The organism is Capnocytophaga genosp. AHN8471, assembly GCF_016806945.1.
Lineage (GTDB): Bacteria > Bacteroidota > Bacteroidia > Flavobacteriales > Flavobacteriaceae > Capnocytophaga > Capnocytophaga periodontitidis.
This window is the reverse complement of record NZ_JAESPJ010000027.1, coordinates 1-53923: the sequence shown is the minus strand read 5'-3', so window position 1 is coordinate 53923 and position 53923 is coordinate 1. Positions and strand designations below refer to the sequence as shown.

The following is a 53923-nucleotide window of genomic DNA, read 5'->3' as shown; positions in this document are numbered from 1 at the left end:
TTAGGTATAATTTATATTATAGGAACTACTAATGGCAAACGAAATTGATATAAGTGAAAACGAACTCTTTAAACAATCTGAAGATGTTTTTACGCTTTTACTAAAAGATCACACTACCCAAAAGAATATCTTTTGGGCTACAGATAGTTATGCCGCTAAAGGAGAAGGGTACACCTATTTTGATACCATTACTACAGAACATATTACGGGTGAAAATGGCAATGTGATACGCCCCAGAGCTATCAAATCAAAAGAAGAACAAACTGAACGCACTAAAGGAATGGCAGAAGTATTTACCCCATCGTGGGTGTGCAACGCTCAAAATAATTTAGTAGATGAAGTGTGGTTTGGTCGTAAAGAGGTTTTTAATATTGAAAATACTGAAAAACACACTTGGAAAGCAGTAAAAGCTCCTATCACTTTCCCTGAAGGAAAAACGTGGAAGGATTATGTACGTGCTACCCGAATAGAGTTAAGTTGTGGAGAAGCCCCCTACTTGGTAAGCCGTTATGACACGACTACAGGTGTATATGTTCCTCTTGAACAACGTATAGGAATGCTCGATCGCAAACTCAGGATAATTTCAGAAAATACAACCTCTTCAGGCGAATGGCTTGAAATGGCACAAGAGGCTTATAAAAATATTTACGGATTTGAATGGCAAGGTGATAACTTACTATTAGCTCGGGAAGCATTATTAGTTTCATTCATAGAGTATTACGAAGCTAAGTTTGGTAAGCGCCCTTTAGAAAAATCTATTAAATACATTGCTTACATTATTTCTTGGAATTTATGGCAAATGGATGGACTTAAAGGAGTTATACCTTGTAGCTGTAAGCATAACATTACAGAAATAGGATTTGATATATATGGACAACAAGAAAAAAGAAGAATTACTTGTAATGGTTGTCAAAAAGAAATATTCAAAGAACACAATGGTATTTACTGCCTTATAAAAGATTGGGGTAGCAAAGACCCTGACACAGGTAAAAGCAACCGAAAAATAAGATTTATTGATTTGATTAAATAATATAAATTATCGGTGCAAAATTACACATAATTTGCTAATTTCCAAACTTCTCAATTTGCTAATTTCTCTATTTTCTCTCGTTCTTCGCTATAAGGAATTTCGCATTGTAGGGCTTTTTGAAAGAGTTGGTGAGCTGTGAAGGTGTCACCTTGAGCTTGGTAGACTTTTCCTAAGAGGTAATAGGCTTTCCAATAATGAGGATTAAGAGCAGTGATGTGTTTTACTTTGTCTATGACTATAGGGGTATGCTCGCGCAAATGGTTTTCTATTTGTTGTTCTAACCCTCGGTAGGCTTCGTAATCTTTGAAGGCTTGGCTATAGAGAAAGGGGTCGGCAGGAATGTTTAAAGAGGAGTTTTGAGGGTAGGGCGTGTGAGAGGAGTAGCTGCTACCAGAGAATATCTGTTTCAAATCGTAGGCTACAAAAGTACCTAACTGATAAGGGGCTGTCGATACCCATACCAAGCGCTCTTGTGGTTTGAAAATAACCGCGTGATGTGCTAAGAGTTGGTTGAGAGCTTTTTCATTGCCATAACCTATAGAATCGCCGTGTAGCCCTTCAGTACTACGCAAAAGAGCAGCCATTTTTGAAGGAGTTAGTTTAGGTTCTTGTGTTAGAAACTCCTGCATTTTGGCATAGCGATAGGCTGAGTGTGAGGTATTTATTTGTTTGAGATTCTTTTTGTCGGTTTTATAAGGTTCACTTTGGAAATGGTTGGCACAGACCACAGCATTAGGAGCTTCGTATACTCCAAACTTTTTGGGAGAGACTTCAATAATCACCGCTTTGCCATCGGCGGCACTACCTACCATTATAGCCTCGGACACAAAGACTTTGCGCTTTTTGGCAATAGCAATCGCCTCGTCTATATTTTTAGCATATTGCAAAATCTCACGACAGAGGAGTGAAATGGGGGTACGAGCTTTAAGAGGAATAGACGATTTCCCAGCATTGATAGTAACTGTAAGTCCTTTGAGATTCATACCCGAAAGCACGCCTATCATTCCGCCCCAAGCGTAACTCATAAAGGGAATACCTTCCTCAGGACGCACAAAGCGGACAATCTTTTCGGTAGCAAAATCATCGGAGAGGTAAAAATCGAAATTGCGACCAATGAGCAGCTGACCGTCTTCAGTTTTATCACCCCAAACTGCTAATGATGAACAACCTACAAGCATCAAATCTTGCAAAGCGTGCCCCAAATCGTGGGCTGAATGCAAGTAGAGCGTACGCTGATAAGCAGGGGCTAAGTAGTTGAAAATCGTATCGGAGTATTGGGCTTGCCCCCATAATTCCTGCTTAAAAGACGGAATTATACAATTATTGATATCACGGTTGAACCATTTGATGAACTTGCGCAAAAAACGCTGTTTGCGTTCAGAAGGTACAAAGTGGTTCAGCTTGGTGAAGAGCAAACTGTCTTGACGGTGGTACAGAGGTAGCGTAAGAGCCCCTGAATTGAGTCCTAATTGATAGGGATTTCCCGAAAGGTAGAGTTCCCACAAACCTTGTTGGTTTTTAGCAATATAGTTATCACCAAAATACCGCAGCGAGTCATTTATTGCGGTAATTTGAGGTTTCTGGTACGGATAGGCTACCTCAGGCGGTGTGATTTTCTTGTAGAAAATACCGCAGGAAGTAAGGGTAAAAAGTAAGAGGTAAGAGATAAGAGATAAGAGTTTGAGATGTTTCATTCTTTTATAAAAATAGCCAATGAGTCAATAATGGTATTGATTCATTGGCTAATTTATTGATAGTTATTAGGATACTATAACAATTTATTTTTAATCAAATATTCGGCGATTTGTATAGTATTTGTGGCAGCACCTTTGCGGAGGTTATCGGCAACGACCCAAAGATTGAGTGTATTAGGTTGTGACTCATCGCGACGGATACGCCCTACAAACACATCGTCTTTGCCGTGAGCGTACAAAGGCATAGGGTAAGTATTGGTTTCGGTATTATCTTGCACTTTGATACCTGCTGATTGCGCTAAGAGAGTGCGTACTTCATTTATATCAAAATCGGTTTTGAGTTCTACATTCACTGCTTCGCTGTGACCACCTACTACCGGTATACGTACGGCTGTGGCTGTAACGGCAATACTATCGTCGCGCAATATTTTTTTGGTTTCACGCACGAGTTTCATTTCTTCTTTAGTATAGCCATTCTCCTCAAACACATCGCAGTGCGGAATAGCATTGCGGTGAATTTGGTAGTGATAAGCCATTTCACCTTTTTCGCCTTTGTACTCGTTCTCTAACTGACGTACCGCTTTCACCCCTGTACCCGTAATCGACTGGTAAGTAGAGACTACCACGCGCTTGATGCCGTATTTGCGTTGCAAAGGAGCTAAAGCAACGAGCATTTGGATAGTAGAACAATTGGGGTTAGCGATAATTTTGTCGTCTTTGGTAAGGACATCGGCGTTGATTTCGGGGATTACCAATTTTTTGGTAGGATCCATACGCCAAGCCGAAGAGTTATCTACCACAGTAGTACCTACTTGAGCAAACTTAGGCGCCCATTCTTTAGAAACAGAAGCACCTGCTGAAAAGAGGGCTACATCGGGTTTGAGTGACACGGCTTGTTGCAAGCCAATCACAGTATATTCAGTGCCTTTAAAGACGATTTTTTTGCCTACTGATTTTTCTGAGGCTACAGGAATTAATTCGGTTACAGGAAAATTGTGTTCTGCAAGTACTTCTAACATTACATTACCTACCATTCCGGTAACGCCTACTACAGCTACTCTCATATATTTTAGTATTTAGTTTTTTTTAGTATTCTACGAATTTTGTGTTTTTCACAGAAAAGCAATGTATAAAGATTGCTTTGATAATCAAAGTAATTTCAATATTCTTTCTATCCAAAAGTTATCATTAGGAGAAATAATAATCACTTTAAAACCATATTGTTCTGCTTCACTTTGCACACCTTGAGCATCATCTATATGAAGGTCGAAACCAAAAGCTTTAGGATATTTGGAAGCGCTAATTTTCAAAGACTGTAAAGTGTGCTCATTTTCTTTTTGGGTGATTATTTTCCCTATTTTGATGCCATAATATCGAAACATTCGTCTTATATAGGATTTACTTCTCAGCGAAGTAGTGTAGATATGCACCTCATTACCTTGAGATTGCAGTGTTTTGATAAGAGTTTTCGTCCCTTTGCGGATAAGCTCTATTCCCAATAACTTCGCCCACCACGATCTTTTTTCAGTAGGAAATTCATTATTGTAAGGAATAAGTGTCCCGTCTAAATCAAAACTTATCTGCATTGCTATTGCCAATCCCTATTTCTCCAATGCTTGTTTGAAATCTTGAATCAAATCCTCGGCATCTTCAATCCCCACAGCTACGCGGATAAGGGTGCGCGTAACACCACGTGCCACTTTTTCTTCTTCTGGAAATTCAGTGTGAGTGAGGGTACTGGGGTGAGTTACTAAGGTTTCTACACCGCCTAAACTCACTGCAAAAAGAGCTACTTTCAAACTCTCGAAAAAAGCTTTGGCTTTAGCTTCACTCTTTACAGTGAACGAAAATACCGACCCACCTCCCGAAGCCTGACTTTCGTGCACAGCTTTGCCTTTGTTATGCGCCTCAGTAGGGTAATACACTTTCTCTACTTCGGGGTGAGAGCGCAAGAAATCAAGAAGTTTAAGGGTATTTGCTTGGGCTTTTTCAACTCTTAGTTTGAGGGTTTTCATACTGCGAAGTAGCAACCAACTATCGAAAGGTGAGAGAATTGCCCCTATAGCTACTTGGGCAAAACTTATTTTCTCGGCAAGATCATCGCGATTCACCACCACAGCCCCTGCGATAATATCGTTGTGCCCCCCGAGAAACTTGGTTGCACTGTGTAGAACGACATCTACCCCTAACTCTAAAGGGCGTTGTAATACGGGCGACATAAAAGTATTATCAACCATTGAAAGCAGGTTGTGGCGTTTAGCGATAGCTACCACGCCGCGTATATCGGTAACTTCTAAAAGGGGATTGGAAGGAGTTTCTATAAAAATAGCTTTGGTATTAGGACGCACAGCGGCTTCTATCTGTTGTAAATCGGTAGTATCTACAAAGGTTGCCTCGAAGCCAAACTTGCGAAATATATCGTTGATAATGCGGTAAGTACCTCCGTAAATATCTAAACTAAGCACAAAGTGATCACCTGCCTCAAACATTGTAAACACCGAAGAAGTCGCTGCCATCCCTGAAGAAAATCCAAATCCGTGTTTGCCATTTTCTAAAAGAGCAATCATCGTTTCGAAATCTTTGCGGGTGGGGTTAGACACGCGAGAGTACTCAAATTCTTGCCACTCGCTATAGGTTTTAATGGGAAAAGTAGTCGCCATATTTAGGGTACTTCCCCAGTTTTCAATGCCTTTTTCAGGGGTTCTCACTCCGTGAATCGCTTTAGTTTCAAACTTCATATTTTCTGTTATTTACAAAAACAGCGACAAAAGTAAGAATATTTTATCAATTACCAAATTTTTATCATTAGAGAGAAAGAAAAAAATATCAATCACTTATCGCTAAACATCAATTATTTTACTACCTTTGTGCCCTGATGAAAAAAATATTTCTATTTGCATTCGTTCTCTGCCTTATAGCTTGCAACAAAAAGCAAGCAATTCCTGAGGCTATGTACTTTTGGAAAACGAACCTTTCGTTTACCGAAAGCGATAAAGCGTTCTTAAAAGAACACGCTATAAAAAAAATCTATGTGCGCTATTGTGACGTAGGGCTTAGAGATGAACAAGCCGTGCCCATCGCCCCCATAGAAATCGATACCCTTAGCACGCGCGGATTGGCAATTGTACCTGTAATCTACATCAAAAATGAGGTGTTTGATGATATAGCAACAGCACAATATGCTCCGCAACGTTTTTGGGGAACAGAAACGCTCAGCGAAAATGTGACTAAGTATATTGAGCAAATCAACAACTATTATCATCTCACTGTAAATGAGGTGCAGTTTGATTGCGATTGGACGCTCAACACTAAGGAGTATTACTTCAACTTTCTCAAGCATTTCAAAGAAAAAAATCCTGATTTACAACTCTCAGCAACCATACGCTTGCATCAAGTAAAATACAAAGATGACACGGGCGTACCCCCCGTAGATTACGGGGTGCTGATGTACTACAATATGGATAAAATCACCGCCACGGGAGCTAACTCTATCTACAATCGCGCAACTGCCAAACGCTATATCGGTTCACTAAAAAGTTACCCTTTACAGCTGAATATCGCCCTACCAATGTTCTCTTGGGGGGTACATTCAGTACGCGGTGAGGTGGTGAATTTGGTTAGCGGACTTACTTCTGCTGAAATCAAAACTCTTAAAGACGTAGTCGCTACCGATATTCCTAACGTTTATGAAGTAAAAACACAAACCTACTACAAGGGACGCCTTTGGCAAGCTGGCGACCGCATCAAAATAGAGGAAGTAACCGATGCTGAGCGCCAAGAAATGCAGGACGATTTGCTAAAAAATATGAAAACAACACCCAAAGAACTGATTTGGTTTAGGTAAAAAACAACCTACAAAAATGACACAAAAACGAATTATCAAATTAGCTTTTTGCCTCCTTACTTCGATAGCAGGAATAGGAGTGTATTTGTACGCTTGCGGATGGTTTCCGCCTGATTGGTATGTCACTAACTCGGCATTCTCACCTGAGGTTACTGTACCTAAGGGAGTATACAACAGTCTGTTTTACAGCGTAGAACACAGTTTCAACGGCTATGTAGGATTTGATTCCGACCGTTATACTGAAGATGATTTAGCCGACTGGTGTGCTTATGTAGGCAAGGCGATGCCTCGTGAGCAAATTCGCCATTTGATGTATGACAAAGAAGTGATTGACGAAGTTTTACAACTAAAACATTCTAAAAAAATCACCGATAAACGGGTGCAGAACTTCCTTACTTTTTTAGAAATTACTCGTGGCAATGAGGTGATTACAGGCAGTAGCTATTACGACCCTTGGGATTACGAGAACAGAAACTACCAACGATTGCAAAATACTGAACCTCAGCGTGTAGAAGCACTCTACCGCAGCCTAACCTCTGATGCTTTTTTTGCTAATCGTATATGGTTTCAAGCCGTGCGTTTGAAATTCTATTCAGAAAACAGAAGTTCCGTAATTCCTTTCTTTGAAGAAACAGCAGCTTCCCAACCTAAAAACTCGCTCTACTACCGCGCTATGCACTATGTAGCAGGAGCTTATATAGCCGAAAAACACTACCCTCAGGCTAATGTACTCTTAGCCGAAATATTTGATACCACTCCCGAATTAAGAACGACAGTAGGGTATGATTATCGTCCGTTACCCGATAGAGAAATTGCACAAATCGCCCAAAAACTCTCTCCTGGTGTACAATGTGCCTTATGGGCAATGCAAGGTTTCTACACGAACAACGAGGCTAATTGTTTGCTAAAAATCCTCACTATCGACCGCCAATCACCTCACGTTGAGTTCTTGCTCACCCGCTTTATAAACAAAATGGAGTACAAACTCAATATATTCGACCGATATGGCGATGATTTAAAATCTATCAAAGCCTATCATCAGCACGCTCGCAAAGTGAGCACCCAAGTTTTCCCTACCGACTGGCTATTGCTCTTAGCCCGTGAAGGCGACCGACTTTCCAATCCCTTTTTATGGAAAGTAGCAGGGGGATATGTAGCAATGTTTAGAGGTGAATTTTCTTTGGCACGTCAGCTTTTGCAAGAAGCCGAAAAATACGTTGAGGGTAACGAGCAAAAAAGTCAGTTGTACCTCTTACAAGCGATGAACGAAGTATCGAGTTTGCAACACATTGATGCTGCTACCGAAAAACAGCTGACTCTACCTATGCAGCGCGTGTGGAACAACCTCTATTTCTACCGCGACGACGATTTTTGTTACGATGGTTCTTTAGTGTATGACAAGTACAAAGCCGAATACCTCAATTACCGCAAATTTACTAACGATTTGCGCTATGATTATGCCTTTACCTTTATGCGTAAATACCTCCGAGTGCTCTATCAGGCACAAGGCAATGCCCTAATGGCTGAACTCACTCACCCCAAACGCGGTTTTTTCATCAGTGAAGCTAACTATAAGGCTTTTGACGAGCTAACTCACGACCCTCACAAAACCGACTGGCAGGCACTTTGGCTCAACTATTACCCTTATACCAAAGGCGATATATACGAGTGTCGTGGAATTTATCTATTCCGCCAAGACCGCATAGACGAGGCGCTGGCATTGTTTGAGAAAATACCTTGGGAAACTCGCGGTGCAGAATATGATTGGGGAAAAGACATATTAGTGAATAAAAAGCGCTGCTTGAGTGAGCAAACCTTAGCCGTCAGTCCGTTTAAAGGAGGAGTGTATGATATGTATTACTACGATTATATCACCCCTCCTCGTGTGGAATACACTAAGATTTCCTTCTTGCGCAAAGCCAAGCAACTAAAAGACCGTATAGCGCAAGGTAAAGATGTATATCACAGCGCCATACAATTAGGTAACGCTTTTTGTAACACCTCGTTTTACGGCGTTTCTCGTCAGTTTTACCACAACGAAATCATAGGCGAATGGAGTGCTTTAGGACTTGAAAACAAAGAGAACTACGCCCCTCTTTTGGATATGACCGCTGCTAAAAAGTATTTTCGGATTGCTCTTACAATGGCAAGCACTGATGAACAGCGCGCTGAAGCTGCCTTCTTGCTTGGAAAAGCCGAACGCAACGAGTACTTCGCTCAGTTGAATCATTACGACATCCCTGAGAAAAAACGAAAATGGGTAGATCAATGGGAAGGTTTCCACATACTCGCCAAATACCCTAACACTCAGTATTATAAAGAAGCCATTAAGGAATGCGGTTGGTTTGCAGATGTTGTATACTTGTATAATGATTAAATGATTAGAAATAAGCACTATGCTTGTAAGCCGTATTTGGCTGTATGAAGAAAAAGTATTACTTTTGCGATATTAATCAGCAATTATCAACTGTTAATCAATATGATAAAAAGAAAAATTCACAATATATAACAATAAAAAAACTCAACAAATGAAAAGAATATTTATTTTACTAATAGTAGCAGTAGCTACTTTAACGAACAATGCTTGCGGAAAGAAAGACGATTCTAATAGCGTGCGACAACTCAATGCTACTGAACAAAAATTAGTAGGCAAATGGAAAGAAGCTAAGATAATTCAATTGGACGCACAAGGCAAAGAAATCACTTCTGAGGTAAAAAAATGTTACTCATTTGAGTTTTTTGCCGATGGCAAAGGAAACTGGTTACTTGATGAAGATGCTATTTGCCAAGATGGCAACAATTGGACAAAGAGAACTATAGAGTGGAAAGTAGAGAACAACACTCTCATACTCTTCAATTTAGATGGAGGAGAAAACTATCTAAAGTTCAATGGCATTGGAGGTCTTGAAATAGCTTCTATAAATGAAAATGTTTTTGAATTCTATATGCCTGTTTCAGAAAACATAAAAGATTTTTATGACCCAAAAATGGATAAACTTATGTACCATTACGAAAGAGTAAAATAAATATAGTAAGCGTTTAATATTGAAGCTGTTTAAACTTTTCCTATAATAAAGTAAAAGTTCCCGAAAATTAGTAATTTTGTGTTTGAGAAAGAAAACACCAAAATTCAGGAACTTTAGGCAAAGATACAATAAATAATTGGATTATTGTAGAAAAGAGGAATTAGCTTCAATAATCAAGCGCAATCAGATGTTTATTTTGATGAAGTGTTGTACAAAAATAGCTTTAAGATTAAACAAGCAAATAGTTGGATTGATGGATATAAAGGTTTGATAATGAGATATGAGTATCTTGATATAACTTGGATTGGAATGCTCCTATTAGGGTTTATCTGCAAATTCCTCAAAAAAGTTTAAACACGTTTATTAAAAAATATCAATTATTAAATCGTTAAAATATGTATACCATAAATTTACAAACCCCACAGTTTTTAACCGATTCTAATGGAAATTCTTTAGCTCTAATCCCTGCTGACGAATATCGCGAATTATTAGCTTTAGTCGAAATGTATGAAGAATTAGAAGACATACGTTCCGTACGTGAAGCTAAAGCTGACCCATCGCCAGCTGAACCTATTGACGTTGTGTTTAAACGAATGGAAGCTTACAGAAAAAAAAAAAAAAATGGAATCAGTTAAGAATCGAATGAAAAAACACCTAAAACTCATCATTAGCCTTAGTACCGCTACAATAGTAGGCATTGGCACTTACCTCTACGCTTGTGCCGATGGAGGTTGGTACTACCTCTACAACTCAGTATTCTCCCCCGAAGTTACTGTAAATAAAACTTCTTATACCCCTCTCTACTTAGAAGAAGAAAATCTTTTCTACGGCGATTACGACACTGATTCCCAAGGAAATTTATCTTCGTCCGACCTCGATAATTGGAAGCAATACCTCGGCAAAGATTTTTGGGCAGAAGGTATTCAATATTTTATGTACAACAACAATGCCCTTGCCGATATTCGCAAGTACAACGATGCACCCGACAAAAGTAGTGTGCGACTTTCTCAGCACACTCCTAAAACCCAAAGCGCACGCCTTACCAACTTCTTTGCTCTTTTAAATATCGCTCGTAACAACGAATCTATCACTAACAACACCGAAAACGCTTGGGATTACGAAAAACGCAACGTACAATATACCCAAAACAGCCAAATAGAAAAAGCTGAAAAACTATATCAAAAAGCAGTTGCTAATAAAGATACTTTCTTCGCCAACCGTATGTGGCTACAGGTGATGCGCCTCAAATTCTACTCCACTAACCGCAGTACTGTAATTGCTTATTTTGAGCAAACCAAAGCTGCCCAGCCGAAAAACAGTGTCTATTACCGCGCGTTGCACTATGTAGCAGGGGCTTACAAATCACAGAAAAACTACGCCAAAGCTAATGCGCTCTTGGCAACACTCTTCAACGAAGTGCCTAAATTGCGAAAAACTGTTACTTTTGAGTACCGCGCCCTCACCGATAGTGAGACCGAAAAAATAGCCGCTCCCCTTTCTAAAGCCGAACAATGTGCTCTCTGGGCAATGCAAGGCTATTACAGCAAGGAAGAAGTAGCTATCCAGAAAATACTGCACATCGACCCTAAATCACCCCACATCGATTTTCTCCTCACCCGCTATATCAACCGCATAGAGGGTGTGGTAAATAAGTTTGGTGATCTCTATCAAAACCAGCCTCTTACAAACACTAATGCTTATCACCAATACACTCACAAGGTGGCAACCCAAGATTTCAAAACTGATTGGCTACTGCAAACCGCTCGTGAAGGAAAAGTGGGAAATCCTTATTTGTGGAATGTAGCAGCAGGCTATGTTTCGATGTTCCGCAATGAGGCTACCACTGCCAAAGAGTTTCTCAAAAAAGCTGATGCCGTTGCCAAAAACGAAAAACAAAAAGTACAAGTGCGCATCATCGATGTGATGAATGATGTTACTGCGCTACAACAAATCACTGCTGCCGACGAAGAACGCCTCACTAAAAAAGTAGAATGGATGTGGCAATCTGCGCTCCTTAAAGAAAGTGAATACAAATCGGCTTTGCGCTCTCGCTATGCTTTTGATTTGGTACGCAACTACCTTTCAGCGCTTTACAATGTGCAAAAGAACTTGGTAATGAGTGAAATCACTTGTCCAAAAGATGGTTTTTATGAAAACAACAACCATTCAGCAGCTATTGAAAAATTCTTGTTAAAAACAAACAAAACCCCTTGGGAAGCCTTTTGGGCAAAAGAATACGCATTTACTTTAGGGGAAATCTACGAAAGTCGCGCTATCTATGCTTTCTATAAAGATGACCTTGATAAGGCAATCGCCGAAATGAAAAAAATACCTCTTGAAAGCCAACAAGTATATGATGAACAAGCTGAAAAAATGGTGTCCAAACAGCTAAAACTGAGTGAAAGCTCACTGCCTGCTAATCCGTTTAACGGTTATATCCAAGACTGTCACGATTGTGAACACGCCAAAAAGCGCACCCCTTACACCAAAATCTCTTTCTTGCAAAAAGTGAAAGAAATGGAGGAAAAACTTGCAAAAGGTGAAGATATGTACAACAACGCACTCCTATTGGGCAATGCGTTCTACAGCGCTTCCTATTTTGGCAACAGCCGCGCGTTCTACTACAACGATATTTTAGGGGAAGCAGGAGGCTTTTTTGTAAATGCTCAGAATATGAATATGCTACTCAATATGACCCACGCCAAAAAATACTACCAAATCGCTCAGCAACACGCTTCTACCGATGAACAACGCGCTAAAATAGCCTATATGCTTGCCAAAGTAGAACGCAATGAGTTTTACAACAAACAGTACTATTCCGAAGGTAAAATATACGGTGTAAGTCCTTGGGAGAACGAAATTGCTTTTAAGGATTGGCAAGGCTTTAAAGAACTCCGCAAATATCCTCATACCCAATATTATAAGGATGTTATTCGCGAATGCGGATACTTCAGAAAGGTAACAGGTAACAAGTAACAGATAATGAATAAAATTGATTTTATACTACTGATTATTTTAGGTTTTGGCTTAGTACGTGGCTTTATGCGCGGACTTATTATTGAGATGGCATCTCTTTTGGCTATTGTGGTGGGCATCTATGGAGCAATACACTTTTCGTTCTTTACTGCCTCACTCTTAGACAAGATACTCCCTGCCGAAAAACAAACTTTAGAGGTCGTTGCCTTTGGGATAACCCTCATCGTATTGGTATTGGGCGTAATGCTTTTGGCAAAAATACTTACCAAAATGATCAAAGCTGCCGAACTCGGTTTTCTCAATCGATTAGGAGGTGCTTTGTTTGGTTTGCTAAAATCTATTGTGATTGTAGGCTCAATCTTTGTATTTTTAGAGCGTACTTTTCAAACCGAAAAATGGCTTTCTACTTCAGCCCTCAGCGACTCATTGCTCTACAACCCCGTAAAGAGCGTTAGCCAAGTGGTGTATGCCAATGTATTTCCCGATAAAGAAGCAGGGGAAGTGAAAAGTGAAGAGTGAAAAATTACAACATACTAATACATAAAACATTATGAAAAAAATCCTTTTATTATCTCTTGCTATTCTCGCTATTACAGCTTGTGAGCGCAAAACTGCTGCCGATGTCTATAAAGGCGTTCAGGCAACCCGCCCCGCTACCGATAAAAACGGGAATCCTATTGAGGGTTTAGCCGTTGATTCACTGCAATTTGAAACCGAAGTGCGCAGTGTACTCCCTACCCAACACCCTCAGTACCGACTTACACCCGTTTTCAAAGTAAATTACAGATACGGCGATCGCTCTGTAGGCGAATCTCAAAAACTCAGCAATTATAGCTATAGCTACAGCGATAGTTATTACGCACGCCACAACAATGGCAACAACTGGAATGGCAATATCGTGGCAGGTTTTGAAACCATTTATGGCGACGAAATGGTGAACGTATCCCTCTTTGACATAGAAAAACAAGAGCAGAAACTGTTCTTTGAAAAACCCGTACTCATAGAAAATGTTTACTATCCTTCGGCTACTCGCGATACTTTGCAAAACAAAAACGTGAACCGCAACTTCTATATGATTTCTTGCTACGACGAGGATACCGATAAAGATGGCTACTACACCCGCGTCGATTTACGTCGGTTTTACCTCTATCAGTTGGACGGTACTCGGGTGAAAGCCCTTATTCCTAAAGAATACGGCGTCATAGGCTCCGATTACGATGGGATGAACGATGCGCTCTACGTTTATGCGCGTTTAGACAGTAACCAAAATGGCACTATCGACCCTAAAGAGCCTAAACACATCTTCTTAATCGATTTGAAAAAGCCTGAAACTACGGCGTTGTTATACAAGTAAATGGAAGGATTGGTATACAAATCTACGGGCAGTTGGTATATGGTGAAGGACTTGGCAACAGGTCATTTTCACGACTGTCGCATCAAAGGAAAATTCCGCCTAAAAGGCATCAAGAACACGAACCCCATAGCGGTGGGCGATCGGGTGGTATTTGAATTGGAAGAAGACAGAGGGATCATTACCGAAATAAACCCTCGTGACAACTATATCATCCGCAAATCGGTGAATCTCTCCAAACAAACTCACATTATCGCATCGAATATCGACCTCGCTTTTTTGGTGGTAACACTCAACAATCCACCTACTTCCACTACCTTTATCGACCGTTTTTTGGTTACTGCCGAAGCCTATAGTATCAAAACTGTACTGCTTTTCAACAAAGTAGATACTTATAATGAAGATGAACTCGCCGAAGTGAAATACCTCGCCTCAGTATACCGCAAGGCTGGTTATGAGTGCATTGGCATTTCGGCTACTACAGGCAAGAATATCGACAAGGTAAAAGCGGCTATGGAAGGCAAAACTTGTGTAGTATCAGGACATTCTGGCGCTGGCAAATCTACCCTTATCAACGCTATCGACCCTCATTTGCACCTCAGGACTGCCGCAATTTCTCAGCTTCATCAGCAAGGACAACACACTACTACCTTTGCCGAAATGTTCGACCTCCCCTTTGGAGCGCGCATTATCGATACCCCAGGTATCAAAGGCTTTGGAATGGTAGAAATAGATAACAACTCACTAACCGACTATTTTCCAGAGTTCTTCGCTCTCAAACACCATTGCAAATTCAACAACTGTCTCCACACCGATGAACCCCAATGCGCTATAAAAGAAGCCTTAGAACGCGACGAAATCGCTTGGTCGCGCTACAAAAGCTATCTGCAAATCCTTTCTGGAGATGATAATGTATATAGAGAAGAAAACAATCAGTAGGATATGAGAAATAATTTCGACCTCATTAGTGAACTTATCGACAACCGCCTTGCTGCTATAAGCAATAAAGCGGATAGAGAACAATTGTTTTTCTTCGTCTTTTTGTTACAACGCAAAAAAGATATTGAGGAACTGCATAAAAGTACTCATATCGTGAAAATGTATCAGATAAAAGACCGCAAATCGTTATTGGCTAAAAAAGACGAGATTGTAAAACTCTGTGAGGTTTTCCAATGTAGAGCAATGATCAATCTCAATCCTAAGAGTTATAAAAATGTAGCTTTTGATATGCTCAAACGCCTCCCCGATTTGCTACAGCAAGAACACTATGCACGTGTAGAAAAACTGTTTGCCTCCTGTGTAAGTGCTTCGGGTATAGGCAGTAAAAAACTCAAAAAGTACTGGATTATAGATATAGACATCGACACTTATCAGGTTGATATATCTCAAATAGAAGCACAAATCAAGATAGCGACTCCCGCAGAAGAAAATAAAATTGTAGCTCATATTCCTTCTAAAACAGGTATGCACCTCATCACTACCCCTTTTGATGTAACTCAAGTAACGCTACCTGCTTCCGTAGAGCTCAAAAAAGACTGCCTTACTAATTTGTTTATTTATTAAAATTCTTAAAAACATTTGCTTTTTAGCAACAGAATCAATACTTTTGCGGTGTAGTTTGTTAGGGAGGCAGGTTTTAGGGCTTAGGTGTCAGGTGTCAGGAATTAGAGCTTTATCAGAAGTTCTCTGAGTTTCTCCGAGAATTCAGAAGCTCCCAATAAAAAAATTTCAACTAAATATCAATTAACAACGAGTTAAAATGTAAAAGGTACTATTTCTTAACTCTTATCTCTTAACTCTTAGCTAAAAAAATGGAAAGCAAATTTAACATAGGACAACGTGTGTGGGTTTCTCCTCAACTCACAGGAAAACCCGATTGGGTAGAAGCAACCGTTACCGAAATAGAACAAAATCCTTTTATAGGAATTGTCATTGAAGTAAAAACGGACAATGGTGAATTATTCTTTGAAAAAGAAGATATGTTTACCCCCGTAGAAGAGGAAGAATTATGCACGCTATAGCTTTTGACTTAATAGTTTCTGAACTAAAGAAACATTATAAAGATCCATATCACAACGCTTATGCTGAAGTTAGGAAAGTACTTAAGCAAAATAATTTTTATTGGATACAAGGAAGTACGTATGCTACTGAAGGCGATTTGCGAACCCTTTTTCGTGCTATACAAAGCTTAAAAAATATCAAATGGTTTTGCCTTTCAGTAAGAGATATTCGCGCTTTCAAAATAGAAGACTACTCCGATTTTACTCAAGAATTTCAACTAAATATCAATTAATAACGAGTTAAAATATAAAGGTACCATTTCTTACCTCTTATCTCTTAACTCTTAGCTAAATAAAATGGAAAGAATAGCAAGTTTTTGTATTGACCACCTCAAACTGGAGCGTGGCATTTATGTATCGCGTAAAGACTATGTAGGCAACGAAGTGCTTACCTCTTTTGATATTCGTATGAAGCTCCCCTACCGTGAGCCCGTACTCGGCAGCCCCGAAATACACACTATCGAGCACCTCGCTGCTACTTGGTTGCGCAACAACCCCGAGTGGAAAGACAAGATTATCTATTGGGGGCCTATGGGCTGTATGACCGGTAATTACCTTATTCTCGCTGGTGACTATACCTCTAAAGATATCGCCCCCCTGATTACCGAACTCTTTGAGTATATCGCTAATTTTGAAGGTGATATCCCTGGTGCATCGGCTTTAGAATGCGGCAATTTCTACAACAACAACCTCCCTTTTGCTAAATACGAAGCTAAAAAATACTTAGAGGAAACCTTGTATCACCTCACCGATAAAAATCTGAATTATCCCAAGTAAAATATGAATATAATGATTTTACAAGAACCCACTTTTCTAACTGATAGACAAGGCAATACACTCTCGGCAGTTGTTCCTATTGAACAATACAACGAGCTTTTGAGAATTGCTGAATTATATGAAGAGTTAGAAGACTTACAACTCTATTACGAATCTAAAGCCGACCCAACTCCTGCTGAGCCTGCTGATATAGTATTTAAAAGAATAGAAGCTCGCCGTAAAATCATACTTTGTTAAAATATTTGAAATAATCCATTAAATCCGGTAGCAATAGCTACTAATCCGTGCACATCACAACTGACAATAGAAAATTATCCGTGTCAAAATTTGTGTGATTCGTGTAATCAGTGCGAGAAATTAAGGCAGCAAAGCTGCAAAAACATAAAACTATAAACAATGAATACACCCGAAAAATTATCTCTCTTGCGCTCTAAAATGCAAGAAAACCACATCGACGCTTTTGTGGTATTCAGCGCCGACCCTCACCTTAGTGAATACCTACCCAAAGAATGGCTCGAACGCGCTTGGCTCTCTGGATTTACAGGCTCTGCGGGTTTCGTGGTCGTTACCAAAGATAAAGCCGGCTTGTGGACGGACTCTCGTTACTTTGTACAATCGGCGATTGAGCTCAAAGGCTCTGGCATCGACCTCTTCAAAGACGGTGTAGAAGGTACCCCCGATTATGCCGATTGGCTCGTATCAGTACTTCCCGCTGGGGCTACTGTGGCACTTAACGCCTTGGCAACCTCTCACATCGCTTGGGAAAAACTACAAGCTACTTTAGCCGCTCACAATATCAAATTGGTACATAAACCTCTCATCGACCTTATCTGGACAAATCGCGAAAAAGACCCTCTTCATCACATTTTCGTACACCCCGATAAATGGGCAGGACAAACCGTAGCCGATAAACTCACCGCCATTCGCAAAGCAATGGCTACCCATCGCACTACCTTGCACCTTATCACTGCCTTAGACGATGTAGCTTGGACACTCAACCTCCGCGGTAGCGATGTGGCTTACAACCCTGTATTCCTCGGTTATATTGCTCTATCCGATAAAGAAGCGACCCTTTTTGTAGATAAAGCTAAACTCACCCCTGAGGTAGAAGCTCATTTGGCAGCAGCCAAAGTAAGCGTGCGTGCTTATGATGAGTTCTACAACTATTTGGCTACCGTAAAAGGACAAAATATACTCCTCGCTGCGAATACCAATCAGGCGATATTCGAAGCCCTCCAAAAGGACAATAAACTCGTGCAAGCTCCCGCTCCTGGCAACCTGATGAAAGCCGTGAAGAATGCTACCGAGCTCGAAGGATTCCGTACTGTAATGGTACGCGATGGGGTAGCAATGGTGAAGTTCCTCTACTGGCTCACCCACCAAGTAGGCAAAGAACCAATGACCGAATACAGCATTGGCAAGAAGCTACGCGACTTCCGCGCCGAAGGCAAGAACTTCGTAGGCGAAAGTTTTGGCAGTATCATTGGTTATCAAGGTAATGGTGCGATTGTACACTATTCAGCTCCTCAGCACGGCAGTAAAGAGGTACATCCTGAGGGTAGTATCTTGGTAGACTCTGGCGGACAGTATCTTGAAGGCACTACCGATATCACTCGTACCATTCCATTAGGCAAAGTAAGTCAGCAGTTTATAGACGACAGTACCCTCGTACTCAAAGGAATGATACAACTCGCAATGGTACAATTCCCAAGGGGTACTCGTGGCGTACAGCTCGATGCTTATGCCCGTATGGCACTCTGGAAAAACCACAAGGACTACGGGCACGGTACAGGTCACGGGGTAGGTAGCTTTATGAACGTACACGAAGGCCCTCAAAATATCCGCAAAGACCTCAACCCACAAGTGCTATTAGCGGGTATGGTATGCTCCGACGAACCTGGGGTATATCTCGAAAACCAATACGGTATTCGTCACGAGAACCTCATTACGGTGCGTGAAGTAGCGAGCAACGAGTTTGGCACTTTCTACGATTTCGAGACCCTCACCCTTTGTCCGTTTATGCCTTCAGGTATTAATGTGGCACTTCTCACCGATGTAGAACGCCAATGGCTCAATGCCTACCACAAAACCTGTGAAGAAAAACTCGCTCCTCTATTAGAAGGTGATGTAAAAGAATGGTTCTTGAGTTTGGTAAAACCGCTATAATGGCATAGTTGTTTTTTAATCATAATGAAAACTGCCCCAAGAAAGTATAAAACTTTTCAGGGCAGTTTTTTTATTATCGCCTTTGTATAGCTGCACTTTGCTAAAGTCCTTAGAATTTAACAAAATCTATTATTACGTTAAAAACAGTTAATCCCTTCATTCCCTTTTCATTGAAATATCCATAATTTAAAAGATTGAAAAATAACAAGTTTACAACTCTTTTGTTAAAAAGATAATAAGTTGCTATTTTTTTAACATTAAAATTTCCAAAAATGCATTTTTTTGTTAGGACGTAAAAATGTTAAAATTCTTCTTTTATTTGCTTTACAAAAAACCACTATCTACTTTTGTCGCAGAATTTTAATCTTATTTACAATGAGAAATGCAAGTTTAAAACTATTAGTACTGACATTAGTAGGATTATTTCTTACCAATTGCCAACGCGACGAAGTAGAGACAACTCCTAAAAAAGAAATTGTTACTACAAATGCCATCGATGATCTTGCTTCTGCTGTAAGTATAAATGAAGCTAAAACATTGTTTGAAACTGCCGAAACGCAAAAACAAACTTCTAATGCTTCTGCTCGCAGCAGTAAGTTATTCATTGAATTACCCCTATTGGGAAAACTTCTCTCAAGGAAAAACCCCTTTAGAAAATGTATATGCATCTGTACCCATAACGGTTGTGGGTACAGACGTAAATGCCGAAGTGCTCTTCTTAAAAGAAAATGGAACAACCAAACAATACCTTTTTGTAACTGATATTGATAGCTTGGCTTCTGATAAGCAAATTATCAATGCTGATTACTATCTATTTGATATTAAAGGTGTTTTTATTTCTGCTTTCAGAATGACTAACGGACTTATTAGTCATCACTTAACCCCTAAAAAGAAAGGCTCCTACCGCTGGGTATACAACCTTGAAAAAATGCAAACAAGTATGGCTTGGGGACTTGGAGGAGGTTTCAAAGAGAGATTAACAGATATTCTAATGGATGATATCCCTTCCGGAGGAGGAGAAAAACCGATACAATTAGAACCTGTTACTGTATATGGACATCGTAATACATATATTCCTCCTATTTATTTTATTCCTAACTACACTGTTTATCCAAGTTATGATAGAGAAGATAGATACCGAAATAAAGAACTCGGTATAGGAGGTAGAGGCAATAGCAATTACAGAGGGAACTCTAAAAAAGGGTCTTCTGATATAGGGGCAGACCTTACCAAAGTGAAAATGGACGGAGGCGATAACATCATCAATGAACTCAAAAACCCGTGTGCCAAAGCCCTTGTAGATAAGGCTCCTACCCTTGCTAACGACATCGCTACACTTCTTAATAAAACTTTTGGAACGAATAAAAATATAGATATTACAATCTATAATAAACCTTTTACAGATAAATCATTGGTAGATAGTGATGCTTACTCTATGTTAGCAAAAGACGTCATAACAGATGGAGAACATCATATAGATGTTTATGTTCATTTAAATGATAATGTTCTAAAAACCGCTACTCAAGAATATATATTAGCGACTATTTATCACGAAGTTTTACATGGCTTTTTGGATGTAGAAAGACAAGTGTTAGGCGAACAAGTTTTTCATCAAAAATATCCTTCTGTAGAAGAAGTAAAACTTCCTATAGGGAATGGACAAAGAGTTAAAAAATATAAACTCATCCAGAAACAAGATCATGACAAGTTCGCTCCTTATATAGAAAGTTTAGCCCAAAGTATTATGTCTCTGCCAAATAGTAAAATTTCATTAAAAACTGCTCGTGCTATGGCTAAGGTCGGGATTGTTGAAGGGAGTTCTTTATCCGATGAAGAAAAACTGATCAATCAAGGACAAAGAAATGGCACAGACCCAACAGGTATTAAATGTCCATAGTATTATGAAAAACTTATTTTACTTACTATTATTTTGTTCTTGTGCCATAATGGCACAAGAACAAAAATATATATTGCTTGATAGTTTAACAACTAACTACAAGGTAAAGCAGTATACGCTTGATACTTCTCCTTATGGAGTTAAAAATACTATTGAGGTATATAATGTTTTTTGGGGAAAGTATATACTGCTCATCTCTGTAATGCCTGACTTTAATAGTAGTTCTAATTGGGAATCAACAGAATTTGAGCAAATAAAAAACAAATTATTCCCTTCTAAAAACTTATTCAAAAGTGTTGATAAAAGAACTTTTAGTATGGAAAAAGAGGATAATAACACAACTCATTTAACCCTAAAGTTAGTAAAAAAAATAAAAAACAAATATTATGTAAGCAAATACTGTTGGATAGAGTCTTTTTATTGTATTGATGTTTCTAATAATATGCTAATAGCTACAGCAAATTATATTATCAACACACAACAACCTACAATTTCAATAAACACACTCAGAGCTACTTACAAAGAATGTTTTCCTCATCTTAAATTTCCTCTTGATTGGGATGAATATCCCCCAACAGGAATTCCTAAGCATCAACAGCAAATATATTTGTCCGACATAAAAAACAAGGGTAAAGACACAACATACCTTTTCTATCAATTTGCTAATTATTTAGATAGAGGAATTTTTCAGTTTGCTTATATTAAAAACAAAGGAATTGTAGCTGGCACTTATGAAGATTACTTTTTCCCAAAAGGGGAGGTAACTTTCCTCAAAAATAAAGTTAAGTTAAAACGCCTCCCTGAAAATGAGTTACTTTGGGCAGAAGAACTCAAAAAAGAATGGGCTGAGAAGGAAAAGTCTAAAAAATAAGGCTTATGAAAAACTTACTTTACTTACTATTATTTTGTTCTTGTGCTGTAATAGCACAAGAACAGAAATATATACTCTTGGATAGCCTTACTGCTCATTATGATACTAAAAAATACACTTTTAGCACCTTACCCTATGGCAGTGAAAATACTATAGAACTCTATAATGTATTTTTTAAAGACTATTTATTACTTGTTTCTGTACTTCCTGATTATGAACGGAATATTTGGCAAGAGATTTCTTTTAAAAGCATACAAAATAACCTTCTTTCTACAAAAGATCTTTTTAAAATAGATTTTGGTTATGTTCGTGCTGTAAAAAAAGAAGGGAATAAGTATTTCGCAAGTGAATTCTGCAATGTTGAAAGATTTCTATTTTCCAATAAAAAAATAGAAAAACAGCAAGAGGACAAATGTGCTTTATTAGATTTTCAACAGCAAATCTTCCCTTTTGACAAAATGAGAAATATCTATAAAAAGCGTTATCCTAATTATATGTTTCCTCTTGACCAAAGACCTTACCAAAGCTATGAAATATCATATAATCCAAATATCCCAAACGATTTAAAAGGAATTTATTTGTCATCTATTGAGTATATAGAAGGATATAAAGTATATTATTTCTATAAACTTTGTAATAATAGAGGAATAGGTCGTTTTGCTTATATCAAAGGGAAGGGGATAATAGCAGGTAGTTTTGATGCTCATTTTTCGCCTTGGTGGAATTTAAATAGAGATTGGTTTAATAATATTCTAAGCTCAAAAGAATATCTTTGGGCAGAAGAACTCAAAAAAGAAAAGGCTAAAAAATAAGGCTTATGAAAAACTTATTTTACTTACTATTATTCTGTTCTTGTGCCATAATGGCACAAGAACAGAAATATATACTATTAGATAGCCTCACCGCTCATTATCAAGTAAAGCTGTATACGCTCGATACTTCCCCTTATGGGGTTAAAAATACTATTGAAATGTATAATGTATTTTGGGGAAAGTATATACTGCTCATCCCTGTAATGCCTGACTTTAATAGTAGTTCTAATTGGGAATCAACAGAAATTGAGCAAATTAAAAACAATTTATTCCCTTCTAAAAACTTATTTAAAAGTGTTGATAAAAGAACTTTTAGTATGGAAAAAGAGGATAATAACACAACTCATTTAACCCTAAAGTTAGTAAAAAAAATAAAAAACAAATATTATGTAAGCAAATACTGTTGGATAGAGTCTTTTTATTGTATTGATGTTTCTAATAATATGCTAATAGCTACAGCAAATTATATTATCAACACACAACAACCTACAATTTCAATAAACACACTCAGAGCTACTTACAAAGAATGTTTTCCTCATCTTAAATTTCCTCTTGATTGGGATGAATATCCCCCAACAGGAATTCCTAAACATCAACAACAAATATATTTGTCCGACATAAAAAACAAGGGTAAAGACACAACATACCTTTTCTATCAATTTGCTAATTATTTAGATAGAGGAATTTTTCAGTTTGCTTATATTAAAAACAAAGGAATTGTAGCTGGCACTTATGAAGATTACTTTTTCCCAAAAGGGGAAGTAACTTTCCTCAAAAATAAAGTTAAGTTAAAACGTCTCCCTGAAAATGAGTTACTTTGGGCAGAAGAACTCAAAAAAGAATGGGCTGAAAAAGAAAAGTCTAAAAAATAAGGCTTATGAAAAACTTACTTTACTTACTATTATTCTGTTCTTGTGCTATAATGGCACAAGAACAGAAGTATATACTCTTAGATAGCCTTACCGCTCATTATCAAGTAAAACACTATACACTTGATACTTCTCCTTATGGGGTTAAAAATACTATTGAGGTATATAATGTATTTTCAGAGTCCTATGGATTAAACAAAGGTGAAGATTATATAATTTTATTCTCTGTACTTCCTGAGCTTGATAGCAAAACTAATTGGGAAAAAATAGATTTTAAGATTGTTAAGGACAATCATTTTCCTATGAAATATATTTTCAGGAGAATATACTATAAAAAGTTTGGCTCTCCTATTGAAGAAAAATACAATATTAGTAAGGTAAAATTGGTAAAAAAAATAAAAGACACATACTATGTTAGTAAGTATTGTTGGGTAGAAGACTTTTATTGCGCAAATAATCCTTTGAATGCACCAATGAGTACAAAAGATTATGTTATAAATACTAATCAACCTATAACACCTATAGAAGTCATACGAGAAACTTTTATAAAACAAATTTCTTTTTGTCAAGATTTTCCTTTTGAACAAAACACCGATTCTTTCTGTAAAATACCTGAATCTCTTGAAAATACCTATCTTTCAAATATAGAAGAAAAACATGGAGATATTGTGTATTGGTTTTATCAATTTTGTAATCTTTTACATACAAATATAAGTCGTTTTGCTTATATCAAAGATAAGGGGATTGTAGGAGGAGTGTATTTTAATCATTTTATAAAAGGTCCTTTTTTTACTGATAAAACAGGTAATTGGAGAAAGTTAAAACGCCTCCCTGAAAATGAGTTACTTTGGGCTGAAGAACTCAAAAAAGAATGGGCTGAAAAAGAAAAGGCTAAAAAATAAGGTAGTGATTAAATTTCACTGCCTTTTTTCTTGCTATATTTAAAATTTTCTCTATTTTTGCACGCCGTAATAAAGTAGAATAATTTTAAATAAAGACGTATGTCTAAACGTATCTTTCTGTTATTAACATTTTTAGGTGTTAATATTCACTATATTTTTGCCCAACAAACCGATGTAAGAGGGCGCGTAACCGATGAAAACAAACAGCCGCTCGTAGGAGTTACCGTACTACTCGAAGGCACTAACAATGGTGTTACCACCAATGAAGCTGGGTTTTACAACCTCCACCACGTACCTGTTGGCAAGCAAACTATTGTATTTAGTTACGTTGGCTTCCAATCGCTGAAAATACGCGCCGATATCAGTCCTAATCCCAGTGGTACGCACACGCACCTCGATGTGCAACTCAGCGAGGAACTCACCGCCCTACAAGAAGTAGAAGTAGTTGGCAGAAAGGAAAGTAGCTATAAAAATACCAATTCCTTTATAGGTACCAAAACAGCTGCTGCCCTAAAAGACGTTCCTCAGTCGGTGGGGTATGTTACCAAAGAGCTCATTTTAGACCAAGGTGCTACTACCGTGAATGAGGTAGTGAAAAACATCAGTGGGGTAAACCAATACACTTCCTACAACGATTTTTCAATACGCGGCTTTCGTGCGACAGGTAACCGCAATTCAGGCAACCTACTCAACGGTATGCGTGCTCAAACGAGCTTGTGGAAACAATCGTCATTGGCTAATATTGAGCGTGTGGAAGTGATCAAAGGGCCTGCTTCGGCACTCTTTGGCAATGCTGCCCCTGGAGGTGTGATCAATAGGGTAACCAAAAAACCTCTTCTAAAAAACCAGAACAGCATCTCGGTAGGCGTTGGTTCGTGGAATACTCTCAAAGCCTACGGCGACTTCACAGGCCCCCTCAACCCTAAGAAAACCCTTTTATACCGTCTCAATTTAGGCTATGAAAAAACCGATTCTTTCCGCGATTTGCAAGGCTCTGAAAGCTATATCGTCGCTCCTTCATTTTCTTATCTCCCTAACGACAAAACCAGCGTGAATGTCGATTTTGTCTATCAGAATTTCAATGGCAAAATAGACCGCGGACAAGCCTTTCCTGCTAATGGTACGCTCTACGATACCCCCATCAGTATGTCGATGAGCGCTGCTAACGACTTCCTTAAGGAAAATACGCTCAACACTACTATCGGACTCTCTCATAAGTTCAACGAGCATATTTCGTTTAATGCTATCTACCTCAACTCTACTTATAGTGAGGATATGCAAGAACACACCCAAGCCAACTTGTACTACAAGCAAATAGGCAATGGTGCCAACGCTTTCCGCTATGCCGACCCTAACAAGGTGCTGATGCTCTTCAACCAGCGTAAGCGCTCGTTTGCAAACAATAGTTTTAACAACTACTTCAACTTCACTTTCAATACAGGCATCGTAAAACACAAGTTATTAGTGGGCTACGACTATTTCCTATCGGAACAGAAATACGGTTCTTCGGGTACTACCGCTCAGGGGTATTTGAGCAAGGACAAAACCAAAGTAGTGAATACCTATACCACCACCGCCAACGTGTTAGCAGGTTCAGTACAAACTCCTACTACCAATGTACCGGTGTTCGATTTAGAAAATCGTTCGGCAGGTAATGGCTATAAAGACATTAGCAAGTATATCTACCGCCAAAATGTGCTCAATCCGTATGAGGAATATTCTCACGGCGTATATGTGCAAGAGCAGATGGACATCAGCATCGTGAAAGTGCTCGTTGGGTTGCGACAAGAGTGGTTTACCGAAATTCTTAACAAAGGCACCGACAAAGAGACCCAAGCTGAAACCAAAGCCTTTATACCACGTGTGGGATTGGTGATAGAGGCATCGGAAAATATCAATCTATATTCCACTTGGGTAAAAGGATTTCAACCTCAAGGGGCAAACATACAGTCCGACCCCGAACGCTATGGAGGCCCATTTGATTATGTAGAAAGTGAGTTACACGAAATAGGGCTCAAAACCGAATGGTTCAACAAGCGGTTGAATGCTACCCTTTCGGTATTCAAAATCAAGCAAGAAAACTCGTTAGAGCAAAGTGCCAAAACAGGCAAACCCGATTGGCGCGTGCCTGTAGACGAAGAATCGAATGGTTTTGAAGTAGATGTCGCTGGACGTATCGCCCCCAACTGGAGTGTAGTGGCAAACTACGCCTATACCGATGCCCGTATTGTAAAACTAAAAGAAGATGGTATCCTAAAAGACCTGAATGTGCAACGCCCCAGCACGCCCCGTCACGCTGCTAATTTCTGGACGAAATACATTATCCAAAAAGGTGCTTTAGAAGGTTTGGGATTAGGTGTAGGAGTGAATTATATAAGTGAGCGGTTAGGGCAAGTAGGGCGTCGTGCTACAGCTGCCACCTACCCCGAATACACCTTAGTAAACGCTGTACTCTACTACAAAGTGAAAGATGTACAGTTCCAAGTAAATGTAAACAATGTGCTCAACTGCACCTATTGGATTAGTGGTTACGATAACCTCCGCAACTTCCCTGGTGCCCCACGCAATGTAAATGCTACCGTTACTTACAATTTTTAGAAGAGTTTTCTATACCAAGTGCTAACATCTTTGCGAATTGCTTGGTAATTATCATAAATGAGCAGAGCTAATTCAAACTCTGCTCTTTTATTATAACTTTTATTGACTGTAAAATAGCCGCAAAACTTCCCCGAAGCATCTACTACTATAGGAGGTTTAGAGGCAAAATCATTCCACGGACTCAAACTATTCATAGGGTTGCCATAGGTACCAAAATCATTCCATATAGACATCGAACTATTAGCCGACCCGTACTTACCCAAGTCATTCCATATAGAATTGCTATCAGTTTTACTACAATTCAAGCATCCCAAATAAACATCGTAATTGCTTCCACCATATAAATGCAATTTCTGTGCACTTACAGCAGACACTAACAACAGAAAAATAAACAAGATAGGGGTTTTCATTTTTGAGATTTTAAGTGGTTCAACGCCTCGGCTACTTCACTATGGCTCACTGTTTTATCTTTGAAATAAGCGGTGAGTTGTTGTTTTTCTTCATCGGTAGCGCCTAATTGATTAAAAATATTGTTGAGGTGCATTTTCATATGTCCTTTTTGGATTCCCAAACTGATGAGTGAACTCACTGCCGAAAAATTCTGTGCTAAACCTACGCAAGCTACGATTTGCATCAGCTCGCGAGCATTGGGTTTTTCGAGGATTTCGAGGGCTGTTTTCACCAAGGGGTGGAGCGTGGTAAGTCCGCCCACAGTTCCCAAAGCTAAGGGCAATTCGAGTGCAAAATGGAAAGTGTCGCCCTCTATCCAAGCGTTGGAAAGACTCTTGTAATTGCCTGAACGCGCTGCATAGGCGTGAGCTCCTGCTTCGATAGCACGAAAGTCATTACCTGTGGCTAAAATCACCGAGTCGATGCCGTTCATTATACCTTTGTTGTGAGTGGTGGCGCGGTATACATCGGCGTTGGCAATAGCGAGCGCTTGCACGAATTTTTTGGCTGCTGCCATTCCTTTGAGGTGGGCAATTTCCAATTCGTCTACAGGGCAATGCACTTCGGCACGCACCAAGCAGTTAGGCACATAATTAGAGAGTATAGACATCACAATTTCGTACTGCCCACGGATAGTCGCATTTTTTTCAGCCTCTTCTCTAAAGGTCTCGGCAAACGATTCTAAACACGAGTTGATGAAGTTAGCCCCCATCGCATCTAAGGTCTCAAAAGTAGCCGACAGCTGATAGTAGTCCGCTAATGCTTCCGTTTTATCTACCAAAGTAAGGGAAGTAATCCCCCCACCGCGTTTTTCCATATTGGCGGTGATTGGTTTGGCATTGGCGAGCATCAAAGGCTGTACGCGAGCAAAAAAGGCTTCTAAATGCGCTTTTTCACCGTAGAAAAAGAAGTGTACGTGTCCTGTTTTTTCGGTAGAGAGCACCGTAGTATGAAAGCCTCCCCTACCCTGCCAGAACTTCGCCGCACGGCTGGCAGCAGCCACCACCGAGCTTTCCTCAATCGCCATAGGCACCGTATAGGTACGCCCATTGATGAGGAAGTTAGGGGCTACTGCAAAAGGCAGATAGTAGTTGGTTACTGTATTTTCGATGAACTCGTCGTGGCGTTGTTGGAGTTCAGCATCGGGGTTATGGTATTTTTCAAAGAAAGCTGCTGCGTTCTCTATCTCAGGAAAATAAGTGTCGCAAAGCCATTGAATTTTCTCGGCTTTGGTAAGTTTAGAAAAACCGTTGATTTGTTTCATATAATTTGTCAATTTGCCAATTTGCTAATTTGCTAATCGCAAAATTGGTAATGTATAGTAAGCACCGATTGCGATGCGGTGTAGTTGCTCATCTTTTAGGTGTAAGGCTTTGTCGTAGCTGAGAGTATTCCCCACGTAGGCTACGTAAAAGCGGAGGTCTTGTCCTTGTATGGGAGCGTATTGTGCGGCAGCGAAATATATCCAATTAGTGCGCAACTGCTCACTAAGGCGCTGGGTACTCCCCGCTAACTCAATCCCCGCCTTAGCCGATAGACTCCAGCGGTCGGTAAGTTGATAGTCGTAGCGCGATACAGCACGTTTGTAGACTACATCTTTCTGCATCAAGAAATTATCTTTAGCCAAACCATCGTAGGCGCTGAGGAGTTTTGAAGCTGTAAGTCCGTAATCGGCGCCCATATAGGTATAACTGAGGTCGAGATAAACCGTATGTTTGCCACTTTTATACCAATTTCCCAAAGCTATGGAGTGAGTGAGGTAGTTGGCGGCGTATTGCGATAAGTTATAGGAGTAGCGCAATTTGAGTTTGCCGTCGAGCAAATCGGCATTCCAATAGAGGTACATCCCGATAGGTGCTTTGGAAGCCTTAAAATCGCCCGCTACAAAGCCGTTGTTTTTTAAATGAGTAGCGAATTTAGCATTCACCGTGTTGTGCAACTGTACGCCTATTTTATAGCGATCGTTGAGTTTATAGCCCAAAGCGAGCCCTGAAAGGAAGACATTGTTGTAGACCCCATTTAGGTAATCGGTGAAAATATATTCGTAAATAGGGTTGATTTCTTTTTCAAAAGCCCCAAAAGCAGCGAGCTGTTTGCCCACCGTTACGTCCCACTGACGTGTTGCGCCAAAACGATAGGTGATAAAAGCGTAGTCTAAGGCAGTGGTACCGCCGTCCTGAGAAGTTTCGGTAAAGGGACGATTAGGACGGAATCGCACGCGGTAGAAGAGATCGTCGTTGAAATCACCTTGCAGATTGATGCGCGCATTGTCAATCACAAAATGAGTGCTATTTTTGGAGGCATCGTTATAGTTATCACTCACGCCTCCCCCTCTGAAAAACAAATCGATGTTTAGTTTTTTGGCGAAAGCTGGAAGAGCGGGAGGAGGAGTTGGCTTTTCTATTGCCAAAGTATCAGCCTCTTGAGCGGTAGCAAATATAGTGGTTAGGGTTGTTAATAGCGTGAAAAAACGTCTTTTCATAAAAGGAAAATTAATATATTGGGGCAAAGATAAGGATAATTAGCAAATTAGCAAATTAGTAAATTAGCTAATTATTTATTACCTTTGCCTCTGAAATTCATTTTAATACCTAAATTTATGAATCGGATGAAATTATCAGCAATGATATTCCTCTGGGGAATCGTTGCACAAGCACAGATAAAATGGGGTGTAGAAGCCAAAGCAGGGATTACCGCAGGCGGTCTTTACGGAGTTTCATCACCTGAGTGGGTAATGGAAAGCGCTTCGGGTTTGCAAATAGGCGGATTGTTGAGTGCTCAGTTTGACAATGGCATTGCGATAGAATCGGGATTGGTATATGCCTCCAAAAATTTTAAACACGAGTACAGTTATGGTGGAGGCTATTACAAATCTGATGGTAACTATATGCGTAGGCAAGTTTTTAATCATCACTATTTGGAAATTCCGGTCTATGTAGGTTTTCGCCTTAGAGCGCGACATATTACTTTTGTGTGGAAAGCAGGACCTTATATCGCGACGGCTTTGGCTGCCAATGTACGCGAAGAACAATCGGTGTATAAAGATAGTAGGTTTTTGCACATCAACAAAAGTAAATACTCATTGAGCATTGGCAATGGCAGCAACGATGGACTCAAGCCTTTTGACGCGGGTTTCAACTTTGCTACAGGTTTAGAAATCAAGCGCTTTACTATCGGTTTCCAATACTCAGTAGGTTTCATCGATATATTGCCTAACCCTAATGAAAACTATATGAAGCAGCAGTGTTTTGCTTTTTCGATAGGGGGAAGAATTCTTTAAAGAGACTATCTGGATTTTTTTATCCGTGAGGGCGTTTGCAGCACATATCCAGCTATCGCTGGCTTTCCTACATAACATACTACAAAAGCTGTTGATAATCAGAGTAATCAACTTTTCCAAAGGTACGAGCCGTACGGGCAAGAAACTTTGGCAAAGGTCGTAGCACGACGAGCTATTAAAACTTTGGTAAAGTGTAGTGACACAAAAGTGATTTTGAGAACTTTAATTTGTGGTTTACAATTATTTTTGTAGCTTTGTAGTTTTAAATCAGTAAACTTTAAAACATTATACAATGAAAAGAGCAAAATTATTTTTGGCAGTAGCCCTGCTTTTGGGGATGATGAGTCCTCTGTGCGCACAAGTGAAAATGGGATTAGAAGTAAAGGCAGGTTTGAACATTGCAGGAGTTTATTATTCAGACACTTACGACAGTAAAAGGTCAATCACTCCAGGATTTCACATGGGAGCTTTGGCAAGTGTAAATTTTCCTACAGGATTTTATCTTGAATCGGGGTTATTGCTCACCACCAAAGGACATTCTTACAAGTATAAATACAAAGAAGACAAAGAGAGATTCCTAAGTGAAAGACATTACAGTTATGGCTATTTAGAGATGCCTTTTTATGCAGGCTATCGCTTAAAGTTGCGAAAAGTAAACTTATTGTGGAAAGCAGGACCTTATGTAGCTGCTGCCTTGTGGGGTAATTCACGTGAAGAGTGGACTCACTACAAGAAGAAAAAGGTAATAGACTACACTGTGAGAAACAGTCATTCATTAATTATTGGTAACAGTACCTCAGATGATTTACGTCCGTTTGATATAGGGTTTAACTTAGCTACAGGCGTAGAAATCAAGCGTTTTACAGCGGGTATTCAATACGGTATAGGTTTCACTGATATACTACCCAGCCGCTCAGAAAGCACTTCTAATCAAGTATTCAGTATTTCGGTAGGGTACAGAATTTTTTAATAACAAACATACTTATACTTTATCAAAGGTGCGAGCCGCACGGGCAATTAAGGACTTTGACAAAGTACTAAATAACAAAAGCCTCAGCGAATGCTGAGGCTTTTGCAATTCCTAATCCTTAAAAATATGAAAAATTTCCTCTATGAAGAAGATCTCGTGGTACCTCCAGGAATCGAACCAGGGACACAAGGATTTTCAGTCCTTTGCTCTACCAACTGAGCTAAGGTACCCGTTGTTTTATCATTACGGCTGCAAAAGTAGTACTATTTTTGAAACTTGCAAAATATTTTGTGAATATTTTACAAGTTTTTTATCATCTTTTTTATAACTCACTAATAATCAAGTTTGTCATTAGGATATTTTGCCATAAATTCTTCTACCTTTTTCACCATATTCTCTGATCCGCAGAAGAAAGGTACTCTTTGGTGAAGTTCTGTAGGGCGGATATCCATAATGCGCGTATAGCCATCGGAGGCTTTACCTCCTGCTTGTTCGGTGAGGAATGCCATAGGGTTACATTCGTAGAGCAAGCGCAATTTACCACGTGGAGTACGTGTTCCCGAAGGGTAGATATAAATACCACCTTTGAGCATATTGCGGTGAAAATCGGAGACTAAGGAGCCTATATAACGTGAAGTATAAGGGCGATCGCCTTCTAAGGCTTGGCAATACTTGATATAGTCCTTTACTCCTTGTGGAAAATGCACGTAATTCCCTTCGTTGATGGAGTAGATTGTGCCATCTTTAGGATACTGCATATTAGGGTGAGAGAGGTAGTAAGTACCGATAGAGGGGTCGAGGGTGAAGCCATTTACCCCGTGACCGGTAGTATAAACAAGCATTGTAGAGAGTCCGTAGACCACATAACCTGCTGCTACTTGCTTGTTACCCTCTTGCAAAAAGTCTTCTAATTGTACGGGAGTCCCTACTGGAGTTACGCGTCTATAAATAGAGAAGATTGTACCGACAGTTACATTTACATCGGCGTTGCTAGAGCCATCGAGAGGGTCGATGAGCACAACGTACTTGCTGTTGGGGCTGTTCTCGGAAGAGGCAATGGGAATAAAAAATTCGTTTTCTTCGGAAGCAATGCCACATACTACATCGCGCTGAGTAAGGGCACGGATAAAGAGGTCGTTAGCGAAAACGTCTAACTTTTTCTGTACTTCGCCTTGGATATTTTCTTTGCCCATATCCCCCAAGATGTCGTCTACTAATCCCGCTTTGTTTACTTCGCGGTTTACTAGCTTAGAGGCTAATTTAATTGCACTCAGCAAACGTGAGAGTTCGCCAGTTGAATGTTGGAAGTCCTTCTGATTTTGGATGATGAACTCCCCTAAAGTAAGATGTGTTTTCATTTTGTTGCTATGTTAATGTATTAGTTTCTTAATTTAGTGCGAGCTCTATGAAAATTTGCTAATTAGCTAATTTTCCAAGGTATAGCTGGATTACATTTTCTAAACCTAAATAAAGAGCTTCGCAAATAAGTGCGTGACCTATAGAGACTTCTAAGAGGTTAGGTATTTGCTCTCTAAAATATTTTACGTTGTCCAAACTCAAGTCGTGACCGGCATTGAGTCCTAAGCCTACTTTTTGAGCTTCTAAGGCAGCTTTTACATAGGGTTCAACAGCAGCTTTGTTACCGTGTGCATAGGCACTTGCATAGCCTTCGGTATAGAGTTCTACACGATCGGTACCAGTAGCGGCAGCGGCAGTTACCATTGCCTCGACAGGGTCTACGAATAGTGAGGTACGAATACCGTTGCATTTGAACTCAGTTACTACTTCGGTTAAAAAATCTTTGTGTTTAATGGTATCCCATCCGGCATTAGAGGTGATTGCGTCTTCAGCATCGGGGACGAGGGTAACTTGGGTAGGTTTGACTTGCAAGACCAAGTCGATGAATTTAGGGATGGGATTTCCTTCGATATTGTATTCGGTAGTTATTACTTTTAGCAAATCGAAGGCATCTTGATAACGGATGTGGCGTTCATCGGGGCGGGGGTGGATAGTTACCCCTTCAGCGCCAAAGCGTTGCACATCTTTGGCTACTTGTAATAAATCGGGCATATTGCCACCGCGTGCATTGCGCAGGGTAGCTATTTTGTTGATATTTACACTTAATTTTGTCATTAATTCTGTTTTTTAAGGGTTTGTAGGTTCTATTTCCTGTTCTTGCTCTTGTTGTTCTACTTCTTGACGGAGGATAGAATCCTGTTTATTAGGGGTTACCCTATAAGCTTTGGGGTCGTATTTAGGGTCGGAGATGTTAAAGCTGGCGGTATCCTTATCGTGTTGAGGTTTCAGGTCACCGACGAGTACTTTTTTGATAGAGGCTAAATACTTGTCGTTATCTTGAATTTTTTGCTCTAAGGAATCTACTTTGAAGAGCAGTCCGAGAGTTTCGCGTTTGTTTTCGACGGCAGTATAGCCTAAGATATACTGGCGCAGAGGGGAATAGATAATCAGTATTGTAGTGAGCACAATGAGTACAAAGGCAAAGAGAGAACCAAAGACAAAGATATTGAGACGGCTCAATCGGAAGGAAGTTTTTTCCTCGTAGGTACTATCGTCCATTACTATCAAGCGGTATTTGCTAAGCCACTTGCGTTTCCAATATTCTTTACGCGATTCTTTATTCGTTGCCATAGTACTAAGGTTTTATTCTACACTGATTACTTTTTCGATTTGAGGTACATACTCTTTGATAGTCATTTCGACACCGCTTTTAAGGGTGATTTGATTGACGGAGCAGTTGGTGCAAGTACCTTCTAAGCGTACTTTTACGATTTTTCCGTCTTCGATATCAACGAGAGTAATATCGCCGCCGTCGTTTTGCAAATAGGGGCGTATTTTATCTAAAGCTTTTATCACTTCTTGTTTAAGTTCTTCCATTTTTATCAGGTAATTGGTAACAAGTAACAGGTAACAAGTATGTTGTTGCTGATTATTGTCTGTTTAATTATTAATTATTAATTATTGTTTTTATTGTTAATTACTGCTGCATCCTGCGGTATTGGTGATTCTGATAGCTTCGGAAGGGGGTAGTGTTTCGTTGCGTTCTACGACACTTTTCACGACCTCTTGAGCTAAAGTACGGAAGGCATTTGCTTGAGGAGTACCATCTTGTAGCACTGTGGGTCGGCCTTCGTCGCTTGCTTCGCGTATGCCTTGTACTAAGGGAATTTCGCCTAAGAAAGGCACGTTCAAATCGGCAGCGAGGTTTTTAGCACCTTCTTTACCAAAGATGTAATACTTGTTATTAGGCAATTCTTCTGGGGTGAAATATGCCATATTTTCTACAATCCCCAATACAGGTACATTGATATTTTCTTGTTTGAACATCGCTACTCCACGGCGGGCATCGGCGAGGGCTATTTTTTGGGGGGTGCTCACTACTACGGCACCCGTAATAGGCAATGCTTGCATAATACTCAAGTGAATATCGCCTGTTCCTGGAGGAAGGTCGATGAGGAGGAAATCGAGTTCTCCCCAATAGGATTCAAAAATGAGTTGGCTAAGCGCTTTGGACGCCATAGGGCCTCGCCATATTACTGCCTGATTGGCATTGGTAAAGAACCCAATAGAGAGGATTTTTACACCGTAGTTTTCTATGGGTTGAATGAACGATTTGCCATTGATAGCCACCGATTGAGGTCGGTTATCTGCTACATCGAACATCATAGGGATAGAGGGGCCATAGACATCGGCATCAAGGAGGCCTACTTTGAAGCCCATTTTGGCGAGAGCGGCAGCTAAGTTGGCAGTTACGGTGCTCTTCCCTACCCCACCTTTGCCTGAAGCAACAGCGATAATATTTTGGATGCCTGGTATAGGTTTTCCTTTGATTTCGGGCACTTCGGGGGCGATGACTTTCACATTCACTACTACTTTAGCTTTCTCGTGTACTTCACCGTGAATGGCTTTCATCACTTCTACTTCAGTGCGTTTTTTAGCTTGTAGACTTGGGTTATTGATTACTACATCTACTACTACTTCATCTCCAAATACTACTATATTTTGTACAGCGCCGCTATCGACCATATTTTTTCCTTCACCAGGAGCGGTAATTTTGCGAAGCGCTTCTAATACATCTTTTTTTTGAATATTCATTTGTTTTTAGTTAAGAGGTAAGAGGTAAGAATTTGTTACACTCTTATTATTTCTGTTTTATAGTCAAATAATTTAAATAGCTTATTTTTTTGAAGGGCAATTGGCAAATCGCCCCTACGGCATACCTAAAAAGCTACTGATTATTAAAGTAATCAACTTTAGCAAAGTGAAGCGAGCTATCTTCGTTACAAAAGTTTTGTATGGACATTGACAGCTATCTCTATTGGATTTCACGGATTATGATGCAAAACAGCTAACCTATGTTCTAATGTGAAATCTGAGCTAATGATTCTTTATTTGAAAGGCAAAGATATAACTTTTTTATTTATTATCAAAACATTTAGTGGTTTTTAGTGCGAGCTGCACGGGCAGATAGGGGGAGCGGTGGGAGATAGCCCCCGAACCCCCGAAGGGGGACAAGCTAGAAAAAGATGGTGAGAGGGGTGGGAGCGGTGGGGTGCGAGCCGCACAGGCAGATAGGGGGAGCGGTGGGGATTATGGGAGGGGTGAAAAGGGAAAAACTTTGTCAGAGTTTTGGGACTTTGACAAAGTTTATTTATTAATCATTCTTATACTTATCAATATGTTCTATCAAACCAATTTTCTACTTCTAGGTTCTCTATAAATCTAAAATCTTTAATATTATCAGTTACTAAAGTCAAGTTATAGAAAAGAGCTGTAACTCCTATCATTAAATCAAATTCATCGTGCATTGGGGTTCCTTGTTTTTTAAGTTTTACTTTTATTTTTGCATATTTATCTCCTATTTCTGAAATAGGAAGAATCTTAATCCCGTTTAAAAAATTATTAACTGCCTTATGAGACTTTTCAGGATTGAGACTATTTTCAGCTCCATATTTCAACTCAAAAGCTGTTAGTTCAGAAATAAAACAATTCTCATAACCTTTTTCTTTAATAATTTTATCTAAGTTTAACTTTCCCCTGAGGAAAAACACACAGATATTTGTATCTAATAGGTATTTCATAATTCTAAAGATAAATCGCGATTTCTGAAACTTCTACTTTCTTTTATATCAGCAATAATTTCTTCGGCTGTTTGTTCGCTGGAGAAAGCTCCAAAAGAACTGAAAAAACTTTTTTTTCTCTCCATTTTTTCAGCATCTATAGTATCTTCTTTTAAGGAGTCGGCTATTTTTTTAATAAGCTCTACCTTTTCTAATCTACTTAAAGTATTTAAAAGATTGGTATAAGTATCCACACGATTATAGGGGGTATAATTCAACATCTTTATTAACTTTTATTTGAAAGGCAAAGATATAACTTTTTTATTTATTATCAAAACATTTAGTGGTTTTTAGGTGAGGTGCGAGGTGCGAGCCGCACGGGCAGATAGAGAGTGTGGTGGGAGATAGCCCCCGAACCCCCGAAGGGGGACAAGCTGGAAAAAGATGGTGAGAGGGTGGAGGAGCGGTGAGAGGGTGGAGGAGCGGTGAGAGGGTGGAGGAGCGGTGAGAGGGTGGAGCGGTGAGAGGGTGGAGCGGTGAAAAAGGAAAAACTTTGTCAGAGTTTTGGGACTTTGACAAAGTTTATTTAGATTTTTATAGCACGGGTGGAGGGATTCGAACCCCCATCAACGGTTTTGGAGACCGCTATTCTACCCTTGAACTACACCCGTATTTTAAAAAAGTTTTGAGCTTTTAGAACCCAAAACTTTTTTGTATGATTGTTATAACTTAAATTCTAAGTTAGAAATTAGTCAAGGATTTCAGTTACTTGACCAGCACCTACTGTACGACCACCTTCGCGGATAGCGAAACGGAGACCTACGTTAAGAGCGATAGGTTGCAATAATTCTACTTCGATAGTTACGTTATCACCTGGCATAACCATATCAACGCCTGGTTGCAAGTGGATAGTACCGGTTACGTCGGTAGTACGTACGTAGAATTGAGGACGGTAGTTGTTGTGGAATGGAGTGTGACGACCTCCTTCTTCTTTAGAAAGGATATACACCTCAGCTTTGAATTTAGCGTGTGGAGTTACAGAACCTGGTTTGCAGATTACCATACCACGTTTGATGTCTTTTTTGTCGATACCACGGAGCAACAAACCAACGTTGTCACCAGCTTCACCACGGTCGAGGATTTTGCGGAACATTTCAACCCCAGTAATAGTAGAGGTTAATTTATCAGCGCCCATACCGATGATTTCAACAGCTTCACCTGTTTTAGCTACACCAGTTTCGATACGACCAGTAGCAACGGTACCACGACCAGTGATAGTGAAGACGTCTTCGATAGGCATCAAGAATGGTTTATCTACGTCACGAGTTGGAAGTTCGATCCATTTATCAACAGCGTCCATAAGGGCGAGTACAGTGTCAACCCATTTTTTCTCACCGTTAAGAGCACCAAGAGCAGAGCCTTGGATGATAGGAGTGTTATCACCGTCGTATTGGTAAGAGCTCAAAAGTTCACGCATTTCGAGTTCTACGAGTTCCAATAATTCAGGGTCATCAACCATATCAACTTTGTTCATAAACACAACGATACGAGGAATACCTACTTGGCGACCGAGAAGGATGTGCTCACGAGTTTGAGGCATAGGCCCATCGGTAGCGGCAACTACGAGGATAGCGCCGTCCATTTGGGCAGCACCGGTAATCATATTTTTCACGTAGTCGGCGTGGCCAGGACAGTCAACGTGTGCGTAGTGACGAGTAGCTGTTTGATATTCTACGTGAGAGGTATTAATGGTAATACCGCGTTCTTTTTCTTCTGGAGCGTTATCGATTGAATCGAAGCTACGAACTTCTGAAAGACCAGCGTCAGCTAATACTTTAGTAATAGCGGCTGTCAAAGTAGTTTTACCGTGGTCTACGTGTCCAATTGTACCAATATTCAAGTGGGGTTTGGAACGATCAAATGTTTCTTTTGCCATTTTAAATAAATTTTAAATCTTAGTTATATAAATGAGTGTTTGATGTGTGTACAAAAGATAATATGAGCTGATGACGAGATTTGAACTCGTGACCTCTTCCTTACCAAGGAAGTGCTCTACCCCTGAGCTACATCAGCATACACAAAAAGAGCGGGAGACGAGGTTCGAACTCGCGACATTCAGCTTGGAAGGCTGACGCTCTACCAACTGAGCTACTCCCGCAAAAAATAAAAATATGACAGTGGGGAGAACAGGATTCGAACCTGTGAAGGTAAAACCAGCAGATTTACAGTCTGCCCTCGTTGGCCGCTTGAGTATCTCCCCGAGTAAAAAATTTTAAACTATTAAAATATGTACTTATTTTGAGCCGGCAGAGGGATTCGAACCCACGACCCCGAGATTACAAATCACGTGCTCTGGCCAACTGAGCTATGCCGGCGTTTTTGTCTTACAGAGCGCAAAAGTATAACAAATTTTGAAACCTCCAAAATTTTTGAGAGATTTTTTTATGATTTTTGGTAAAATATTTTTTAAGATGTTGATAATCAGATGGGTGTATATGGGAGGTATGAAATGAGAATCTCGGAAAGGCGCTGACTCACTTACTCGGCAGGTGGCGAGAGTGTGGGAGCGGTGGGAGTTGTGGGAATGGTGGGAGAGCCCCCGTTCCCCCGAAGGGGGACAAGCCGGAAAAAGATGGTGGGAGTTGTGGAAGGTGCGAGATAGCCCCCGAACCCCCGAAGGGGGACAAGCTGGAAAAAGATGGTGGGGATTATGGGAGTGGTGGGAGCGATGGGAGGGGGTGAGAGTGGTGGGAGCGGTGGGAGTTGTGGGAGCAGTGGGAGTTGTGGGAGCAGTGGGTACTCTTGGAAAGGATCGGGAAAAACTCAATTATTTTCTTTGAATTCTTTTAGCCATTTTGCGATAATTAGTGCCAGTGGGATTGTTTTTAAAAAACCTTTAGCTAACAAAAAGCTAAAACTATCATAAGATTTTATATCTTCTATAAAACTATAGATATATAGTGCTATAAGAATTATTATAAGGGAGCTGAAAAATATTACTTTTCTTTTCATATTTCTCTTTATTTTAACGTGAGTTCGAAGTAAGTAATTACTTAACAATCAGTAAAATATTTTTAATCTCCCACGAATTTCACGAATTTTCACGAATTTGGGAGTGTATAAAAGTCTTTATTTTTTTATTATCTCACGAATTTTCACCTGACGGTGAATTATTTTGTGAATATATTATGATATAAAGCTGTAAATCAATATTCTGTTATATCGAACTGACGTTATTTTAGGGATAGGTTGTGAGCCGAATAGTCAGTTTATAAAATGACTTTGCCAAAGGTGTAGCAGGATAAGCTATTAAAACCTTTGGCAAAGTTTAGCAATAATGAAAGAAAAAAAATCTACTTTAGTTCAAAATCTTTTTCGTTGCTGTTATCGGCGGAGTGTTGGGCTACCCAGAGTTTGAAAGCGCCGGGTTCGGTTACCTTTTTCAAATCGGCGTTGTAGAAGGCTAAGAGGTCTTCGGTGATTTCAAACTGCACTTGTTTGCTTTCGCCGGCTTTGAGTGCGACTTTTTGGAAACCTTTGAGCTCTTTCACCGGACGGGTTACACTACCCACCAAATCGCGAATATATAATTGCACTACTATTTCACCATCGCGCTTGCCGGTATTGGCTACTTGGGCTGTAACGGTGAGTTTACCTCCTTTACTGAGGGTGGCACTGCTGAGCTGTACATTACTAATATTAAAGGTGGTGTAGCTCAATCCGTAACCAAAAGGATAGAGCGGTGTGACAGGCGCATCCTCATATTTAGAACGGTAATCAACTGTTGGGTTATTAGGATCAACGGGGCGACCGGTGTTCTTGTGATTGTAATAGATAGGCACTTGTCCAACATTACGAGGAAAACTCATCACCAAACGCCCTGAAGGGTTGTACTTACCTGATAATACATCGGCGATGCCATAACCTGACTGGGTTCCAGGGAACCACACTTGCAAAATAGCATCGGCTAATTCACTTTCTTCACTGAGGTCGAGCGGACGACCGCTATACACTAATAACACTATAGGTTTGCCTGTTTGTTTGAGGGCACGGAGCAATTCACGTTGAGGAGCGCGCAAACGTATATCGGTAAGGCAAGCGGATTCACCAGACCAGTTATAGTCTTCACCTAAGGCTACCACTGCTACATCAGCGGTGCGTGCGGTGGCTACTGCTTTGGCAATATCGGCAGAAGTAGTGGCAGTAAGTGTACAACCTTTGGCATAGCTAAACTGCACCTTACTATCTTTATACACTTCTTGTAATCCTTTGAAAAGAGAAGCGCTGAGTTCACGGTCGCCGCGACCTTGCCATTCGCCATTTTGGTTGATAGAATCTTTTACCATAGGGCCTATGAGAGCTACCTTTTTCGGCATATCGGGAGTGATAGGCAATACCTCGGCGTTGTTTTTGAGCAATACCACTGATTTAGCAACCGCAGTGCGGGCTACTTGCAAGAACTCCGGTTTCATAAGGGTTGTTTTGGCGCGATTCTCATCGAGGAACTTGTAAGGGTCGTCAAATAAGCCCAATACGAATTTCATTTCCAAGATACGGCGTACAGCGGTGTTGATAGTCTCTTCTTTTACCTTACCCTCTTCGACTGATTTTTTGAGGTGCTTGATAAAGTTAGCGCCTGTCATATCCATATCAATACCAGCATTGATTGCTAACTCGGCAGCGTGCTTATTATCAACCGCAACACCGTGAGGAATCAGTTCGTTAATACCGGTATAATCGGTTACTACAAAGCCTTTAAAGCCCCATTGCTTGCGAAGGATATCGGTCATTAGGTAGCGATTGGCAGTTGCAGGGATACCGTTTACCTCGTTGAAGGAAGCCATTACGGTGCCCACTCCAGCATCGATCGCTGCTTTATATGGTGGTAGATAGGCATTCCAAAGGGTGTGCTGAGAGAGCTCGGCAGTATTGTAGTCGCGCCCTGCTTCGGCAGCACCATAGGCAGCAAAGTGTTTTACGCACGCTAAGACAGTATTGGTTTTGCTAAGCGAATGCCAGTCGGAACCTCCTTGAAAACCTTGTACGCGAGCTTTGGCGATTTCACTTCCCAAGAAAGGGTCTTCGCCAGCGCCTTCCATCACACGCCCCCAGCGTGGGTCGCGAGCTAGGTCGACCATAGGGGCGAACGTCCATTTGATGCCATCGGCAGCAGCTTCTTCGGCAGCAATAGCAGCAGTTTGGCGCATTAGGTCTAAATCCCAAGAGCAGGCTTCGGCAAGCGACATAGGAAATATGGTTTTATAACCGTGAATCACGTCGTAACCAAAGAGAATAGGGATACCCAAGCGAGTTTTCTTGACAGCTATATCCTGCAATTTGCGCACTCCAGGCACGGTAACAGCATTGAACACACTACCTACGAGACCTTTTTCGAGATAAGGCTGAAAGTCATCGGACATTACGGGGCCTGTAACATCCCAATTAGCGGCAAACTGAGTAAGTTGTCCGATTTTTTCCTCTAAGGTCATCAGTGCTAACAAAGAATCTACCTTGCGTTCGATGTTTTTATCGCCACTGAAGGACTCCCATTTCACAGGGGTTTTATCGTCGGTTTTTGACGAATTGTTACAAGCTACTACAGCAAATAAGACAGTAACAGCACAGATTAATTTCTTCATAAAACTTATTTTAAGGTGAGTTCGATAAAACTCACGAATTTACAAAAATGATATATTATGTGAGGGTGTCCGAAAAGTTTTATTTATGTGGGCGTTTGCAAAACGCCCCTACATAACATACTACAAAAGCTATTGATAATCAGATTAATCAACTTTGCCAAAGGTCGTAGCACGACGAGCAATTAAAACTTTGGCAAAGTGTAGCGACGCAAAAGCGATTTTGATACTTTTTGGACAGCGCCCTACATAAAAAGTTTGCGATAGTATTTACTGATAAATTCTCACATAATCGATTTCAAGGCTATCTTCGGTGAAATTATTAGCTACCTGACCTCCCAATGTTCCTCCCATTGCGACGTTTAGAATGAGGAAGAATTTTTGGTTGAAAGGCATTTTGGCGTTATTGTTCATCTCGAAATAGTTCTTGTTATCGATTGCAAAGATAATCTTTTTTTCTGTCCACGTCATCGTATAGATATGAAAATCTGCAGAAGTGTTTGCAAATTCAGTTTCTTTGTCGTAATCGCCCTGACGGTTGTTATCGGTGTCGTACCAATGGCAAGCGCCGAGTATATGGGTCTTTTTATTACCTTTTTGTTCGAGCATATCTATTTCGCCACATTTAGGCCAGCCCTCGGTAGCAAAGTTGTTACCCAAGAACCACATTGCAGGCCAGGTACCTTTGGCAGCAGGCAATTTGGCTTTGATTTCCACTTTGCCATATTTGAAACCATACAAACCTTCAGTTTTGAGTCGTGCAGAAGTATACCCTCCACTGCCATCGGCTTTGGCAGTAATTTTGAGCACACCGTTTTGAACTTTCACATTTTCGGGGTCTTTGGTGTATGTTTGCAACTCGTTATTACCCCAACCATTACTACCTTTGCCTAAATCATACGTCCATTTGGTCGCATCGGGGGTGCCCGCTTTGTTAAACTCGTCGTACCACACAAGGTTCGTAAAGCTATTTTCGGAAGGTTTGGTAGTGGTAAAAATGTGATACCAAGCAAACTGACTATTAGGTTGCATCACGCGCACGACAAGTTGTGTATCGGTAAGGCTGATGATATCATAAGTGCTTGCTCCTACCCACCAACCGAGCATACCACCATTGGAGAGCTCGATAGCTGTACCGCGATAGGCTTTGTTGTCGTACTTACCTTGGGTAGCGGCTTTGGAAGTAGAAGGCACGAAGGACACTTGTTTCTCACCTGTAATCGTAGGTACTACATCGGTGCCGTGACATTGGTCTTTAGCTACACCTAACACCTCAGCATAGGCTCCTGGTATAAACACGTGGTTGGCAGTTTGTTTATAGGTAATACCATTAGCTGTACGGGTGAAGATAAAGGAATTTTCGAACATACAAGTACGAGTAGGGTCGAATGGTGTTGCTTGCCACCAAGCGGGGTAGCCATATTCGCCATTGTCGCCACTTTCTTGAGGACCTAAGCCTGCATATCCCGCTACATTGGCAGCCCAATACCAAGTTTTAGTGTCGCCTACATTCTTACCAGCTAGCATATTTTCGGCTTCAGCATCGGAGAAGGAACTATATACTTCCAATTCTAAAGACACAGAACTCATTGAGCCTCCTGCACCTACAGCACTTACTACTGCTGTAAATTTGTTCGTACCTACTTTGGTATAGCGGTGTTGGATTTTACCAGAGGGAGCCATTTCGGTCTTGCCGTCGCCGAAATCGACACGGTAAGAAATGGCGTTTTGGGCGGTTACTACAAAGTTCACCAAACCCGTGCCGTCGCCGTGAGGATGAGAGTTATCAGCCCCCACAATACTGAACGAGGCATTTACATTAGAAGGAGGTGTAAGGTCTCCAAACTCGTGCTTATCTTTACAACTTATAAAGACAAAAGCAACTAATAGGGTTAAAAGATTTAAGGTTTTCATTTTAATTTGTTAATTTGGTGCGAGTTGCACGAGCAATTAATTCAGTGTTATTTCGTCGTAGTAATAAGTGGTATCATCACCTTTTTCACCAAAGTCGAAGAAAACAACTACTTTAGTATAGGTTGCGCTGGTATCAATGCCAGTAAAATCAAACGAAAGTTCTTCCCAAGTGTTCTTTTTGGTGATACGAGCATCTACTTCTTTAGAAATATTACCCGCAGCATTCTCTAATTTTACTTTTACAACAATACCTGTTTTAGGTGATAGCGCTTTCAATTTAAGGACTTTATGAGCGTTCATATCCAAATTTTCGGAAGTGAAGAACGCACCTGCCCACGTTTGGCTACCTTTGGTGCGCACCATTTTTACTACTTTAGTAGATGTATTGCCTGTAGTATTGGGGTTGGCAACTACTTCTACATTTGCCATATCACCAAAGGTAGTAAATTCGGGAGCTGTACCTTCAAAGTTTTCGATTATCACGGTATTCGATTTTTTGTAGAAATACAAGTTGTCGATAAATACGGTACCTTGTCCTACTAATTTGATTTGGTGTACATCGGTGATTACAAATCCTTGTTTGGTATAGTCGCTTAGCGGAATATCGATGCTTGTCCACTTATCGGCAGTGAGGGTCTTTTTGACAAACTTCTCACCGTCAGCGCCTGTGCTTTTGCTAATCAAATAGATATCTAAAGCGGTAGCATCGGCAGTCCAAACGTCTAAATGTAAGAACTCCATCGCCGATAGGTCGATTTCTCGAGCAAATTGGATACCTTGATAATTGAGATGAGCGTATTGCAAGATTTCATCAGTACCCAACTTAAAGAGGTTGTAGGCAGTGGCTTGACCCCAATTAGGATTGAAATCGGTACCTGCCACATTGGTATATCGTCCGCTGAAAAGCGAAACGACCTCTTGTGCTTTGCGGATTGGAGGTTGAGGAGCCGCAGTAGTAGGCTGTTGCAAAGCAATTACTCGTACCGTTTTTTGTACTTTGGTAGTTTGTTTGCCAGCACCTTTCACCTCTATCGTAAGGGTATAAGTGCCTGTTTGCTTATAAATGTGCGAAACTGCTTCACCTATATTACCAGATACCGGTTTTTCATCAGCGCTTTCACCGAAATACACATCATAGGTAATCGCAAAGTTAGCTTTAGCCGTTACATTCACTTTCTTAGAAACCGCTTGGTCGTTAGCCACAGTTACTTCTACATTCTCAGGAGCGCGGAACGACATCTCTAAAGGCAAAGTTGCTTCGGCCTCCTTGCCAGCGATGTTCACGGCTACTATTTTCACTTGGTAACTACCTTCAGCATAAGTGTGTGTTACCGAACCACCTGCTTTTACCACAGTGGGAGTTGCAGTGCTATCGCCAAAGTAGACCTTGTAGGAGGTTACTCCCGTAGCTATTGGCGTGATGGTTACAGCTCCTGAGTTATCGGTGCTCACCTGAAATTTCGCTGAGACATCGGTAGGAGCAGTGGCATTTTGGACGAAACTGAGATCGTCCTTATCTTTTTCGCAAGCTACCATTCCAATGAGGAGCAGTAGTGCTATTAGGGTTTTGAGTGCTTTCATTTTAATTTAGATAAGAGGTAATTAGTATCCTTGGTTTTGTTGCCAATTGCCGTTGGCGTAACGAATTTCTTCGTGGGGTATGGGGAAGACTTCGTTTTTATTGGCAGTAAAGCCTTGTATTTCGGTACCTTTACCCGTGCGGACTAAGTCGAAAAAGCGCAAGCCTTCGCCTAAGAACTCTACACGGCGTTCTTTCCAAATTGCTTCGGTAAGAGCAGTGCCTGACACCGTAATATTATGATTTTCATCGCCAAAGGCACGTTTGCGCACTTGGTTGAGATAGTCACGAGCACGTTCATCGCTGATATTACCACGGTTGAGCGCTTCGGCAGCCATTAAGAGTACATCGGCATAGCGAATGGCACGATAGTTATTAGGGTTGGTAAGGTTTTGGTCGGGGCTATTGAGGTCGCCTTTGCGAGCAATATATTTTCTATTGAAATAGCCTGTATGTTTGTAACCTTCGGCATAAGTAGCGTTGTTCGCGGCTGCCCACGCGACGATATCCAAGATAGCAACATCTTTGCGGAGGTCGCCTGCTTCAAAAGCATCGACAGCTTCTTGTACAGGTACGTTAAAACTATAGCCAGAATCGAACACAGGACCGTTGTAGTTGCGGATACTGTTAAACCCTACCGCTACATTCCCTTTGCTACATTGCAAACAGTCGAAGCTCGCACCTTCAGCATCGGTGTATTGTATCTCGAATACCGATTCAGCACCATTTTCACCTTCTTTTTCAAAGATAGACGCATAGTCGGTTACAAGAGAATAGGTATTGCTATGTATCACAGTTTCTAATACTTGAGCAGCTTCGGCAAACTTGTTTTGGTATAAATATACCTTGCCGAGGAGGGCTTGAGCCGCACCTTTGGTAGCACGCCCTACTTGACCGTCGGGGGGTGTTGTAGGCAAGTGAGGAATGGCAGCCAAAAGGTCTTTCTCAATAGAAGCATAGACCTCACTCACAGGAAAACGAGGTATTTTTTGTTCGTCACCACGCTCAAAGCGTTTGTTTTCTTTAAGAGGAATTGCTCCGAACCATTTCACGAGTTCAAAATTGTAATAAGCGTGAAGGAAATGTGTTTCGGCAATGATCATCTCTTTGCCCTCAAAGGCTGTTTTGTTTTGGAATTCCAAGATATAAGCCGTGCGGTTTACACCAGCAAACATCCAGTCCCACAAGTTTTTGAGTTGTGCATTGACAGGAGTATGAATCATCTGGTCTATTTGCTGAAAGCCTATTACATCCGATGCTCCTTCCCCTCCGCAAAGGGTATTATCGGAGGCAATTTCGCCCATCAATACATTTATATACGTAGAATGCAACAAGTTGTAGGATGCAATCAGCGCATTTTGGTAATCTTCTTTAGAATTGAAGTAACTTTCGGAGTTTATCTCGTACTGTTTGGTTTTGTCGAGAAAATCGTCGGAACAAGCAAGAGCAAAGGCGAGGAGCATTAGCCCTACTGTCCATTTTTGTATGTGGTGTATCGTTTTCATTTGTTTATGTTTTTATATGTTATAGAACAGCCCACAAACTTCAGCTTACGCTGATAGTTTTTTCGCCTACGAATCGCACGAATTTACACGAATTTCAGCTTACGCTGATGAGATTGGTGGCTTCGCTGTTAGATGGAACGACTTTTTAGAATGAGGTATTAAATCCTAAGATAAACTGACGGGCTTGTGGATAGAAGCCGTAATCAATACCTCCACCAATGGCATCACCAGAAGTAGCTGAAGGATCATAACCTTTGTACTTAGTGAACGTAAAGGCGTTGTTTACTGAAAAATATACGCGGAAGCTCTTCATCTTCACACTTTCTAACACTGAGGCAGGGATAGAATAACCCAACTGTATATTCTGAACGCGCAAGAATGAGGCGTCTTCTACAAAGAAACTTGAGAACAGATTATTAGTAGTTGCTCCCGTAGTTACACGAGGTGTGCTATTGCTAGTACCCTCACCACGCCAACGGTCAAGATATAAACGCTGACGGTTTACGTTAGGTTGTGAACGCTCGTAGTTGCGCACCATCTCTTTATCGAGCTCGGCATACATATAGGTCGAGAAATCAAAGTTTTTATACTTCGCATTGAGGTTCAAGCCCATATAGTAAGTGGCGGTAGGTTTACCCAAATAAGTGCGGTCTTTAAAATCGATGACTCCATCGCCATTCACATCTTTATACCTGATGTCGCCAGGTTTGGCAGGAGCCCCTAAAGCGAGTTGTGAAGGGTGCGCATCTACCTCAGCTTGGTTTTGGAAAATTCCATCGGCTTGCAAACCGTAGAAGTAACCAATAGGTTGACCCACTTCCATACGTGCAGGCGCTAACTGACCGACGCTGAAAGCCCCTCCTTCTGGAATCACATCACCATTGATTGACACCACTTTGCCGTCTAAACGGGTGATATTGTAGTTAAAGCCCCAAGAAAAAGGTTTGGTTACATCACTTTTATAACCTAACGCCACCTCAAAGCCTTTATTTTGGGTATTCCCTGCATTCACAGTAGGGTTTGAAGCCCCTGGTGCAGCCGTTCCTATAATCCCTGAGACAGGGAAATTAGAGATGAGCAAATCGTTGCGGTTTTCTATAAAATAATCGAATACTAACGACAAGCGGTTGCCAAGTGTATTGAAGTCAAAACCGACATCTAACTTTTCGGCTACTTCCCATTTGGCACTTGGGTTTGGCAATTTGCCTACAGCTTTTCCGCGCACTATCTGTCCGTTGAACACGTACACAGCTTCCCCGTTTAAAATTGCCTTATAAAGGTTTTTACCGGCATTGTTACCGAGTGTACCGTAACTACCGCGCAATTTGAGGAAGTCTATCCATTTGCTATCTTTTAGGAAACTTTCGTCGGATACTTTCCAACCGGCAGTTACTGATGAAAACAAGTCGGCACGGTTATCTTTCGGGAAGTCTGAAGAAGCATCACGGCGCAACATTGCTGACAGGAGGTATTTGCTCTTATAATCGTATTGCAAACGACCGAAGAAAGAGGTAAGACGCGAATCGTTCGTATACGAGTTATCAGTTTTGCTGTTGTTCGTACCTGTGGTGAGACCTATATCGGCAAAGTCCCAAGAGTTGTTAGGCACGTCGTAACCTGTAGCACTGAGTCCACTGCCCCAGTTGCGTTGCGCACTAGTACCCACAGTGAGTGAAGTGTTGTGGTTTTTCCAGAAAGTTTTGTTATAAGTAGCAAAAGTCTCCCACGTATAAGCGTGTGTTTCATTCTTTTCCTGAGTTACCGTACTACGACTGCGGTTGAAGATTTTGCCCGTACCAAAGAAGCTCAGTGGTTGGAAATCTTTTTTCTCATCGTTATAGGTTTTAAAACCGATGCGTGAAATGAGGTCTAAACCTTTGATGAGGTTATAACTCAACTGAAAGTTACCTTCTAAGCCATTGCCATCGTACTGATTATAAGTATTTTTAATCTGTGCTAAAGGGTTGATCACCTCATTACCCAAGAAACCTGTTAAATCCTCGTCGTCTAATTTATAGGTAGGTGAGAAGTTCAAAGCGTTGAAGAGCACTGCTCCCAAACCGTTTTCCTCAATGGTTTTGCGCTTGTTGTTGTAATAATTGGCAGTGAAGTTCATCTTGAGTTTTGGAGAAATATCGGCACCCAAACTCACTTTCACATTGTTGCGTTTAAAGTTAGATTTTTCGGGAGCGACAATACCGTCTTGAGTGAGGTGAGAAGCACCAAAGTAATAGCTGAATTTCTCTCCTCCGCCAGAGATGCTGGCAGTTACATCGGAAATTGTCGTATTTTTGAAGACCTCATCTTGCCAATTAATACCTTTACCTAAAGAAGCTAAATTAGCAAAAGGTAATGGCTGACCGTTGGCTGCATAACTTTCGTTGAGCAAGGCGGCATACTCGGTAGCGTTCATATAATCCAACTTTTTGGTAGTTTGCTGGATACCTGCATACGAACTGATTTTCACTTCCAAAGGTGTATTTTTACGTCCCCCCTTAGTAGTTACGAGCACTACCCCATTGGCTCCTTTGATACCATAGATAGCTGCTTGCGCATCTTTCAATACAGTAAGACTCTCGATATCCTCAGGGTTGATACTGTTCAGTGCCCCTTCGTAACCGTCGATAATTACCAAAGGTTCGTTGCTACCGTTAGAACTCACTCCGCGAATGAGAATGTTTATCTTCCCTCCAGGTGAACCCGAAGCCTTGTTTACGCTCACCCCTGAGGTAGTACCTTGCAGGGCAGTAGCGGCATCTACCGGTTTGAGGTCGTTGATAGTTTTGGCATCCACTACCGATACAGAACCTGTTACGTCCTTTACCTTTTGAGTACCATAGCCAATAAGCACCACTTCACCGAGGGTTTGTGTATCCTCTTCCAAAATGATATTTAGCGGATTGCCATTGGCTATCATTTTCTCTTGGGTAGTGTAGCCTACATAAGAGAAAACTAACAACTGACCTTTTTTGACATTTTCTAAGGTAAAATTCCCGTCAAAATCGGTAGAGACACCGTGTGTAGTGCCTTTGACCACTACCGAAACACCTATCATAGGGGTACCCGTAGCGTCTTTCACATTTCCTTTTATGCGATAAGTTTGAGCCATTGCCAAACTTGTACATAAAAACAGTAGAATAGGTAAGAAAAATGTTTTCATATATATTGCTTTTCCTTTCTTTTGGTTTATGTTTTAATTACAGCGCAAAGATAAACGCAATTTTTCAACACGCAAAAGATTTTACCTATACAAAAAATATACAAGGGCTATTTTTTGGGGTTTGTATAGTTGATTATTGATAAGTTTCATTTTTTAATTGATTGTATTATAGTATATTTATAAATATTTTACAAAGTGAGTGTAAAGGTAAAAAACAGGTAAAAGAAAGTGTTAAAAAACGGAGTTGTATAGGTAATGTATAGGTGATAGAATGTTAAAACTATCTTTGGTAAAGTTTGCGATGACTTTTAGAGTTTTAAAATATAATCGGTAAGGTTTTGATTGCGCTCTAAAAGCATCTTTTTGCGGAGGCGATAACGCTTGATTTCTATACTTTGGGTAGAGATATTTAGCAATGGAGCTATTTCTTTGCTGGAAAGGTTCAATCGCAAGTAAATGCACAGTTTGATGTCGTTGGGGGTTAAATCGGGGTGGAGGGCTTTAAGACGATTGAGAAAATCACGGTCGGTTTGGTTAAAAATTTCTTGGAAATGTTCCCAATCGCCTTCACTGTTGATATTATCGTCTACAATATGTAGCACTTCTTTGCCATTACCACTGCTCAAAAGAGCCTCTTTGATACTCATCAGCAGTTCGTTTTTGCGCACTATGCTCATAGTAGTTGCCGCAAGTTCACGGTTTTTGCTCTCTACTTCACTTTGGAGTTTATCATTGCGGAGTTGCATCACGGTACGGTCGTTCTCTAATTGCATCAGGGCGAGTTCCTTTTCTTTTTCTTGCTCTACTTTTTTCTTATGACGCTTGTAATGCACTCTATACACGCGATGCACCACCAAAAGCAATCCGCATAGAAGTGCAATGTAAAAGACTATCATCACATTAGTGGCATACCAAGGTTTGCGAATCACGAAATGAAAAGAGGCGGTATTTGGTGAGACAGCATCACCTACTTTGGCTCTTACCAAAAAAGTATAGTCACCAGCAGGCAGGTTTTCAAAACGCACAGTAGCCTCTTCACTCCAGTCGCTCCAGTGCTCATAGAGTCCTTCGAGTTTGTATTGGTATACTGAGGGGAACATACCGCAATAGGACGGTACGCTATAACTAAAAGTGAAGTTATTTTCGGCATTATTAAAGGTTATTTCCTTGGTATCTATGGCGATGGCACGCAAAGCCCCCTCTACCCTACTACTGCTGATGTGGTTTATATGCACCTCATAGGGGGTATGGGTTACTTGGTTGAACACAAAGCTCATAAAGCCCGTGCTGGTACCCAACAAGCAGTCGCCTTCGCGGTATTCATAAAGATTTTCATAGCCAACGAGGTCTTTGCGAAACGATGCTGAGAGGGGCATTTTTTTCAGCTGAGGAGCACTATCGAGTTTGCCTTGTGCTATCTTTACGATATTGTGCTGGGTAAACGCCCACAAGCCCTCGTCCTTACTTTGCACAAGGGTGCCCGATAGGTAACTATCTTGGTGGAACAGCTGCTGTGTAAGGGCTTCATCTTGTACAAATTTATGGGTTGTAGTGTTATATTTAAACAAGCCTTTTTCAGTAAAATACCAAATCTCATTACGGAATTTAGCAATTGCCGACTTGCGCCCTATTGGGGCAGAAGTTTCTTTGTGTATTTGGGTTACTTTGGTAAAATCATCATTCAGTTGCAAGCGAAAGACCCCTTTGTACTCGTGGCTCACCAATAGTTCAGTAGATGAGATAAACTCAAAAAATCTACTCGACACGTTGAATCCCTCTATTTTATTGCGATACTGCCAACGCCCATCTTTCTTTTCGAGCAAATGCAAGCCTTCGTAATTGCCTTGTAAAAGCCAATTAGGGTGCCCTGCTATAGGTTTTACATCCCACGTACCCAATAGGTTACATATAGAGGTAGCTTGGTGGTTTTCTATAATAAACGTACCCGAATTATGACCGCAGAACAGTGTATTTTCTACTACTTTTAGTTGCCAAACCTGTCCGTTAGTTCCCTCAACAAGACTGAATTTACTATTCGATTGCAAGGGGAAGGGGGTGTAGAACAATCCTTGATTGGTACCCAAATACAAGGTTCCTTGATGTACAATGGAGGTGTAGACTGCTCCGAGTATCCCCTCATAATCTTTATACAAACGGAAAGGTGAAAAGAAATTCACCATACTGATACCATTGTCTAACCCCAGCCATACATTGTGTTCTTTATCCTCAAAAATAGAGAGTACTGTGTTGTTTTGCAAGCCTTCTTTCTGTTGTAAATGCTCCAAGAGCTCGCCCTTAGCAGAAATTCTATACACGCCCTTGGCAATAGTTCCCAACACCAATGAGCCGTCGCTTAGTCGTTCGCAACTATATATATTGAGGGTGTTAATCAATTGAGAAGCGCTTACTTTCCACGCTTCAATTTGGGTAGGCGTACCTTCGTAAATTCCTTTGTCTTGGGTAACGAATAGAAAGTGTTCTTTTTGAGGAAGCAGATTGATGAGGATATGTTCGCGAAAGAGAGGGTGATCGGTAACTAATACTTCTTCCCCATTGACGAGTTTGAACAAACCTTCTTTCATCTTTTGGAAATAGATATGTTCACCTATTTTGAAGATTTTAGGTAGATGATGAGTAGCGCTAATTATCTTAAAACGCTGTTGCTGAGTATCATAAATAAAGATTTTATGCAGCGATTGGAACAGTACCCAGCGATCGGAAAAGATAATTTTCCATATTTCTTCGTCTTCTATATCGGCGGAGTTTAATTGGCGGCTTAAAGAGGTGTATTGTAGTTCGTTGAATTTGTTAGGTTGCCAATAGCCAAATTCGGCAAAACCTCCCGTATAGAGAGTGTTGCCTTTGGCACTTACTGCACGTGCAATGGCTCCGTTGGGCAAAGGGTAATGCTGCCACACTACTCCATTGAACTCCAAGAGACCTATGTTGTTAGCAAAATATATATTTTTGTTATCAGTTTGACATATCTTCCAATTTTGACTTTCCCCCTTGTATTCAGAAGGGGTATAGTTATAGATAGGAGGTAGCAATTGTGCGTGTATCATCATTTCCCACCAACTACTTATCAAAATACATAGAAAAACACGCTTACGCATCATAGTTATTGGTTTTTAATGTTTTTATTTACAAAAGTTTCCCGCGGATTGTGATATTTTTTAGGGTTATTGTTAGTTATAGGACAAGGCAGACTTGGCTGAGCTGCCTGAGTTGCAATGGTATATTGCTAATTTAACGTGAGTTTGACGTAAGAGAAATATGGTTAATTATTTACTAATCAAATAAATAAACAGCTTTGATGTTTTTTTGTTCTCCCACGAATTTCACGAATTTTCACGAAATTGGGAATGCATAAAAGTCTTTATTTTTTATTATCTCACGAATTTTCACCTGACGGTGAATCATTCTGTGAATATATTATGTTACAAAGCTGCAAATCAATGTTCTGTTATATTGAACT

General features: G+C 40.5%; 47 protein-coding genes and 6 tRNA genes. 24 read left to right on the top strand and 29 right to left on the bottom strand.

The features are described from left to right. Positions 1–31: 31 nt before the first annotated feature. Positions 32–1030, top strand: coding sequence for a restriction endonuclease subunit M (locus tag JMN12_RS12065; RefSeq protein WP_198465572.1), 999 nt, complete (start codon positions 32–34; stop codon positions 1028–1030). A 50-nt stretch (positions 1031–1080) separates the two neighbouring features. Here JMN12_RS12065 and JMN12_RS12060 read toward each other — a convergent pair whose 3' ends face one another. The 4 genes from JMN12_RS12060 to JMN12_RS12045 all read right to left on the bottom strand — a co-directional run bounded on the left by JMN12_RS12060 (position 1081) and on the right by JMN12_RS12045 (position 5462). Further along, a complete protein-coding gene (locus JMN12_RS12060; protein WP_203139493.1) occupies positions 1081–2724 on the bottom strand; it encodes a C45 family peptidase in 1644 nt (547 codons plus the stop codon). Between the two features lie 74 nt (positions 2725–2798). Beyond that, positions 2799–3788 carry an aspartate-semialdehyde dehydrogenase gene (locus JMN12_RS12055; protein ID WP_009414413.1) on the bottom strand — a complete coding sequence of 330 codons (990 nt, stop codon included), beginning with the start codon at positions 3786–3788 and terminating at the stop codon, positions 2799–2801. Between the two features lie 84 nt (positions 3789–3872). Next, a complete protein-coding gene (locus JMN12_RS12050; protein WP_203139492.1) occupies positions 3873–4310 on the bottom strand; it encodes an HAD family hydrolase in 438 nt (145 codons plus the stop codon). 15 nt (positions 4311–4325) lie between these two features. After that, positions 4326–5462: a trans-sulfuration enzyme family protein gene (locus JMN12_RS12045; protein WP_009414415.1), complete on the bottom strand. Its 1137-nt coding sequence runs from the start codon at positions 5460–5462 to the stop codon at positions 4326–4328. A gap of 137 nt (positions 5463–5599) precedes the next feature. Here JMN12_RS12045 and JMN12_RS12040 point away from each other — a divergent pair, with 137 nt between their 5' ends. From JMN12_RS12040 to JMN12_RS11945, 20 genes are all read left to right on the top strand, one after another. After that, on the top strand, positions 5600–6568 hold the full coding sequence (locus tag JMN12_RS12040; RefSeq protein WP_203139490.1) for a hypothetical protein: 969 nt from the start codon (positions 5600–5602) through the stop codon (positions 6566–6568). A gap of 16 nt (positions 6569–6584) precedes the next feature. After that, entirely contained in the window at positions 6585–8945 is a 2361-nt protein-coding gene (locus JMN12_RS12035; protein ID WP_203139488.1) for a hypothetical protein, read from the top strand. 151 nt (positions 8946–9096) lie between these two features. After that, a complete protein-coding gene (locus JMN12_RS12030; RefSeq protein WP_203139486.1) occupies positions 9097–9594 on the top strand; it encodes a hypothetical protein in 498 nt (165 codons plus the stop codon). Between the two features lie 395 nt (positions 9595–9989). Next, the gene (locus JMN12_RS12025) at positions 9990–10229 is read left to right on the top strand and encodes an XRE family transcriptional regulator (RefSeq protein ID WP_203139485.1); all 240 of its coding nucleotides are present in this window, start codon (positions 9990–9992) and stop codon (positions 10227–10229) included. Next, on the top strand, positions 10216–12570 hold the full coding sequence (locus JMN12_RS12020) for a hypothetical protein (RefSeq protein ID WP_238423906.1): 2355 nt from the start codon (positions 10216–10218) through the stop codon (positions 12568–12570). The genes JMN12_RS12025 and JMN12_RS12020 overlap by 14 nt, the downstream gene beginning before the upstream one ends. A gap of 6 nt (positions 12571–12576) precedes the next feature. After that, on the top strand, positions 12577–13089 hold the full coding sequence (locus tag JMN12_RS12015) for a CvpA family protein (protein WP_203139483.1): 513 nt from the start codon (positions 12577–12579) through the stop codon (positions 13087–13089). A 31-nt stretch (positions 13090–13120) separates the two neighbouring features. Further along, entirely contained in the window at positions 13121–13924 is an 804-nt protein-coding gene (locus JMN12_RS12010) for a hypothetical protein (RefSeq protein ID WP_203139480.1), read from the top strand. Continuing rightward, a complete protein-coding gene (gene rsgA / locus JMN12_RS12005; protein ID WP_203139479.1) occupies positions 13925–14860 on the top strand; it encodes a ribosome small subunit-dependent GTPase A in 936 nt (311 codons plus the stop codon). A 3-nt stretch (positions 14861–14863) separates the two neighbouring features. After that, entirely contained in the window at positions 14864–15484 is a 621-nt protein-coding gene (locus JMN12_RS12000) for a hypothetical protein (RefSeq protein ID WP_203139470.1), read from the top strand. 248 nt (positions 15485–15732) lie between these two features. Further along, positions 15733–15942 (top strand): transcriptional regulator, encoded by a 210-nt coding sequence (locus JMN12_RS11995; RefSeq protein WP_203139468.1) that lies wholly within the window; start codon positions 15733–15735, stop codon positions 15940–15942. Continuing rightward, positions 15930–16214, top strand: a complete 285-nt coding sequence (locus JMN12_RS11990) for a virulence protein (RefSeq protein WP_203139464.1) — start codon at positions 15930–15932, stop codon at positions 16212–16214. The genes JMN12_RS11995 and JMN12_RS11990 overlap by 13 nt, the downstream gene beginning before the upstream one ends. A 64-nt stretch (positions 16215–16278) precedes the next feature. Continuing rightward, positions 16279–16758 carry an S-ribosylhomocysteine lyase gene (locus tag JMN12_RS11985; RefSeq protein ID WP_203139461.1) on the top strand — a complete coding sequence of 160 codons (480 nt, stop codon included), beginning with the start codon at positions 16279–16281 and terminating at the stop codon, positions 16756–16758. A 3-nt stretch (positions 16759–16761) separates the two neighbouring features. Further along, positions 16762–16995, top strand: a complete 234-nt coding sequence (locus JMN12_RS11980) for an XRE family transcriptional regulator (protein ID WP_203139458.1) — start codon at positions 16762–16764, stop codon at positions 16993–16995. 159 nt (positions 16996–17154) lie between these two features. Further along, a complete protein-coding gene (locus JMN12_RS11975) occupies positions 17155–18924 on the top strand; it encodes an aminopeptidase P family protein (RefSeq protein WP_203139456.1) in 1770 nt (589 codons plus the stop codon). A 574-nt stretch (positions 18925–19498) separates the two neighbouring features. Continuing rightward, complete coding sequence (locus tag JMN12_RS11970; protein WP_238423905.1) at positions 19499–20821, top strand: hypothetical protein; 1323 nt, start codon at positions 19499–19501, stop codon at positions 20819–20821. Positions 20822–20825: 4 nt separating this feature from the next. Beyond that, a complete protein-coding gene (locus JMN12_RS11965) occupies positions 20826–21692 on the top strand; it encodes a hypothetical protein (protein WP_203139453.1) in 867 nt (288 codons plus the stop codon). Between the two features lie 5 nt (positions 21693–21697). Further along, positions 21698–22504 (top strand): hypothetical protein, encoded by an 807-nt coding sequence (locus JMN12_RS11960; RefSeq protein WP_203139450.1) that lies wholly within the window; start codon positions 21698–21700, stop codon positions 22502–22504. Between the two features lie 5 nt (positions 22505–22509). Further along, positions 22510–23376: a hypothetical protein gene (locus JMN12_RS11955; RefSeq protein ID WP_203139446.1), complete on the top strand. Its 867-nt coding sequence runs from the start codon at positions 22510–22512 to the stop codon at positions 23374–23376. 5 nt (positions 23377–23381) lie between these two features. Next, positions 23382–24275, top strand: coding sequence for a hypothetical protein (locus JMN12_RS11950; RefSeq protein WP_203139442.1), 894 nt, complete (start codon positions 23382–23384; stop codon positions 24273–24275). Positions 24276–24374: 99 nt separating this feature from the next. Continuing rightward, positions 24375–26873: a TonB-dependent receptor gene (locus tag JMN12_RS11945; RefSeq protein ID WP_203139439.1), complete on the top strand. Its 2499-nt coding sequence runs from the start codon at positions 24375–24377 to the stop codon at positions 26871–26873. Here JMN12_RS11945 and JMN12_RS11940 read toward each other — a convergent pair. Genes JMN12_RS11940 through JMN12_RS11930 form a run of 3 tightly spaced genes read right to left on the bottom strand, consistent with a single transcriptional unit; the run spans position 26870 to position 29805 of the window. Continuing rightward, on the bottom strand, positions 26870–27283 hold the full coding sequence (locus JMN12_RS11940) for a hypothetical protein (protein ID WP_203080797.1): 414 nt from the start codon (positions 27281–27283) through the stop codon (positions 26870–26872). The genes JMN12_RS11945 and JMN12_RS11940 overlap by 4 nt on opposite strands. After that, positions 27280–28587, bottom strand: coding sequence for a hydroxymethylglutaryl-CoA reductase, degradative (locus JMN12_RS11935; RefSeq protein WP_203080798.1), 1308 nt, complete (start codon positions 28585–28587; stop codon positions 27280–27282). Before JMN12_RS11935 ends, JMN12_RS11940 begins: the two co-directional genes overlap by 4 nt. A gap of 24 nt (positions 28588–28611) precedes the next feature. Further along, positions 28612–29805: a porin gene (locus tag JMN12_RS11930; RefSeq protein WP_203080799.1), complete on the bottom strand. Its 1194-nt coding sequence runs from the start codon at positions 29803–29805 to the stop codon at positions 28612–28614. Positions 29806–29931: 126 nt separating this feature from the next. Between JMN12_RS11930 and JMN12_RS11925 the strand changes: the two genes are divergently transcribed. Together JMN12_RS11925 and JMN12_RS11920 are read left to right on the top strand one after the other, a co-directional pair. Beyond that, positions 29932–30603, top strand: coding sequence for a porin family protein (locus JMN12_RS11925; RefSeq protein WP_238423904.1), 672 nt, complete (start codon positions 29932–29934; stop codon positions 30601–30603). 292 nt (positions 30604–30895) lie between these two features. Further along, positions 30896–31573 carry a porin family protein gene (locus JMN12_RS11920; protein WP_203139436.1) on the top strand — a complete coding sequence of 226 codons (678 nt, stop codon included), beginning with the start codon at positions 30896–30898 and terminating at the stop codon, positions 31571–31573. A gap of 157 nt (positions 31574–31730) precedes the next feature. Here JMN12_RS11920 and JMN12_RS11915 read toward each other — a convergent pair. From JMN12_RS11915 to JMN12_RS11845, 15 genes are all read right to left on the bottom strand, one after another. Beyond that, a tRNA-Phe gene (locus tag JMN12_RS11915) sits at positions 31731–31803 on the bottom strand. 102 nt (positions 31804–31905) lie between these two features. Next, complete coding sequence (gene fbp, locus JMN12_RS11910) at positions 31906–32931, bottom strand: class 1 fructose-bisphosphatase (protein ID WP_203139432.1); 1026 nt, start codon at positions 32929–32931, stop codon at positions 31906–31908. Positions 32932–32989: 58 nt separating this feature from the next. Beyond that, positions 32990–33706 carry a pyridoxine 5'-phosphate synthase gene (locus JMN12_RS11905; protein ID WP_203139429.1) on the bottom strand — a complete coding sequence of 239 codons (717 nt, stop codon included), beginning with the start codon at positions 33704–33706 and terminating at the stop codon, positions 32990–32992. Positions 33707–33718: 12 nt separating this feature from the next. Further along, positions 33719–34222 (bottom strand): hypothetical protein, encoded by a 504-nt coding sequence (locus JMN12_RS11900; RefSeq protein WP_009414444.1) that lies wholly within the window; start codon positions 34220–34222, stop codon positions 33719–33721. A gap of 12 nt (positions 34223–34234) precedes the next feature. Continuing rightward, a complete protein-coding gene (locus tag JMN12_RS11895) occupies positions 34235–34474 on the bottom strand; it encodes a NifU family protein (RefSeq protein ID WP_193433084.1) in 240 nt (79 codons plus the stop codon). A gap of 90 nt (positions 34475–34564) precedes the next feature. Further along, positions 34565–35686 carry an Mrp/NBP35 family ATP-binding protein gene (locus JMN12_RS11890; RefSeq protein WP_203139426.1) on the bottom strand — a complete coding sequence of 374 codons (1122 nt, stop codon included), beginning with the start codon at positions 35684–35686 and terminating at the stop codon, positions 34565–34567. 578 nt (positions 35687–36264) lie between these two features. Further along, on the bottom strand, positions 36265–36672 hold the full coding sequence (locus JMN12_RS11885; protein WP_203080806.1) for a PIN domain-containing protein: 408 nt from the start codon (positions 36670–36672) through the stop codon (positions 36265–36267). After that, a complete protein-coding gene (locus JMN12_RS11880) occupies positions 36669–36932 on the bottom strand; it encodes a hypothetical protein (RefSeq protein ID WP_203080807.1) in 264 nt (87 codons plus the stop codon). Before JMN12_RS11880 ends, JMN12_RS11885 begins: the two co-directional genes overlap by 4 nt. A gap of 40 nt (positions 36933–36972) precedes the next feature. Beyond that, positions 36973–37230, bottom strand: a complete 258-nt coding sequence (locus tag JMN12_RS11875; RefSeq protein ID WP_203139424.1) for a hypothetical protein — start codon at positions 37228–37230, stop codon at positions 36973–36975. Between the two features lie 21 nt (positions 37231–37251). After that, a tRNA-Trp gene (locus JMN12_RS11870) sits at positions 37252–37322 on the bottom strand. 77 nt (positions 37323–37399) lie between these two features. Next, entirely contained in the window at positions 37400–38587 is a 1188-nt protein-coding gene (gene tuf / locus JMN12_RS11865; RefSeq protein WP_009414447.1) for an elongation factor Tu, read from the bottom strand. A 65-nt stretch (positions 38588–38652) separates the two neighbouring features. Beyond that, positions 38653–38724, bottom strand: a tRNA-Thr gene (locus tag JMN12_RS11860). 12 nt (positions 38725–38736) lie between these two features. After that, positions 38737–38809 (bottom strand) — tRNA-Gly (locus JMN12_RS11855). A gap of 20 nt (positions 38810–38829) precedes the next feature. Further along, positions 38830–38911, bottom strand: a tRNA-Tyr gene (locus tag JMN12_RS11850). A 41-nt stretch (positions 38912–38952) separates the two neighbouring features. Further along, positions 38953–39026 (bottom strand) — tRNA-Thr (locus JMN12_RS11845). A 174-nt stretch (positions 39027–39200) separates the two neighbouring features. Between JMN12_RS11845 and JMN12_RS11840 the strand changes: the two genes are divergently transcribed. Beyond that, the gene (locus JMN12_RS11840) at positions 39201–39491 is read left to right on the top strand and encodes a hypothetical protein (RefSeq protein ID WP_203139421.1); all 291 of its coding nucleotides are present in this window, start codon (positions 39201–39203) and stop codon (positions 39489–39491) included. Here JMN12_RS11840 and JMN12_RS11835 read toward each other — a convergent pair. From JMN12_RS11835 to JMN12_RS11805, 7 genes are all read right to left on the bottom strand, one after another. Continuing rightward, positions 39475–39663 (bottom strand): hypothetical protein, encoded by a 189-nt coding sequence (locus JMN12_RS11835; protein ID WP_203139418.1) that lies wholly within the window; start codon positions 39661–39663, stop codon positions 39475–39477. The two genes, JMN12_RS11840 and JMN12_RS11835, sit on opposite strands and share 17 nt — an antisense overlap. A 341-nt stretch (positions 39664–40004) precedes the next feature. Further along, positions 40005–42290 carry a beta-glucosidase BglX gene (gene bglX, locus JMN12_RS11830; RefSeq protein WP_203139415.1) on the bottom strand — a complete coding sequence of 762 codons (2286 nt, stop codon included), beginning with the start codon at positions 42288–42290 and terminating at the stop codon, positions 40005–40007. Between the two features lie 267 nt (positions 42291–42557). After that, positions 42558–44201 carry a family 16 glycosylhydrolase gene (locus JMN12_RS11825; protein ID WP_203139412.1) on the bottom strand — a complete coding sequence of 548 codons (1644 nt, stop codon included), beginning with the start codon at positions 44199–44201 and terminating at the stop codon, positions 42558–42560. Positions 44202–44237: 36 nt separating this feature from the next. Continuing rightward, a complete protein-coding gene (locus JMN12_RS11820) occupies positions 44238–45782 on the bottom strand; it encodes a PKD domain-containing protein (RefSeq protein ID WP_203139408.1) in 1545 nt (514 codons plus the stop codon). A 21-nt stretch (positions 45783–45803) separates the two neighbouring features. After that, positions 45804–47285, bottom strand: coding sequence for a RagB/SusD family nutrient uptake outer membrane protein (locus JMN12_RS11815; RefSeq protein ID WP_203139406.1), 1482 nt, complete (start codon positions 47283–47285; stop codon positions 45804–45806). Between the two features lie 145 nt (positions 47286–47430). Then, positions 47431–50445, bottom strand: coding sequence for a SusC/RagA family TonB-linked outer membrane protein (locus tag JMN12_RS11810; protein ID WP_203139403.1), 3015 nt, complete (start codon positions 50443–50445; stop codon positions 47431–47433). 308 nt (positions 50446–50753) lie between these two features. Next, positions 50754–53561, bottom strand: a complete 2808-nt coding sequence (locus JMN12_RS11805) for a triple tyrosine motif-containing protein (protein WP_203139496.1) — start codon at positions 53559–53561, stop codon at positions 50754–50756. Positions 53562–53923 lie beyond the last annotated feature (362 nt).

Coding starts and splice junctions, on each gene's coding strand:
- JMN12_RS12065 (WP_198465572.1), top strand. CDS start 32: ATGGCAAACGAAATTGATATAAGTGAAAACGAACTCTTTAAACAATCT.
- JMN12_RS12060 (WP_203139493.1), bottom strand. CDS start 2,724: ATGAAACATCTCAAACTCTTATCTCTTATCTCTTACCTCTTACTTTTT.
- JMN12_RS12055 (WP_009414413.1), bottom strand. CDS start 3,788: ATGAGAGTAGCTGTAGTAGGCGTTACCGGAATGGTAGGTAATGTAATG.
- JMN12_RS12050 (WP_203139492.1), bottom strand. CDS start 4,310: ATGCAGATAAGTTTTGATTTAGACGGGACACTTATTCCTTACAATAAT.
- JMN12_RS12045 (WP_009414415.1), bottom strand. CDS start 5,462: ATGAAGTTTGAAACTAAAGCGATTCACGGAGTGAGAACCCCTGAAAAA.
- JMN12_RS12040 (WP_203139490.1), top strand. CDS start 5,600: ATGAAAAAAATATTTCTATTTGCATTCGTTCTCTGCCTTATAGCTTGC.
- JMN12_RS12035 (WP_203139488.1), top strand. CDS start 6,585: ATGACACAAAAACGAATTATCAAATTAGCTTTTTGCCTCCTTACTTCG.
- JMN12_RS12030 (WP_203139486.1), top strand. CDS start 9,097: ATGAAAAGAATATTTATTTTACTAATAGTAGCAGTAGCTACTTTAACG.
- JMN12_RS12025 (WP_203139485.1), top strand. CDS start 9,990: ATGTATACCATAAATTTACAAACCCCACAGTTTTTAACCGATTCTAAT.
- JMN12_RS12020 (WP_238423906.1), top strand. CDS start 10,216: ATGGAATCAGTTAAGAATCGAATGAAAAAACACCTAAAACTCATCATT.
- JMN12_RS12015 (WP_203139483.1), top strand. CDS start 12,577: ATGAATAAAATTGATTTTATACTACTGATTATTTTAGGTTTTGGCTTA.
- JMN12_RS12010 (WP_203139480.1), top strand. CDS start 13,121: ATGAAAAAAATCCTTTTATTATCTCTTGCTATTCTCGCTATTACAGCT.
- rsgA (WP_203139479.1), top strand. CDS start 13,925: ATGGAAGGATTGGTATACAAATCTACGGGCAGTTGGTATATGGTGAAG.
- JMN12_RS12000 (WP_203139470.1), top strand. CDS start 14,864: ATGAGAAATAATTTCGACCTCATTAGTGAACTTATCGACAACCGCCTT.
- JMN12_RS11995 (WP_203139468.1), top strand. CDS start 15,733: ATGGAAAGCAAATTTAACATAGGACAACGTGTGTGGGTTTCTCCTCAA.
- JMN12_RS11990 (WP_203139464.1), top strand. CDS start 15,930: ATGCACGCTATAGCTTTTGACTTAATAGTTTCTGAACTAAAGAAACAT.
- JMN12_RS11985 (WP_203139461.1), top strand. CDS start 16,279: ATGGAAAGAATAGCAAGTTTTTGTATTGACCACCTCAAACTGGAGCGT.
- JMN12_RS11980 (WP_203139458.1), top strand. CDS start 16,762: ATGAATATAATGATTTTACAAGAACCCACTTTTCTAACTGATAGACAA.
- JMN12_RS11975 (WP_203139456.1), top strand. CDS start 17,155: ATGAATACACCCGAAAAATTATCTCTCTTGCGCTCTAAAATGCAAGAA.
- JMN12_RS11970 (WP_238423905.1), top strand. CDS start 19,499: ATGCTTCTGCTCGCAGCAGTAAGTTATTCATTGAATTACCCCTATTGG.
- JMN12_RS11965 (WP_203139453.1), top strand. CDS start 20,826: ATGAAAAACTTATTTTACTTACTATTATTTTGTTCTTGTGCCATAATG.
- JMN12_RS11960 (WP_203139450.1), top strand. CDS start 21,698: ATGAAAAACTTACTTTACTTACTATTATTTTGTTCTTGTGCTGTAATA.
- JMN12_RS11955 (WP_203139446.1), top strand. CDS start 22,510: ATGAAAAACTTATTTTACTTACTATTATTCTGTTCTTGTGCCATAATG.
- JMN12_RS11950 (WP_203139442.1), top strand. CDS start 23,382: ATGAAAAACTTACTTTACTTACTATTATTCTGTTCTTGTGCTATAATG.
- JMN12_RS11945 (WP_203139439.1), top strand. CDS start 24,375: ATGTCTAAACGTATCTTTCTGTTATTAACATTTTTAGGTGTTAATATT.
- JMN12_RS11940 (WP_203080797.1), bottom strand. CDS start 27,283: ATGAAAACCCCTATCTTGTTTATTTTTCTGTTGTTAGTGTCTGCTGTA.
- JMN12_RS11935 (WP_203080798.1), bottom strand. CDS start 28,587: ATGAAACAAATCAACGGTTTTTCTAAACTTACCAAAGCCGAGAAAATT.
- JMN12_RS11930 (WP_203080799.1), bottom strand. CDS start 29,805: ATGAAAAGACGTTTTTTCACGCTATTAACAACCCTAACCACTATATTT.
- JMN12_RS11925 (WP_238423904.1), top strand. CDS start 29,932: ATGAAATTATCAGCAATGATATTCCTCTGGGGAATCGTTGCACAAGCA.
- JMN12_RS11920 (WP_203139436.1), top strand. CDS start 30,896: ATGAAAAGAGCAAAATTATTTTTGGCAGTAGCCCTGCTTTTGGGGATG.
- fbp (WP_203139432.1), bottom strand. CDS start 32,931: ATGAAAACACATCTTACTTTAGGGGAGTTCATCATCCAAAATCAGAAG.
- JMN12_RS11905 (WP_203139429.1), bottom strand. CDS start 33,706: ATGACAAAATTAAGTGTAAATATCAACAAAATAGCTACCCTGCGCAAT.
- JMN12_RS11900 (WP_009414444.1), bottom strand. CDS start 34,222: ATGGCAACGAATAAAGAATCGCGTAAAGAATATTGGAAACGCAAGTGG.
- JMN12_RS11890 (WP_203139426.1), bottom strand. CDS start 35,686: ATGAATATTCAAAAAAAAGATGTATTAGAAGCGCTTCGCAAAATTACC.
- JMN12_RS11885 (WP_203080806.1), bottom strand. CDS start 36,672: ATGAAATACCTATTAGATACAAATATCTGTGTGTTTTTCCTCAGGGGA.
- JMN12_RS11880 (WP_203080807.1), bottom strand. CDS start 36,932: ATGTTGAATTATACCCCCTATAATCGTGTGGATACTTATACCAATCTT.
- tuf (WP_009414447.1), bottom strand. CDS start 38,587: ATGGCAAAAGAAACATTTGATCGTTCCAAACCCCACTTGAATATTGGT.
- JMN12_RS11835 (WP_203139418.1), bottom strand. CDS start 39,663: ATGAAAAGAAAAGTAATATTTTTCAGCTCCCTTATAATAATTCTTATA.
- bglX (WP_203139415.1), bottom strand. CDS start 42,290: ATGAAGAAATTAATCTGTGCTGTTACTGTCTTATTTGCTGTAGTAGCT.
- JMN12_RS11825 (WP_203139412.1), bottom strand. CDS start 44,201: ATGAAAACCTTAAATCTTTTAACCCTATTAGTTGCTTTTGTCTTTATA.
- JMN12_RS11820 (WP_203139408.1), bottom strand. CDS start 45,782: ATGAAAGCACTCAAAACCCTAATAGCACTACTGCTCCTCATTGGAATG.
- JMN12_RS11815 (WP_203139406.1), bottom strand. CDS start 47,285: ATGAAAACGATACACCACATACAAAAATGGACAGTAGGGCTAATGCTC.
- JMN12_RS11810 (WP_203139403.1), bottom strand. CDS start 50,445: ATGAAAACATTTTTCTTACCTATTCTACTGTTTTTATGTACAAGTTTG.
- JMN12_RS11805 (WP_203139496.1), bottom strand. CDS start 53,561: ATGCGTAAGCGTGTTTTTCTATGTATTTTGATAAGTAGTTGGTGGGAA.